The sequence below is a fragment of the Saccharothrix coeruleofusca genome (genome assembly GCF_014648515.1).
GTDB classification, from domain to species: domain Bacteria; phylum Actinomycetota; class Actinomycetes; order Mycobacteriales; family Pseudonocardiaceae; genus Actinosynnema; species Actinosynnema coeruleofuscum.
Genome location: NZ_BMRG01000002.1, coordinates 381,522 through 431,530, shown reverse-complemented (window position 1 = coordinate 431,530; position 50,009 = coordinate 381,522). Strand labels below are relative to the sequence as shown.

The following is a 50,009-nucleotide window of genomic DNA, read 5'->3' as shown; positions in this document are numbered from 1 at the left end:
CAGCCTCGGGTGGCCGCGCTGCTCGGAGTAGGTGTGCGGGCCGCCCCAGTACTGCATGAGGAACAGCCGGAAGCGCTCCTCGGCGGGGCCGAGGTCCTCCTCCGGGTACATGGGGCGCAGCACCGGGTCCTTGGCGACCTCTTCGTAGAAGCGCGCGACGATCCGGTGGAAGGTGTCGTACCCGCCCACCGCTTCGTAGAAGTTCTCCGGAGTGGTCACACAACCATCCTGCCTGGCTGGGGAATGGGGCGGTGCGCGAGGGTCGCGGCCCGCGCGCCCACCGTGGTGAACGCGCGGGCCGCGCCGGTTATGCCTTGAGGGAGACGCCCGCGTCCTCCAGGGCTGGCATGAGCTTGGCGCGCAGGGCGCGCTGCACCGCCCACTGCCGCCCCGGCCGCACCTTCACGGTGACCCGCATGGTGATCCCCTCCGGGGTCACCTTCTCCACGCCGAGCACGTCCGGCTCGGCGATCACGTCCTTGGCCAGCTGCTCCTCCGCGGTCGCCGACTTGGCGGCCCTGGACAGCACGTCGGTGACCTCGGCCAGGTTCGCGCCGTAGCCCAGCGGCAGGTCCACCACGGCCACCGCGAACCCCTGCGAGGAGTTGCCCACGCGCTGGATCTCGCCGTTGCGCACGTACCAGACGGTGCCGTTGGTGTCGCGGATCGTGGTGATGCGCAGGCCCACCGACTCCACGGTGCCCGTGGCGGGCCCGAGGTCGACGACGTCGCCGACGCCGTACTGGTCCTCCAGCATCATGAACATCCCGGACAGGAAGTCCTTGACCAGGTTCTGCGCGCCGAAGCCGATGGCGACGCCGAGGATGCCCGCCGAGGTCAGGATGGGGGCGACGTTCATCCCGAGCTCGGTGAGCACCTGGATGAACGCCACCCCGAACACGACGAACGTGACCATGGACTTGAGCACCGAGCCGATGGTCCTGGCCCGCTGCTCGCGCCGCTCGGAGACCAGCACGCCCAGGGCCTGCGGCGCGCGCTCGCGCAGCGGCTTGAGCAGCCTGGGCTTGCGCCCCTCGCCGGAGCCCCTGGTCAGTCGGTCGATCAGCCGCCGCAGCAGGAACCGGACCACCACCGCGATCACCACCGTGAGCGCGATGCGCAGCGCGCCCTCGGCCATCCTCGGCCCGTTGGTCAGCCACCACTCGACGGCGAGCGTCGACTTCACGTCCACGTGCCCAGTCCTCCAAACTCCCGACTACAACTCCGGCCCGGCCAGGTCCAGCCCGGTCAGCTCCAGCCCGGTCGCCCAGGCCAGGAAGGTCAACTGGTCCACGGCCAGCCCGACCGACCGGCTCACCGACCGCCCCGCGTGCCCCACCTCGGTCTCCCGGCGCAGCAGCACCGGGTGCTTGGTCGGATCGCTCGCCGTGGCGTGCTGCAGCGCCGCGCACATCTTGCGGGCGTGGTTGGGGTCCACACGGCTGTCCGACTCGAAGACCGTGAACAGCACCGAAGGGTACTCAACCCCCTCCCGCACCCGGTGGTACGGCGAGTAGGACAGCAGCCACGCCAACTCCTCCGGCACGCTCGCGCTGCCGTACTCCTCAGCCCACAGCCGCCCCAGCAGGAAGTTCTCGTAGCGGACCATGTCCAGCAGTGGCGCTGAGCACACCACCGCCGCGTACAGCTCCGGGCGCTGGGTCAGCGCGGCCCCGACCAGCAGGCCCCCGTTGGACCCGCCCATGATCGCCAACTGCTCGGGCGTCGTCCACCCCTGTCCCACCAGGTGCTCGGCGGCGGCGTGGAAGTCGTCGAACACGTTCTGCTTGTGCTCGCGCATCCCGGCCCGGTGCCACTGCTCGCCCTCCTCGTCGCCGCCGCGCAGCGACGCGTGCGCCCACACCCCGCCCGCCTCGACCCAGGCCAGGGTGGTGGCGCTGTAGCCGGGACCGCGGCCGACGGCGAAACCGCCGTAGCCGGTCAGCAGCGCGGGCCGGGGCAGGTCGGGGGTCCGCCTGCCGGACACCACGAACATCCGCACCGCGGTGCCGTCCGCGGAGGTGTACTCGACCTGCTGGGTGGTCACCTCCGGCAGCTCCACCGCACCGGGGTTGGCCTCGTGCAGCGTCGTCTCACCGGTGGACAGCGAGAACCGGTGCACCGACAGCGGCGTGACGAAGTCCGACCAGCCGAACCACAGCACGTCCCGGTCCGCGTCGGTGGCCGGGTCGGTGGTGGACCAGCCGTGCAGCGAGCCGGTGCCGGGCAGCGGGACCTCGCCGAGGTGCCGCCCGGTCGCCGGGTCGTGCAGGTGCAGCTCGGACACCGCGTGCCGGGTGCGCAGCAGCACCAGGGAGCCGTCCAGCCAGGTGGCGGCGTCGAGCACCGAGTCGGGCTGCTCGGCGACCAGCTCGGTCCACTCGGTGGGCCGCTCGGGGTCGGCCACGCACAGCCGGAACCGCGGCGCGTCGAGGCTGGTGACCAGGTAGAGCCTGCCGTCGCGGCCGACCCAGGCGGTGCACTGGGCGCCCGCGTCGGCGGCCAGCACCTCGCGCGGCACGCCGTCGCCGCGCAGGTCGGCGATCCACACCGAGTCGCGGCGGACCGTGCCGGGCGAGCCGTTGATCAGCAGCCACCGCTTGTCCGGCGACAGCGACACGCCGTAGTAGTACGTGTGGTCCAGGCCGTCGCCGTGCACGGTGACGTCGGTGGCCGGGTCGGCGCCCACGCGGTGCCGGTACACGCGGCGGTGGAACAGCCGCTCGTCCTCGGGCAGCCCGGCCGGGTCGAGCCTGCGCACGTAGAAGAACTCCTCGCCGCCGGGCAGCCAGGCCACGGGGGAGTAGCGGCACCGGTCGATCGGGCCTTCGAGCACCTCGCCGGTGTCCACGTCCAGCACGTGCAGCAGGGAGTGCTCGTCGCCGCCGACGGAGACCTGGTAGGCCAGGCGGGTGCCCTCGGCGCTGGGCGACCAGGCGTCCAGCGTGGTGCGGCCGGACGGGTCGAGCGCGTTCACGTCCAGCAGCACGCGCTCGGAGCCGTCGCGTTCACGGACGTGGAGCACCGGGTGGTCCTGCTCGGGGTCGCGGCGGGTGAAGAACGCGCGGCCCGCGCGCCAGTGCGGCGCGCCCACCGCGCCGGTGCGCATCAGCTCGGCCAGCCGGGAGCCGAGCCGGTCGCGGCCGGGCAGCGCGTCGAGCCACGATCGGGTGAGGTCGTCCTGGGCCGCGGACCACTCCCGCGTGGCGGGCGAGGCCGGGTCTTCCAACCAGCGGTACGGGTCGGCCACGAGGTGCCCGTGCAGGTCTTCCACGAGGTCCTGACGTGGTGCGGCCGGGTAGGTGGTCGTCGCAGGCAGCGCTGCGCGGGAGGGCTGGGTCACCTCGCCGAGGGTACCGCCATGATGAAAACCATCACCGATAGGGAGTCGGTTCGCCGAATGTTCGGCCACGACTGCATGACACGTCACATATCACAGGTGATTTTTGGGGGTGATCTGTGGTCTGCTATGCCTGAACCGGTGGAGGTGGTCGCGTGCCAGACCGACAACCCACCCCGATCGGCGCCCTGGCGAACGCCGGGCTCGCGCCGGTGGCCCCGTCCGGCCAAAAACAGCCCGGTGTGCACGCTGTGGTCGACGGGGAGGGGAGCGGTTCGGCGAAGCCGGTGGTGTTCCCCTGGGGACGGAGAAAAGTACTGCTCCTCAACGCCACGTTCGAGCCGCTGACCGCGCTGCCGCTGCGGCGCGCGGTGGTGCTGGTGGTGTGCGGGAAGGCCGAGGTGGTGCACGGCGACCCGGCCGGGGCCGTGGTCCACTCCTCGACCTCGCAGGTCGTGGTGCCCTCGGTGATCAGGTTGAGCAACTACGTGCGCGTGCCGTACCGGGGCCGGGTTCCGCTGACCCGCGCCGGGCTGATGCACCGGGACCGGTACCGCTGCGCCTACTGCGGCGGGCGGGCCGAGACCATCGACCACGTGGTGCCGCGCAGCCGGGGTGGCCCCCACTCCTGGACCAACTGCGTGGCCTGCTGCGCGAAGTGCAACCACCGCAAGGCCGACAAGCTGCTGTCGGAGCTGGGGTGGCGGTTGCGCGTCGTGCCCAGCGCCCCGCGCGGGCCGCACTGGCGGCTGCTGGCGGGCGTCGCCGAGGCCGATCCGCTGTGGCTGCCCTACCTGGGGGAGCCCGCGGCGTAGCTCACGCGGCCAGTGCCAGGTCCTCGCGGTGCGCGGTGATGCGGACCGAGTCGCGTGCGGTGATGCGCACCGAGTCGCGTGCCGTGATGCGCACGGAGTCCAGCGCGCCGGTGATGCGGACCGAACCGAACGAGGTAATCCGAACGGAGTCGCGCGCGGTGATGCGAACGGAGTCGCGTGCGGTGATGCGCACCGAGCCGGATGCGGTCACGGAGCGCTGAACAGACGCGTCGGGCTGCGCCATTCGGGTGTAAGACGAACGAGTGAGGACAACGGCCTGAGCGGAGTTCGTGGTGTACATGTCGTGTCCTCCGAGACTCGGTGAGTGATAAATAGGATTCAGGAACGAATGCGCAAGACCCGTACAGGTGAAAAGCTAGAAGGCGGGGCGGCGGAGGACAAGACGCCAAACCGGCCGCCGTTCGCCTCCGTCCGGGTGCAGTCCGTCAGGGGGTACCCACTGCGACGGCGGAGCGGTTCCGTTCCTGCTTCCGGTTCGCCTCGGCACGCTGCGTAACATCGCCTGATCCGGGAGTAGCTCACGTCATAGCGAGGTAGGCGGTGGAAGAACCGCTCCAGCGCACGGGGATCGGCACGCCGGGTTTCCGGCTGCTCACGGGCGCCTGGATCACCTCGCTGGTCGGCGACGGCGTGCGCACCGTGGCCCTGCCGCTCTACACCGCCGTCAGCACCCGCAGCCCGTTGGCCGCCTCGGCCGTGGCGGTCGCCGTGGCGCTGCCCTGGCTGGTGGTCGCCCTGCCCGCGGGTGTGCTGGTGGACCGCTGGCGCCCTGGACCGGTGCTGGCCGCCGCGCACGCCTTCCGCGCCGCGGTCACCGGGCTGCTGGCCTGGGCGGTGTTCGCCGACCGGGCCTCGGTCGCCGTGCTGTGCGCCGTCGGGTTCGTGCTGACCAGCGCCGAGTCCTTCGCCGACAGCGCCTCGCAGGTGCTGCTGGTGGAGCTGGCGGGCCCGGCCGACCTGGAGCGCGCCAACGGCCGGTTCGTCACCGCCGAGACCATCGGCATGGACCTGGCCGGGCCGCTCGCGGCCAGCGCCCTGTTCTGGTGGGAGCCCGCGGCCTGCTTCGCCCTGGACGCGCTGACGTTCGTGGTCGCGGCGGTCTGCGCGGCCCGGCTGCCCCCGGTCCGGCTGCCCCCGGTCGGGCCGCCCCCGGTCGGAACGCGGCGCCGCACCGGTCTCGGCGCGATCCGCGCCCAGCTCGTCGAGGGCCTCGCGCACCTGGCCCGCCACCCCGGCCTGCGGGTGCTGGTGCTCGCGGTCGGCGTCACCGCGCTGTGCGCCGCCGCGGTCAACGCGATGCTGGCGCTGTACGCGATCAACGTGCTGCGGCTGCCCGAGGCGGTGATGCCGTGGCTGGTGGTGGTGATCGCGGTCGGCTCGCTCGCGGGCGCGCGGCTGAGCCCGGCGCTGGCCGCCAGGCTGGGCGGCGGCCGGGTCATGGTCGGCGCGCTGGTGGTGCTCGGCCTGGCGTTCATCGCCTTCGGCGCGACCTCGGCGCTGCCGGTGGCGATCGCCGCGGTGCTGCTGTTCGGCCTGGCCGCGGCCACCTGGAACGTCCAGTCGGCCACCCGCAGGCAGCGGCTGACCCCCGCCCCGATGATGGGTCGGGTCACCAGCGCCTACCGGGTGCTGGCCTGGGGCCTGTCGCCGCTGGGGGCCGCGCTGGCGGGCCCGCTGGCCCAAGCGGTGTCCCTCGGCGCGGTCTACCTGGTGGCGGGAGGGGTCGTCGTGCTCACCGCGGTGGCGCTGGCACGCCCCCTCGCCCGGACGTGACGACGGCGATCGGTTACCGTAACCGCCGTGACGATCGTGGAGACCTTGCTCGTCTTCGCGCTGATCCCGCTGGCCATCTACGGCGTGATCGCGCTGCTGACGCTGAGGCGGAAGGCGACCCGCATCCAGCGGTACCGCCCAGGGCAGGAATGGGGCTACGCCCCGGTGTGGTGGAGCGCCAACCCGGCCGGGCTGCCGCAGACCCACCACGCCGTCGTCGTGGACACCCCGGCCGAGGGCCGGACCGCCAAGGGAGGCGCCCGTGGCAACTGGTGAGGTCGTGCGCGCGGCGGTGGACCCGTCGCAGCTGGGGGTCGGCGAGGCGGTCACCGCCAGCGGCCGGATCTCCGTGGCGAGGATGCACACGCCGCAGGCGCCCACCGTGCCGTTCACCCCGGTCCAGCTGTCCAGCCTGGACGAGGCGCTGACCCTGGCCAGCCGCACCACCGGCCTGGACTTCAGCGTCTACCTGGGCGAGCTGGGCGGCGACACCCGCGCGCAGGCCGAGGCGCTGCACGCGTCCACCGCGCGCCCGACGCACGCGGTGCTGGTCGCGGTCTCGCCCGGCGAGCGCGTCGTGGAGATCGTGACCGGCGAGGAGTCGCACCGCAGGCTGCCCGACCGGGGCGCCAAGCTCGCGGTGATGAGCATGGTGGCCAGCTTCAAGGAGGGCGACCTGGCGGGTGGCCTGGTCAGCGGTCTGCGGATGCTGGCCGACCAGGCGGGGCACGCGCCGCGCTCCTGAGCGGATTTCCGCTGAAGGCCCCGGTGCCCGTCGCCGGGGCCTTCAGCGTGTTTCAGAGCAGGGCGAGCTTGCGGAAGTGCTCGGTCAGCTCCCACGGCGAGTTGGTGACCGCGTTCGCTCCCGCCGCGATGGCGCGCGCGCCCAGGGTCCGCTTGGCCCTGGCCCCGCAGTAGACGACGATGGGCACCGCCGGGTCCAGCTCGCGCAGCGCGGTCGCCAGCCGCACGCCCGCGTCCACCACCTCGGCACGCGCCATGTCGGTGACCACCAGCCGGTACCGGTTGGTGGCGAACAGCTCCAGCCCCTCGCGGGTGGAGGTCGCCGAGTCCACGCGGACCCCGTTGTCCTGGAGCTGCGCGATCTCCAGCACGTTGTTCTCCGGGTGGTCGTCCACCCACAGCACGCGCAGCGGCGCGGGCTCCTCGTCGGGCACCGCGGCCACGGCGGGCGAGCCGACCTGACCCGACGCCTCGCCGAGCGCCTCGCGCAGCGCGCTCACCTGCTTCCGCAGGTCGGCGATCGCCTCGTTCTGGGCCCGGTTCAGCACGCCGAGGGTGACCCGCTGGCCACCGATCTCCAGCGAGATCTCGCGCTCCCGAGCGGACCGCACCACCTCGCGCAGCGGGGTGCGGAACAGCAGGAGCAGCAGGAGCAGGATCAGCGGCCATAAGAGACTCGCCACCGCGTTGAGCATCTCCGCCATCCGCCGGAGGCTAGCGGTCGGGGGACCCTCCGCGAGGGGATGAGCGGGCCGCGTCCCCCGAAAGAGGGACGCGGCCTCGGCGCAGCAGGTCAGGAGCGGTCGAACTCCTGCGCCGCCAGCGCCCGCACGATGCCCGCGCGGCCCTCGGAGACCAGCCTGCGCAGCGCGGGCGGGTGGTCGCCCGCCAGCCACTGGTCCGCCGCGGTCACCGTCTCCGGCCGGATCGACCAGGACGGGAACAGCCCGATCACCACCGACTGCGCGCGCTCGCTGGAGCGGCGGTCCCACACCCCCGCCACGTCGGCGAAGTAGCGCTCCACGTACGGCTGGAGCAGCTCCTTCTGGCCGGGGTGCTGGATGCCCGCGATGATCGCCTCGCTGACCGCGTTGGGCAGCTCGTCGTCGTTGACCGCGCGCTCCCACGCCTCGTCCTTGGCCTCGCGGGTGGGGCGCAGCGCGCGGGCGGACTGGGCGCGGCGGTGGCCGGTCGCGGTCGGGTCGCGCCGCTCCTCCGCCTCGATCTCGGGCAGGTCGGCCGCGCCGTGGGCGACCAGCGCCTGCAGCAGCCGCCACCGCAGGTCGGTGTCCACGTCCAGGCCGGGCAGCACGTCGGTGCCGTCCAGCCAGCCGCGCAGCACCGCCAGGGTGTCGGCGTCGAGCACCGAGGTCGCCAGCGCGTTGACGAACGCCAGCTGGTGGTCCGAACCCGCCTCGGCGGCCCGCGCCAGCTCCAGCGTCCTGGCCGTGAACCGCCGCCAGCCCTCCGCGCGCCAGGAGGCGTCGGCGTAGGAGGACAGCGCGGTCTGCGCCTGGAGCAGCAGCCGCTGCACCACGCCCACCTCGGTCTCCGCGTGCAGGCCGCCCAGCACCAGGTTGACGAAGTCGCGCGCCTTCAGCTCGGCCTCGCGGGTCATCTCCCACGCCGCCGACCAGCACAGCGTGCGCGGCAGCGGCTCGGCGATGTCGGCGATGTGGTCGACCAGCGCGGCCAGCGAGTCCGGGTCCAGCCGCATCGTGCAGTAGGTCAGGTCGTCGTCGTTGACCAGCACCAGCTTGCCGCGCGGCACGCCGACCAGCTGGGGCACCTCGGTGCGCTCGCCGGACACGTCCAGCTCCACCCGGTGCTTGCGCACCAGCTTGCCGCCCTCGTCGTCGTACACGCCGATGGCCAGCCGGTGCGTGCGCAGCTCGCCCGCGCCCGGCCGCGCGCCGCCCTGCAGCACCGCGAACTCGGTGAACCGGCCCTGCGCGTCCACGCTGAACTTGGGGCGCAGCAGGTTCAGGCCGGTGGTCTCCAGCCACTGCGCGCTCCACCACGACAGGTCGCGGCCCGACGCCTCCTCCAGCGCGCCGAGCAGGTCGGCCAGGGTGGCGTTGCCCCAGGAGTGCTTGGCGAAGTAGACCCGCAGGCCCGCCAGGAAGTTCTCCAGGCCGACGTAGGACACCAGCTGCTTGAGCACCGAGGCGCCCTTGGCGTAGGTGATGCCGTCGAAGTTGACCTCGACCGCCTGCACGTCGGGGATGTCCGCGGCCACCGGGTGGGTCGAGGGCAGCTGGTCCTGCCGGTAGGCCCAGGACTTCTCGATCTTGGCGAACGTGGTCCACGCGTGCACGTACTCCGTGGCCGACGCCTGGGCCAGCACCGAGGCCCAGGTGGCGAACGACTCGTTCAGCCACAGGTCGTCCCACCAGCGCATGGTCACCAGGTCGCCGAACCACATGTGCGCCATCTCGTGCAGCACGGTCTCGGCGCGCCGCTCGTAGAGGTAGCGGGTGACGCGGCTGCGGAAGACGTAGTCCTCCAGGAAGGTGACGCAGCCCGCGTTCTCCATCGCGCCCGCGTTGAACTCCGGCACGAAGCACTGGTCGTACTTGCCGAAGGGGTACTTCACCCCGAAGGCCCCGTGGTAGAAGCCGAAGCCCTGCTTGGTCTCGGTGAACAGCCGCTCGTGGTCCATGTGGGGGGCCAGCGAGGCGCGGCAGTAGATGCCCAGCGGGATGGTGGTCTCACCGTCGGTGTACTCGTCCCGCCACTCGGCGTAAGGGCCAGCGACCAGCGCCACCAGATAGGTGGACATCGGTTTGGTGGTGGCGAACACGCGCCGTTCCGCACCGCCGGGGGCGTCCTCAGTGGATTCCACCGCCGCGTTGGAGATGACCTTCCAGTGGCTCGGCGCGGTCACCGCGATGTCGTAGACCGCCTTGAGGTCGGGCTGGTCGAAGCAGGTGAACATGCGCTTGGCGTCGGCGGTCTCGAACTGCGAGTACAGGTAGACCTCGCCGTCGACCGGGTCGACGAACCGGTGCAGGCCCTCGCCGGTGTTCATGTACCGGCAGTCCGCCTCGACGGTCAGCTCGTTGTGCTCGGCCAGGTCGGGCAGCCGCAGGCCCTCCTCCTCGCGGTATCCCGAGACGTCCAGCTCGACGCCGTTGAGCACGGCCCGGTGCACCGTCGCGGCCACGATGTCGACCCACGTGGAAGCGCCCGCAGAGCGGCTGCGGAAGGCCACCGTCGTGGTGGAGCGGAACGTGTCCGAGCCGGGCTTGCCGCCCCCGTCGGTCAGGTCCAGCTCGATCCGGTAGGAGTCGACTTCCAGCAGCTGGGCGCGCTGCTGTGCCTGGTCGCGGGTGAGGTTGGGTGCCGCCACTGGTCACCTCGTCTGTCGTCGCCGGCAGGACTCGGCGCCGACGTCGTCGGTACGGGGATGGTGTCGCGTCGGTGAACACGACAGTCGCATCCAATCACGAGCCGCGGGGGGAAGTGGACTCCCTTCCGCGGGAACGCTGCGCGGGTGCCCGTCCTCGGCGACGATGGAGCCGCAGGGGGCGGAGTCCGCCACCGCCCGACGCCAGAAGGGCAACGCACCATGACGGCTGAAGGAGCCACCAAGGTCAACTTCTACTTCGACCCGGTCTGCCCGTTCGCCTGGATCGCCTCGCGCTGGATACTGGAAGTGGAGTCGCAGCGCGACATCGACCTCGACTTCCACGTGATGAGCTTGTCAGTGCTGAACGAGGGCCGCGACCTGGACGAGCGCTACCGCGACGCGATGGACCGCGCGTGGGGCCCGGTCCGGGTGAGCATCGCCGCTGCCAAGCACCACGGCGACGCGGTGCTGCGCGACCTCTACACGGCGATGGGCACGCGCATCCACAACGAGGGCAACAGCGACTACGACGCCGTCATCGAGCTCGCCCTGGCGGACGTCGGCCTGCCCGCCGAGCTGGCCGAGGCCGCGCGCTCGGCCGAGTACGACGAGGACCTGCGGGCCAGCCACCACCGGGGCATGGACCCGGTGGGCATGGACGTGGGCACGCCGACCATCCACATCGACGGGGTGGCCTTCTTCGGGCCGGTGCTGAGCAGGATCCCTCGCGGCGAGGACGCGGTGACGGTTTTCGACGGCGCTCGGGCGCTGACCAGCTTCCCGCAGTTCTTCGAGCTCAAGCGCACCAGGACGGGGACGCTGGACTTCTCGTTAGCCCTCGGGGCAGGATGTGACACGTTGGGCCGTTCAGGGCTTCGAAGTGTTACATCCCGTCGGGAGGGGTCGTGCTCCAGGTCGTCAACCCGACCACCGAGGAAGTCATCGGCGAGGTCGCCGAGGGCACGCCCGAGGACGTCGACGCCGCGGTGACCCGCGCCGCCGCGGCCTTCCCTGCGTGGGCGGCGACCCCGGTCGACGAGCGCGCGAAGCTGGCCAGGCGGGTCGCCGAGGAGCTGGCCGCGCGCGCCGACGAGTTCGCCACCACCATGACCGCCGAGATGGGCACGCCCACCACGTTCGCCACGCGGGTGCAGGTGCCCAACCCGGTCGGCATCGCGCGCGGCGTGGCGGCGGCGCTGGAGGCGGGCTACTTCGCGGGCGAGGAGATCGGCAACTCGCTGGTGCTGCGCGAGCCGGTGGGCGTCGTGGGCGCCATCACCCCCTGGAACTTCCCGCTGCAGCAGATGGTCGCCAAGGTCGTGCCCGCGCTGGCGGCGGGCGACGTCGTGGTGCTCAAGCCCAGCGAGCTGGCGCCGGGGACGGCGGACCTGCTGGCCGAGGTGCTGCGCTCGCTGGACCTGCCCGAAGGGGTGTTCCAGGTGGTCCACGGCCTCGGGCCGGTGGTGGGGGAGGCGCTGGCCGCGCACCCCGCCGTGGACGCGGTGTCGTTCACCGGCTCCACCCGCGCCGGTCGCCGGGTGGCCGCGCTGGCCGCCGGGACGGTCAAGCGGGTGGCGCTGGAGCTGGGCGGCAAGTCCGCCAACGTGGTGCTCGACGACGCGGACCTGGCGCGCGCGGTGAAGATCGGCGTGGCCAACGCGTTCATGAACAACGGCCAGGCGTGCAGCGCGTGGACCCGGCTGCTGGTCCCCGCCGACCGGCACGACGAGGCGGTGGAGCTGGCCGTGGCCGCGGCGGCCAAGTACGAGCCGGGCGACCCGGCGCTGCCCGCGACCCGGCTCGGCCCCGCCGTCTCCGCCGCGCAGCGCGAGCGCGTGGTCGGCCACATCCGGTCCGGGATCGAGCAGGGGGCCCGGTTGGCCCTCGGCGGCGTGGAGCGGCCCACCGAGCGGGGCTTCCACGTCGCCCCCACCGTCTTCGGCGGCGTCACCCCGGAGATGTCCATCGCCCAGGAGGAGATCTTCGGTCCCGTGCTCTCGGTGATGCCCTACGCCGACGAGGACGACGCGGTCCGCATCGCCAACTCGACGATCTACGGGCTGGGCGGGGCGGTGTTCTCCGCCGACGAGGACCGCGCCCTGGCGGTGGCCAGGCGCCTGCGCACCGGGCAGGTCGACATCAACGGGGCGGCCTTCAACACCAGCGCGCCGTTCGGCGGCTACCGGCAGTCCGGCAACGGCCGGGAGTTCGGCCGCTTCGGGCTGGACGAGTTCACCGAGGTGAAGTCCATCCAGCGGTAGGGATCAGCGGGCGAGGTCGGTGAGCACGCCGTCGGCGAGCACGGGGACCGCCCGGCTCGCCCCGACCTCGCCCGCCAGCGCCACGTCGGCGGCGTGACCGGCCGCGGCCAGCTCGCGCCCGGACACGCACCCGGCCAGGAACTCCGCCACCGCGGCCCGCTCGAACACCCCCGCCGCCAGATCGGCCTCGACGGAGAGCGGGCCGTGCTCGCGCAGCGACGCCACCACGGCCCCCGCCCCCAGCAGGTCCTCCGCGCTCGGCCGCAGCGGGCCGCCGGAGGCGTCGGCGGCGATGCCCACCCCCCACCGCTCGCCCGCCGGGACGACCCCGATCGGGCGGTCCCCGGCGATCGCCCCGGCCGCGCGGCCCACCGCCTCCGCGTTGCGCAGGCACCCGACCAGCACGGTCGCCCCGGTCCCCGCCGCCAGCCCGCACAGCGTCGCGCCGTTCGGGGAGGGCAGCTCCACCACGGCCCCGGCGGGCACGTCCACCAGCGAAGACGGCCGCAGGTTCCACCGCGACGGCGGCACCGCCGCCCGGTCCGACCAGGTCACCGGCCGCACCTCGGCCCCGCGACCCACCGCCACGTCCACCGCCGTGCTGAACGACAGCACGTCCACCACGACGAGCACGGCGCACTGCTCGCCCAGCGCGGCCACGCCCTCACCGCCCCACTCCAGGCGGACCCGGCTGCCCTGTTGTCCGAACACGCGCGCCAGGATGGCAGACTCCTGTGACGTGCGCGTCTACCTGGGATCGGACCACGCGGGCTTCGAGCTGAAGTCCCACCTCGTCAAGCACCTGACCGCCGCGGGCCACGACGTGGTCGACGTCGGCCCGGCGGTCTACGACGCCGAGGACGACTACCCGCCGTTCTGCATCGAGGCCGCCCGCCGCGTGGTGGCCGACGAGGGCAGCCTCGGCATCGTGGTCGGCGGATCGGGCAACGGCGAGCAGATCGCCGCGAACAAGGTGCCGGGCGCGCGCGCCGCGCTGGCCTACAGCGTCGAGACCGCCCAGCTCGCCCGCCAGCACAACAACGCCCAGCTCATCGGCGTGGGCGCGCGGATGCACTCCACCGAGGAGGCCACCGCGATCGTGGAGGCGTTCCTGGCCACCCCGTTCTCCGGGCAGGAGCGGCACGCCCGCCGGATCGACATGCTCAGCGAGTACGAGCGCACCGGCGAGGCCCCGGCCCTGCCCTGATGGCCTCCCTGCGCGAGCTGCTGTTCCGCGACATCGACGGCAACGGCACGACCGAGCCGTACGCGGTGATCGACGCGGGCGTCACCGACCGCCGCTACCTCGACCGGATTCCCGGCCTGCGCGAGGTGCTGGCCGACGACGCGGCCGAGGGCTACCACCGCTTCCTGGCCGTGGTCGCGCTGGCCAGCTGGGGCCACGCCCCGGTGTACCCGGTGGTGGCCGCGATCGCCGAGGCCGGGCGGCGCTCGCCCTGGTTCGGCCGCGTCACCGACGGCCGCGACCGCGACTACAGCTTCCCGACGCTGGCCGGTGCGGTCGCGGAGGGGCGCGCGCTCACCGACGATGAGCCCGCGCGGCTGACCGCGGTGCGCGCGTTGACCCGGAGGGCGGACGAGGTGTTCTTCCACTGGCAGCTGGCCTACGCGGCGGACGACCCGGCGCTGACCGACGCCGTCGCCGAGGTGGTCGACCGGGGCCTGGCCCGCGACGACGAACCCGACTTCGACCGCTCCGTGCAGCTGGCCGACCTGTGCGCGGTGCTGGCCAGGCACGACCGGCCACGCGCCGAGGAGCTGGCCCACCGCCTGCTCGCGCGGGACTCCCGCACGGTGACGCGCACCCACCTGTGCTCGGTCGTGCCCTTCCGCGAGGTGACCGGTGCCTGAGGGCCACACGCTGCACCGGCTGGCCCGGCTGCACCACGAGCGCTACGCGGGCCACGTCGTCGAGGTCTCCAGCCCGCAGGGCCGCTTCGACGCCTCGGCGGTGGACGGCCGCGTCATGGTCGAGGCCGAGGCGCACGGCAAGCACCTGTTCCACGTCTACGGCCCGGACGCGGTCGTGCACGTCCACCTGGGCCTCTACGGCGTGTTCACCGAGTTCACCCACCCGGTGGTGGACCCGGTCGGCCAGGTGCGGATGCGCGTGGTCGGCCCGACGCACTGGACCGACCTGCGCGGCCCCAACCGGTGCGAGGTGCTCGACGAGGCCGCGGTGGACCGCCTGCGCGGCAGGCTGGGCCCGGACCCGCTGCGCGCCGACGCCGACCCCGAAGCGGCCTACCAGCGCGTCTCCAGGTCCAAGCAGTCCATCGCGCAGCTGCTGATGGACCAGGGCGTGCTGGCGGGCGTCGGCAACGTCTACCGCGCCGAGGTGCTGTTTCGGCACAACCTCGACCCGTTCACGCCGGGCGACCGCGTCGACCGGGCGCTGTGGGGGGAGCTGTGGGCCGACCTGGTCGCGCTGATGAGCGACGGCGTCCGGGACGGCTACATCGACACCGTGCGGCCCGAGCACCGGCCCGAGGTGATGGGCCGCCCGCCCAACCCGAACCGGCGCGGCGAGGTCTACGTCTACCGGCGCACCGGCGAGCCCTGCGTGCTGTGCGGGACGCCCGTGGCGACCGCGAAGCTGGCCGGGCGCAACCTCTACTGGTGCCCGAACTGCCAGAAGCCCTGAGACGGACGAAGGGGGGAGGCCGCGGCGGGCCTCCCCCCTTCTCCTCCCCCTCGACAATCGCTCAGAAGTCGAACCCGCCGAAGTCGCCGCCGAAATCCCCGCCGAAGTCGCCGCCACCGAAGTCGCCGCCCGCGTCACCACCGGCGTCACCACCGGCGTCGGCTCCCGCGTCACCGCCCGCGTCGCCACCGTCGGCGTTCATGCCGTCGGCGTACCCGTCCGCGTAGGCGACCCCGGCCATGCCCGAGAACATCGCGTTCATCAGCAGGAACGAACCCACGCCCCAGGCGCCCGCGACCAGCGCGGGCTTCCACCACGGCTCGCTGTACCAGCCCTGCGGCACCGGCCGCCCGGCCACCATGCCGCCGGGGTAGTAGTGCGGCGTGGCCTGACCCGGCCGCGGCGAGGCGGCGTAGTGGTGGCCCTGGACGTCGACCTGGCGCTCCTCGGTGACCCGCCCCGCGCGGCTCTGGCCGGTGAGGTCGGGCAGCTCGGGACCGGGGTCCATGCCCATCGCGGTGCGCGCCGCGCGCACGTAGTACAGGCCCTCCATGGCGGTCTGCGTGACCAGCCGGGCCTGCTCCACCGTCCGCGCCTGCTCCATCTGCGAGCCCGCCGCGGTGAACCGCTCGGAGGCGTCCGCCAGCGCCTGCTGGGAGGCGGTGTCGGTGCCGGTCAGGCTCATCACCTGGCCGCCCAGCCGCTCCACCCAGCGGCGGGCGTCGGCCTGCGCGTCCTCCAGCTCCCGCTGCCGGGCCGCGGCGCGGTTGCGGGCGACGAGCAGACCTGCGCCGACCACCACGACGAGCAGCACGAGCAGCACCAGACCGGTGCCCACGGTTCCTCCCGGAGATCGGGGCGGCTACTCGCCGCCTTTGTCCGGAACAACGCCGAGGCCCCGCATCGGGTTCCCGGAGCGACCTAGAACACCTCGGGGCAGTGCGGCTCGCGGTCGCCGAGGAAGGCGTGCGACAGCGCGGCGAGAGCGCCCGCCGACCGCTCGTGCACGGCCTGCGCCGCCCCCAGCACCGTCAGCCGGGTCCCGCCGAGGTACGCCGCGCCCAGCGCCCGCACGTCCATCGCCAGGTCCGGCGCGTCGGAGGTGCGCCGCACGACCGCCTCACCGCCCTTGACCGTCATCCGCCAGGTGCCGGCGTTCCACGGGCACAGCTCGTCGGAGACCTCCAGCACCACGTCCACATCGGACTGGTAGCGGCGCAGCGCCAGCGCGCGGTCCACGTCCACCAGCCGCACCCACAGCGAGTCCGCGCGGCTGCGCAGCGCCAGCCGCGAGTCGGCCAGCAGGTGCACCACCGGATCGTCCGCGGCGGTGAACAGCTGGAGCTCGCCCACCAGGTCCACGTCCAGCAGATAGCGGTAGAGCGCGGCGAAGGCCACGGCGTCCTCCGCGGCCAGCTCCCGCACGTACAGCTGGTGCCGAGGACCGCGCTCCTGCCAGTCCTGCGTGACCCGGTAGACCGCGTAACCGCGCGGGTGCAGCACGTAACGGTAGGCGCTGCGGCCGTGTCGGTCCCGCTCCTCGTCCCTGAGGCGGTACTCCCACATCGCGTCGTCGCGGCTCAACCAGCCCGTGCGGTGCGGCCGGACCCGCTCGTACAGCTCCTTGATCACCGGCATGGCCTGCTGCCGGGGCGCCTCGCGCACCCGCTCGTCCCCGACCGAGACGTGCGGCAGGAACTCCGCGCGCGCGGGCACGGACAAGCGCAGGAAGTCCGCCGCATAGCCGTAGCCGTAGCGGCCGTAGATGGCCGCTTCGGAAGCCCACAGCGCCGCCAGCGGCTCACGCGCCTGCTCGTGCAGCCCGTGCAGCTGGGCCCGCATGACCATGTTCAGCACGCCGCGCCTGCGGTGTCCCGGTCTCACCACGACCGAGGTGACCGCCGCAACCGCTTGCGGTCCGGCGCCGGGCAGCGTCATCTCCCGGCTCTGGATGCCACCGCCGCCGATCAGCTCGTCGCCGTCGAAGACGCCGTGGTGCCGCTCGGCCTCGAACAGGCCGTGCCACCGGCCGACGTGCTCCTCATCGACATCGGATAAGAACGCGGCGTTCACCAACCGCTGGAACCGTGCCGAGTCATCGGGGACGAGAGTGCGGATGGTCAGACCCATGCGGTGTTCATACGCCCCGAGGCAGGCAACCGCGACCGAGTTTCGGAGGCACCTCCTCCCCGTGAGTCGACCCCTCGGGTGCCGCGAGTTCAACGCCCGGGCCGCCCGTCCAGGTCGTTCAGTCCGACACGAAGCAGAACTCGTTGCCCTCGGGGTCGAGCATCACCTGGAACCGCCCCTCGGCGTCCGACTGGACCTCGCCCCGCTTCACCGCACCCAGCTCCAGCGCCCGCCGCGTCGCCGCCCCGATGTCGTCCACCTCGACGTCGAAGTGCAGCCGGTTCTTCACCGACTTGCCCTCCGGCACCGGCTGGAACGCCACCCGCGGCCACCCCTCGGCCTCGACGTGCGACCACCCCGACGGCCGGTCGACCGGCTCCGCGCCGAGCAACGCCGCCCAGAACCGCGCGAGCGCCGCGGCGTCCGAGCAGTCCACCACCACCTGGTCCAAACCCATGCGCGTCATGGTGGAGGACTACCCGCGCGGCGCGTACATGATCAGGCCGACGCCCACCAAGCACACCACCGCGCCGATCACGTCGAACCGGTCGGGCCGGAACCCGTCGACCACGACACCCCACACCAGCGAACCCGCCACGAACACCCCGCCGTACGCGGCCAGGATGCGCCCGAAGTTGGCGTCGGGCTGGAGCGTGGCCACGAACCCGTACGCGCCCAGCGCGAGCACGCCCAGCCCCGCGAACAACCACCCGCGCTGCTCCCGGACCCCCTGCCAGACAAGCCAAGCACCACCGATCTCGGCGATGGCGGCGAGGACGAACAGGATCGCGGAGCGCAGCACGGTCATGCCCGTCAGCCTGCCATTGGGCCGACCCCGCTTGTCCGGAATGGACTCGCTGGAGGTTCGCCCCGTGCGGATGGACCTACTCCGAGCCATCTCCACGCAGCTCGGACAGCCATTCGGAAACCTGGTGGAGGTCGTGCAGGTACTCCCCGGCGGGGCCGGCGGGGAGATCGATCCCGTGCAGGCGACCAAGGGCGCTCCACACCAGCGGGTCCGCCACGTCAACGTCCTCGGTGAAGTACCGAGCCGCCCACCGGTCGACCTCCTCCCGGCCGGCCGCACCGCTCAACAGCCGCTCGAACTGCCTCTCGACATCAGCGCGCGAAGGCGGCTCCAAGCTCATGGTCGTCGAGTGTGGCAGCTGATCGGCAGCGGATCACCGAGCAACCCCAGCGCGCGGGCCGGTCTCAGCGGAACGCGTCGACGTTGCGGGCGGCCCAGTCGGCGAAGGTGCGCGGGGCACGGCCCAGGACCCGCTCGACGTCCGGGCTGACGCGCAGCTCGGCCGGACTGGGGGAGCTGAGGATGTCCAGGGTGTCGTCGGCGAGCTCCCCCGGCATGGTCCGCACCATGCCCGCCTTGGCCTCCTCGCGGGTGAGCTCGTGGAACCGCACCGGCGAGCCCAGCGCGTCGGCGATGGCCTCCGCCTGCCCGCGCGGCGAGATCAGCTCCGGACCGGTCAACTCGTACACACCGCCGTTGTACCGGTCCTCCAGCAGGCAGGCCGCCGCGACCTCGGCGATGTCCGCCGGGTCGATCAGCGGCACCGCGATGTCACCGAAAGGCGCGGCGACGACCCGCCGCGTGCGCACGGACTCGGCCCACCACAAGGCGTTGGAGGCGAAGCCGCCCGGCCGCAGGACGGCCCACTCCAGACCGGACTCCCGCAGCGCGTCCTCCAACTGGCGCATCGCGACCCGCGTCCGGCCGAAGGGCCTGGTGACCACGCCCAGCGTGGAGAGCAGGACGACCCGGCGGACCCCGTTGGCCACCGCTTGGCCGATGATGTCGGTCGGCTTGGCTTCGGGGGCGTGCATGTCGCCGGACAGCAGCAGGAACAACGCCTCCGCGTCGGCCAGCAGCGGTTCCAGGACCGCGGGCTCGGCCAGGTCGGCCGTCACGTGGCGGACGCCGTCCGGCACCTCCGCCGTGCGCCGCGACACCGCCGTCACCTTCTGGCCCGCCTCAGCCAGCGCCCGCGTCAGCGGCTTGCCGATGTTCCCGGTAGCACCGGTCACCACGATCATGAGCAGCTCCTCGCTCGATCTCCTCTTGTGGCGGCGACGCTAGGAGCTGGGCTAACTATTGGTAAGGACGTACCTCTCGGTAAGCTCAGTACATGACGGGAGGTGTGCAGCTACCGCAGGCCGAGGCGGACCAGCGGTATGAGGTGTTTCACACCGACTGCCCCGCGCGCACCGTGATCGACCACGTGACCAGCAAGTGGGGCGTCTGGGTGCTGATCTCCCTGCGCGGCGGCGACCTCCGGTTCTACGAGCTGCGTGAGAGCATCCGGGGCATCAGCGAGAAGATGCTGGCCCAAACCTTGCGCGGCCTGGTCGAAGACGGCTTGGTCCGGCGCGAGGTCGAGCCGACGACCCCGCCCCAGGTCACCTACGGGCTGACGGAGTTCGGCCGGGAGGTCAGCGAACCGCTGGGCGACCTGCTCGACCGGATCACCCAACGGCTGCCGTCGCGCGGTGAGGGATAGTGCGGTCACTGAGTGACCTGCGGTGCGGAATGTGAATCGCTGAAGATCTGAAAGGTATCCCGCACAAACCCTGATGAGAGCGTGGACGCTGCCATCAGGACTGCATCGTGTCCTCGACTGGTCGCTCTGGGCCCTGGGATGGGGAGGGGGCGATGAGCTGCGGATTTCTCTGCCTCGAGAGGCTGACGTGATCATTTCCGCTCGTCGTTCACCATAGTTGATCAATGCTATTCCGTGTCCGGTGGCCTGATCGCGGGATCCGTCGCCTTTGCTCAACTTGAACCAGTGCTGACCGCTCGAACGAGTGTAGTGGCGACTACAGTTCGACAACGTCGTGTGATGGCGGCGATGATCATGCGTTGTGAGGTAGGATCCCGTATGTTGCCTGAATCGACGGGAGTGTGTCAATGGGTGACGGTGATGGGCGAGGCTTAAATGAGAACAGCGTGGTGAACGTTTTCCATGGAAATGTTGTACAGGCTGTTCATGTCGGCGCACGGGCAACTTCGAACCCGGAGGGCGACGGATACTCTGAGCGCCGCCAGTCATTTCTTTTCAACTTCTACAACCAAGCCTTCAAGCAGGCGGAGATCACGTTCCGCATGAGCTTGGTGTTTATGGGTATAGGCGCAATTGTCGTGCTCGCGGGTGGCGGATTGGCACTTCTGCGCGGGAGTGGTCCTGGGCTTAACTACGCGGCGCTGGTTTCAAGCTTGAGCGGTGCCATCATTGGGACGTGCGGTGGAGCGTTTGCGTTGCACGCCAATCGGGCACGCAGGCACTTGACCGAACAGGTTGAGAAGATCGAAAAGGAGTTGCAGTCTGATCGTCGACTGCAGCAAACGCTTCAGCTTATCGAGCAGGTTGATGACAGCACACTGCGGGACCGACTTAAGAGCGTGACCGCCATGCGCGCTCTTGATGTCGAGCCCGATGCTCAAGCTGTAACCAGTCATCTCTTGGCGGACAGTACCACGGTGACGCCTAAAGCGCTGCCACGGGATGGGCGGCGCAAACGGTGATGGAATAATAACTCCAGGTGGGGCGGCGAATATTGTGGCCATGTCGTTCGTTGACGAAGTGGCGAAGCTGTTGTGGTCGGAAGCGGCTTGGTGGCAATTCGCCTCTCCGTGGCACACGGCCTTTCAGGGCGCAGGAACCTGCTCCGCGTGACTGCTTGGTGGAACGGAACGCGGGCCCAGTGGCAGCGATGCGGGGAGGCTGTGCAAATGTGAGGCGGGGTTGGCCGCATCGCGGTAGTCGACCGTACTGATCTCAGAGAGCCGTATTCGGCAACTGTGAGGGTTCAATCCCGATGCCCGCCTGCACCAGGGAGAGCAGCGGTTCGGCAATGCTTGGTGCGGCAGCGATGGTATGGGTGGCGGCCGAGGTGTGTTCGCGGCCGGTGCTGTCGAGTGCGATGGCTCCGGCTTCGCGGGCGATGAGGACGCCTGCGGCGATGTCGTGGGTCTTGTTGGACATGATCACGGCGGCGTCGATGCGGCCTTCGGCCAGCCAGGTGAGGTCGTGGGCGGCGGATCCGAACATGCGGATGCGTTCGACTTGGGCGGCCAGTGCGGCGGTGAGGGCGATGCGCTGCTTGTTCTTCTCGTGGGAGTCCTCGCCGGTGGCGTGGTCGCCGATGGCGACCATCGCCTTGGACGGCTCGGCCGTGGTGCTCACTCGGATGGGGCGACCGTTGACGTACGCGCCGTGGCCGTGGGCGGCGGTGTAGTGCAGGTCCGCGTAGGGCAGGGCGATGGCGGCGACAATGGCACGGTCTCCCTGCATGAGTCCGAGGGAGACTCCGCACAGTGGCACGCCGTGGACGAGGTTGGCCGTTCCGTCGACGGGGTCCAGTGACCAGTGAAGGTCGCTGTCGGCGGTCTGGTCGTCCGCTCCCCCTTCCTCGCCGATGAAGCCGATCTCGGGAGTGATTTTGGCCAGATAGGCGCGTATCTCGTGTTCGATGCGTAGATCGACGTCGGTGAAGGTGTCTCGGTCGGCCTTCTCGATGACTGTTTGCGGCCTGGTGGTCTTGATCAGGTCGGTTCCGATGGTCACGGCCTGACGTGCGATCTCGGCCAGTCGGTCGGGCGAGGGCGTCACGCGGTCTCCTTGGCGCGGTTCCACATCGGGTCGAACACCAGGAGGAGGTGGCGAACAGGCCGGGCGCGGCGTCGTCCTTCCCTATGAGGAGTGTGAAGGACTCGACGCCTCGGCACTGCACTCGGCCTGATCGGTGATGGTGATGTAGTGGCGGATTGGCTCGTCGTAGGCCCTGGTAGCCACCCCCCGTGCAAAGCCGCGCCCCATCTGGGTGCGGCCCTCAGAGGGTGGGGTTCCATGCGAGCCACTGTCCTATGTGGACAGACTGCGTGATCGTGTCGGGCCACCTGGTGATGCTGGCTCTGCTGTCCCGCTGGCCGCCTTGGCGGTGTGGGTGGGGCTGCACCCCGGGCCGCTTGGCGGCACGGCCGGTCATCGAGTGGCAAGGGTGACGGTGTACGTGCCCCTTGGGTCGGCGATGCGGCTGGCGGATCTGGGCAAGCGGAACCAGGGGGTACCGCACCAAGCTGCGGTGGTTCAGCAAGGTGATGGGGACTGCCCGAAAGGGCACAGAAGAGGGCCCGTGAGGGGCACGGAAGATCCACGGAAGCGAGAAGACCGTCCACGGAGGACGGTCGGCAAGCGATCTACCAGCGGAGCAAGACGAGAGCGGGTGACGGGAATCGAACCCGCATGACCAGCTTGGAAGGCTGGGGCTCTACCATTGAGCTACACCCGCATCGCACCCACGGGGTGGGTGCGGAAACAGCTTAGCGTGTCACGCTAAGGTGGTAAGGACCGGGGCGTGGCGCAGTTTGGTAGCGCACCCGCTTTGGGAGCGGGGGGTCGCAGGTTCAAATCCTGTCGCCCCGACTGGGCGGGGCCTACCAGCGGAAACGCCGGTAGGCCCACTCAGCTCGGCGGTCACCGGTGGCTCAGGCGATGAAGTACTCGCCGCCGCACGCCTCGGCCAGCGAGCTGCCGAACAGCGCCGCCGGGGTGTGGAAACCCGGCTTCCCCTGGCCCGTCAGCAGGCGGTGGACCACTTCGGCGGGCACCACGCCGGTCCACGCCTGGGCCTCGCCGACGCGCAGCCAGCCCTCGCGTTCCGTGCCGTCCGCCCATCGGACTACGGCGTGACCCCACGAGTACTCGCGGGGCTGTGGCCTGGCCTTGATCTTCACCGCGGCCAGTTGCCGCTTGGCGAGGGTCCGCACGGGCCCGATCGCCAGCAGCGACATGGCCAGTCGCATGATCGTCCGCGCCACCGGAGATGACGGGACTTCGCTGGACGCGGCGAGCACGTCGGGTGCGCCGCTGGCGCGTTGAGCGGCGACCAGTTCGCCCAGTGGCATGGCGGAGGTGGTGACCGTCGCTCCGTCGGGGAGCACGAAGCGGGTCGGCTCGTCCCCCAGCCGTGCCGGGGCCAGTCGCCCGTCCCGGTACCGGCGGCCCTGGTACCGGCCGCCGCCCTCAACGCCGGGAATCCCCTCGACGAAGGTGCCTGCCAGCGCTTCCCCGACGACGCCTTCCTTCATCGCGAGCGAGGGGATCATGTCCACCCGCACCTGCTCGGGCGTCGGGCGTCCCTCGCACAGCTTCACGACCACGCTCTCGGTCGCGGTCACGCCGAACCCGGCGCCGGTCACGATCGTGCGGCCCGCCGTGGCGGCGGCCTCGTCGAGGGCGAGCGTCGTGGAGAAGGAGGCCAGGTCGTTGGCCAGGTCGAGGTAGTGGCTCGCGGGCAGGCACGCCCGCGCCAGCGGTGCCGCCGTCGTGCTGAACGGGCCGACCGTGTTGACCACGACGGCGGGGCGCTGCCTGCTGATCTCGGCCGCCATCTCGTCGACCGACGCCGCCACGACCACGCGGTCCCCCTCGGCTGCGGCGGCCAGGCGGTCCGCGTCCCGGCCGACCAGCACCGGCCGGATGCCGCGCTTCCTCAGCTCGGCCGCGATCGCGCGCCCGCTGCGGCCCGTGCCGCCCAGAATCCACACCTCGGTCATGGCAGTTCCACTCTCGCTCCGCTGCCGCCACAGTGACGACACGCAATGTCATCACCGTACAGTGCCATGACATCGCGTGTCATCGCATAGGCTGGTGGGGTGGGGAGATGGCGACCGGACGCGCGCGAACGCCTCCAGCGGGCGGCCTTCGAGCTCATCTCGGAGCGGGGGTTCGCCGCGACGACCGTGCCCGAGATCACCGCTCGGGCGGGTCTGACCACCCGCACGTTCTTCCGGCACTTCGCCGACAAGCGCGAGGTGCTCTTCGCCGAAGACGCCGGGGTGGCCGCGATCGTCACGGAGCTGATGGCGCGGGTGCCCGCCTCCGCCGCCCCGCTGGCGGTGGTCCGGGAGAGCCTGCGGCTCATGGCGGACACCTACTTCGAGGAGCGCAAGGAGGTGCTGCGCCAGCGCCGCGAGCTGGTCCGCTGCGACGAAGGGCTGCGCGAGCGCGAACTGCGCAAGCGCGCGGCCGTGTCCGACGCGATCCGGGAGGGTTTCCTGGCTCGCGGCCTCGACGCCACCCGCGCCACCCTGCTGGCCGAGACGTGCGTGACGCTGCTCGGCGTCTCCATGGCCGAGTGGCTGGACGACGACGACCGCTACCTCCGCGACATCGTCCGCGACACCTTCGAGACGCTGCGCGCGGAACTCGGCGCGGACGGGAGCGGGGAGTCGAACGGGTGACACGGCGGGTGGCGCGGGGTACCCGCGTGGCATGACGACAGCGCCGTTCGAACCCGATCCGAGGTTCCGCGAGGACCGCATCGCCGCCGCCGACCCCGGACCGGGCGGGCCCGAGCCCGCGGAGGGGTTCGGGGTGGAGGCCGAGGAGCCCGACCTCGTGGAGGACGACGAGTAGGGTCAGCCGCCCTGCAGGTCGACGACCGTGGAGATCGCGGCGGCGTGCTCCTGGAGCTGCCGGTCGTCGGCGTCCTCGCGGACGCCCCTGGCGAGCAGTTCGTCCCGCGACGTCAGCAGCAGCGCGCCGCGGAGGGCATCGGTGTCCAGGTCGTCGACCTTGACCACCTCGACCCTGCCCTCCACGAGCACCAGCGTCGGGTCGGGCAGGTCGGAGGTGAGCAGTTTTCGCAGGTCCTCGGCCGCAACGGTCATACCGCCTGCGGTACCCGCGACGCGGCCCCGCCAACCCTGTGGCCGTTCTTGAGCACCCCGCGGCTCAAGAACGGCTCCACAGGGTCACGGGTGGGCGGCCACCTGCTCGCTGACCACCTGTGCCGCGGCCGACACCAGGGCCGTGACCGACGGGTTGGCCGAGTTGTCCCGGCGCCACGCGAACTGGGTGCAGACCCGGAACGGCGGGGCCCACGGCAGTCGGCGCAGCCTGCCGTCGGCGAGTTCCGCGGCGACGGTCACCTCCGGGACCAGTGAGATCCCCAGGCCCGATGCCACCGCCCGCTTGGCGGCGTCGAGCGAGTCCAGCGCCAGCACCGGTGACCGGGACTCGGCCTCCCGCAGCCCGAGCGCCTGCTCGAACTGCTCGTAGTAGCTGGCGCCGTTCTCGGCCCGGATGAGCGTGCTGCCGCGCAGGTCCTGCTCGGTGATCACCGGGCGGCGGGTCAGCGCGTGGGTCGGCCCGGCGACCACGACCAGCGGCTCCTGGCACAGCACGGTCGTCTCCAGCCCTTCGTGGGCCTCGATCGGGCCGATGAAGAACGCGCAGTCCAGCCGTCCCTCGCCCACCTCGGCCAGGTTGGTCCTGGTGTTGCCGGAGTGCAGCGAGATCTGGACGCTCGGGTAGCGCCAGCACATGTACTCGATCAGCGGTAACAGCCTGTAGTCGGTGAGGCTCTGGGCGCTGCCGATGACCAGCTTGCCGTGCGGTTCGCCGTTCATCGTGATGGCTTTTCTCGCCTTGTCGGTGAGCGTGATGATGTTTCGCGCGAAAGGCAGCAGCTCGACCCCGGCGGAGGTCATCTGGATGCCGCGCGGAAGGCGGCGGAACAAAGGCACTCCGAGAGTTTCCTCAAGGGCTTTGATCCGCGTGGTGATGGTCGGTTGCGAGCAGTTCAGGGTGGCGGCTGCCTTGGTGAAACTGCCCGTCTGGACCACAGTCGTGAACGCCAGGAGTTGACGTGTTTCCATGGAACTCCCCAACGGTGCGTGAAGAGGGTGGGCCACGGGCGCGGGGCGTCGTGGGCCGGGTGCGTGGCGGCGGTCGGGCCTGGTCGTGCGCGTCCTGCGGGCGCGCGGTCAGGAGGCCGTCAACATCGCCGTGCTACCGCGTGGGGCGGGGCTCGGTGGGCGAGGTCCCCCGTAAGGGTCTCCACCGGTGGTCGTGCTGGTTCGTTCGGCAGCGGCGGAATTGATCTCATCGGGTCATCGGCACCTTTTCTGGTAGGTGGTTAAAGAGCTCGATGACATCGTCTGGCTCTTCGTCGCCGGCTGCGTCCGCTGCTGACCCCCCAGAACGTCCGGCGACTATTTAATTGAGTGGACCTCCGGGCGTGCGGGTCCGGGCGTTACGTTACCTGAAGCTCGCACTAATGGGCTACGGCGAGTGGAGTCATCTCGACAAGTGAAAACTTTCCACCCCTGGTTGCTCCGAACGGCCCTTGGTCACTCCTTTGGGCTAGTTGTCGACCGGCTGTGGTTGCCGAAGGTCAATCGCTGTTGCGACATCCGGGTGATGCTGGCGGGCTGCCGCCGATAGGCGGTTCTGTTCCGTCCGGCAGAGGCTGTGGCAGCCGGTCCGGTGAGCCTGTCCGTCCTCGACGCCGAGGCCGCGACGCGCGTCGACCCGCCGTCGTGACCTGTGGTCATAGGGCCTTCCGATGGCACGGGAGGCATCCACCGGGGTGTGCCCGTTCCGAAGGGGTGGGGCTTGGACGAGTGAACCATCTCCGTGGAATCGCTCTCACGATCCCGCCGGTAATTCCATCGGGTGTCGAAACAACTCCGGATATGGCGTCCTGGGTGACTCGAGGTTATTCGCCGGGTATTCACGCAGCGCTACCGCCGCGCCGCGGGCCGGGCGCCGGGCGGCCCCAGTCGGGGGTCGGCCCCCCTCGGAGTCCGGCCTCGCCTAGACTCGGGCGGAATCCCGACGCCAGTCCAGGTGTTCTCGGGATGTTCCGCACGTCCTGCCCGTTACGAGGAGACCACGTTGAAGAGCACCGTCGAGCACCTGAGCCCGACGCGGGTCCGGATCAACGTCGAGGTGCCGTTCGACGAGCTCAAGTCGGACTTCGACCGCGCCTACCGCAAGCTGGCCAAGCAGGTCCGCATCCCCGGCTTCCGCCCCGGCAAGGCCCCCGCCCGCGTGCTGGAGAGCCGCATCGGCCGCGCGCCGGTCCTGGACGAGGTCGTCCAGGAGGCCATCCCGGCCAAGTACCTGGAGGCCGTCAACTCCGGTGAGCTGCGCACCCTGGGCCGGCCGGACTTCGAGGTGACCAAGATCGAGGACGGCGAGTCGCTGGCCTTCACCGCCGAGGTCGACGTCCGCCCCGAGATCACCGTGCCCGCCTTCGGCGAGCTGTCGGTCACCGTCGACGACCAGGAGGTCACCGACGAGGACGTGGCCACCCAGCTCGACGAGCTGCGCGCCCGCTTCGGCACGCTGACCGGCGTCCAGCGGCCCGCCCAGCAGGGCGACTTCGTCGTGGTCGACCTCTCGGCGACCGTGGACGGCGAGGAGGTCGAGGAGGCCAAGACCACCGGCCTGTCCTACGAGATCGGCTCCGGCCAGCTCGTCGAGGGCATCGACGACGCCCTGATCGGCGCCGCCGAGGGCGAGACCAAGACCTTCACCACCACGCTGGTGGCGGGCGAGCACGCGGGCCGCGAGGCCGAGGTCTCCGTCGTGGTCAACAGCGTCAAGGAGCGCCAGCTGCCCGAGCTGGACGACGAGTTCGCCCAGCTGGCCAGCGAGTTCGACACCCTCGACGAGCTCAAGGACGACCTGCGGGTGCGCCTTGGCCGGGTCAAGAAGATGCAGCAGGGCGTCCAGGCCCGCGACAAGGTGCTGGAGGCGCTGCTGGCCAGCGTCGAGGTGCCGCTGCCCGAAGCCGTGGTCAAGGGCGAGATCGAGGCCCGCGAGCACGACGCCGTGCACGCCTTCGACCACGACGAGGCGCGCTTCGCCGAGTGGCTGGCCGAGCAGGGCCAGACCAAGGAGCAGTTCGACACCGAGGTGCGCGAAGCGGCCGAGCAGGCCGTGAAGACGCAGCTGGTGCTCGACGCCATCGCCGACGCCGAGCAGCTGTCGGTCTCCGACGCCGAGCTGACCGAGCGCATCATCTACCAGGCGCAGCGCTTCGGCGTCAGCCCCGACGAGTACGTCAAGCGGGCCCAGCAGTCCGGCCAGCTCGGCGCCATCTTCGCCGACGTGCGCCGGGGCAAGGCGCTGGCCTCCGTGGTCCGCCAGGCCACCGTCACCGACGCCGCGGGCAACGCCCTCGACCTGGACGAGCTGTTCGGCGAGGCGAAGTCCACTGAGGAGACCGCCGCGGGAACCCCCGCGGAATCCCCGGCCGGGGAGTGAAGCCCTGAGCGAACGCGGGCGGTGTCGGGAAGGCGACGCCGCCCGCCTTCGTTAAGGTCGTTGCTACGAGACTCTTTTCGGCAAAGTTAGGCAGGCAGACGTGACGCAGCACTCCTTCCCGACGCCCGAGATGCGGTCGGCCACGGGGATGAACCTCAACGACTCGGTCTACGAGCGCCTGCTCCGCGAGCGGATCATCGTGCTGGGGTCGCAGGTCGAAGAGGGCATCGCCAACCAGATCACCGCCCAGCTGCTCCTGCTCGCGGCCGAGGACCCCGAGAAGGACATCACCCTCTACATCAACTCGCCCGGTGGATCGGTGACCGCGGGCATGGCGATCTACGACACGATGCAGCTCATCGAGCCGGACGTGGCCACCTACGCGATGGGCCTGGCCGCCTCGATGGGGCAGTTCCTGCTCTCCGCGGGCGCTCCCGGCAAGCGGCACGCGCTGCCGCACGCGCGCATCCTGATGCACCAGCCGTCCGCGGGCGTGGGCGGTACCGCGGCCGACATCGCGATCCAGGCCGACATGCTCTCCCGGACCAAGCGGGAGATGGCCGAGCTGATCGCCGAGCACACCGGTCAGCCGGTGGAGCGCATCATCGCCGACTCCGACCGCGACCGCTGGTTCACCGCCCAGGAAGCCCTGGAGTACGGCTTCGTGGACAAGGTGATCAGCCGCGCCAGCCAGGCGAACTCCAACTGACCGGCGAGCACAGGACCAGGAGAACCACAGTGAGCCAGTTCCACGCGCCGCAGTCCCGGTACGTGCTCCCGTCGTTCGTTGAGCGCACCAGCTACGGCATCAAGGAGTCCAACCCGTACAACAAGCTGTTCGAGGAGCGCATCATCTTCCTCGGCGTGCAGGTGGACGACGCGTCGGCCAACGACGTGATGGCCCAGCTGCTCGTGCTGGAGTCGGAGGACCCCGACCGCGACATCCTGATGTACATCAACTCGCCGGGTGGCTCGTTCACCTCGCTGATGGCCATCTACGACACCATGCAGTTCGTCCGCCCGGACATCCAGACCTACTGCCTGGGCCAGGCGGCCTCGGCGGCGGCGGTGCTGCTGGCGGCGGGCACGCCGGGCAAGCGGCACGCGCTGCCCAACTCGCGGGTGCTGATCCACCAGCCCGCCACCGAGGGCGTCTACGGGCAGGTCTCCGACCTGGAGATCCAGTCCAACGAGATCCAGCGGGTGCGCAGGCTGCTGGAGACCACCCTGGCGCGGCACACCAGCCGCTCGCCGGAGCAGGTTCGCGACGACATCGAGCGCGACAAGATCCTGACGGCCGAGGAGGCCAAGGACTACGGCATCGTGGACAGCGTCCTGCCGTACCGGAAGCTCTCGGCCAAGGGCTGACGCGGACCCCCGACACGCCGAGCCGGCCGGGGTGCCGCTCGGATCGGCGGGTCGGGGGCACGCTGGTCCTCCCGCGCAGGCGGGTGGGACAGGTACCGTCGAGGGGAACGCAGCGCGACCCCGCACCCAGCGGGCTCCGCGCCGAACCAGCAGTCAGGCGCTGCACACCAGGTGTGCGCCGGAGGGGACAGAGGTCAGCGGTCATGGCACGTATCGGTGACGGCGGCGACCTGCTGAAGTGCTCTTTCTGCGGCAAGAGCCAGAAGCAGGTGAAAAAACTCATCGCCGGCCCCGGTGTCTACATCTGCGATGAGTGCATCGACCTCTGCAACGAGATCATCGAGGAAGAACTCGCGGAGGCGGGCGACGTCAAGCTCGACGAGCTGCCCAAGCCCGCCGAGATCCACGACTTCCTCGACCAGTACGTGATCGGCCAGAACGAGGCCAAGCGGACTCTCTCGGTGGCGGTCTACAACCACTACAAGCGCATCCAGGCCGGTGACCGCGGGCGTGAGGGCCGCGACGACGGCGTGGAGCTGGCCAAGTCGAACATCCTCATGCTCGGCCCGACCGGCTGCGGCAAGACCTACCTGGCCCAGACGCTGGCCAAGATGCTCAACGTGCCGTTCGCCATCGCCGACGCCACGGCGCTGACCGAGGCGGGCTACGTGGGCGAGGACGTCGAGAACATCCTGCTCAAGCTCATCCAGGCGGCGGACTACGACGTCAAGCGGGCCGAGACCGGGATCATCTACATCGACGAGGTCGACAAGATCGCCCGGAAGAGTGAAAACCCGTCGATCACGCGCGACGTCTCGGGCGAGGGCGTGCAGCAGGCGCTGCTGAAGATCCTGGAGGGGACCACCGCCTCGGTGCCCCCGCAGGGCGGGCGCAAGCACCCCCACCAGGAGTTCATCCAGATCGACACGACGAACGTGCTGTTCATCGTGGCGGGCGCGTTCGCCGGTCTGGAGAAGATCATCCAGGACCGCGTGGGCAAGCGCGGCCTCGGCTTCGGCGCCGAGGTGCGCACCAAGGCCGAGGTGGACGCGGCGGACTACTTCGCCGAGTCGATGCCCGAGGACCTGATCAAGTTCGGCCTCATCCCGGAGTTCATCGGCCGACTGCCGATGGTGGCCAGCGTCACGAACCTGGACAAGGACTCCCTGGTCCGCATCCTCACCGAGCCGAAGAACGCGCTGGTCAAGCAGTACCAGAAGCTGTTCGAGATGGACGGCGTGGAGCTGGAGTTCACCCGGACCGCGATGGAGGCCGTCGCCGACCAGGCGATCCTGCGCGGCACCGGCGCGCGCGGCCTGCGGGCGATCATGGAGGAAGTCCTGCTGCCGGTGATGTACGACATCCCCAGCCGCTCGGACGTGGCCAAGGTCGTCATCACCGAGCAGACGGTCAAGGAGAACGTGAACCCGACCATCGTGGCCCGCCAGCCCAGCCGCCGGGAGCGGCGCGAGAAGTCGGCGTAGGGCGTTGTCGCTGCCGCACGTCCTGCTCCTGCACGGCCTGACCGGGTCGGGGCCCACCCACTGGCAGAACTGGCTGGCGGGCGAGCTGGCGCGGCACGGGGCCCAGGTCGACCTGCCGGAGTTCAGCTCGCCCGACGCGCCGGAGCTGGACGTGTGGCTGGCGGAGCTGCGCGGGCACCTGGCCGCCGCACCCCCTTCATCCGAACGGGTGGTCGCGGCGCATTCGCTGGGCAGCCTGCTGTGGCTGCACCACGCGGCCGCCGACCCGGACCCGGCGCTGCGGGTGGACCGGGTGCTGCTGGTGGCCCCGCCCAGCCCGCACTTCACCGGCGAACCGCTGATCGCGGACTTCCTGGACTGCCCGCTGGACCCGGCGGCGGTCCGCGCGGCGGCGGGCGACACGCGGCTGGTGGTGGGCCAGGACGACCCGTACTGCACGCTGGAGCAGGCCAGGGAGCTGGCGGCGGCGCTGCGGGTGGAGCTGGACGTCATCGCGGGCGGCGCTCACCTGAACGTGGCCGCCGGCTACGGTCCGTGGCCCGCGGTGTTCAAGTGGGTGCGCAGCGACCGGGTGCCGCTCACCCCGCGCTGACCGGAGCGCGCTGATCAGAACGCGCCGACCAGGACGCGCTGATCACGATCGGGGGGTGCTGACGCGCCTGCCGAGGAAGCGGACCACGTCCGGGGTGACCTTGCGGTAGAACACGTCGTCGTGGCCGCCGGGGATCACCGAGGCCACGGCGGGCCGGGCGGCCGCGATGAACCGCCGGGTGCCCACGATGAACCGGTCCCGGTCGCCGATCCACACCCCGATCGGCGTGGGCCCCAGCTCGTCCACGTGCCGCAGCGGGTCCAGCGACGCCCACTGGGCCTGGTCGGCGAACGCCTTGCGCTTGGCCATCTCCGGCCACGAGGTGAGCAGACCGGGCGCCATGGCGGCCACCGCGCGCAGCGGCTCCCGCCGCTGGTGCCTGCGCCGGGCGTAGACCAGCGCGCCGAACCCGCCCATGGACGCCCCCGTGCAGGCGAACACCGGTCCGAAGCCGCGTTCGGCCAGCCACCGGGGCACCTCCTCCAGCAGCATCTCCATCGGGTCGTCGCCGGGCACGTTCTCGTGCCAGTAGTGGTCGCCCCCGTCGACCGCCACGAAGCCGAACGGCGGCACCGCGCCCCGGCCGACCGCGGAGACCAGCACCTCCGGCAGCCCGCCGACGGCGGCCCAGCGGGCGCTGCCGTGCAGGCCGTGCAGCAGGATCGACATGGGCAGGCCCCTGGTCGGCACGCCCGGCGGGACCATGGTCAGGAAGTCGACCTCCCGCCCGCGCGCGGCGGAGAACACCCGGTCCACCTTCACCACGGCCCGCTTGCCGCCGGGTTTGGGACCGGCCACGCCCAGCGCGTAGCGCAGCGCCTCGCTCATCGGCGCGTTGCCGTGCAGCCCCAGCGCGATCCCGGTCGCGCCCAGCCCGGCCGCGCCGAGCGCCCCGAGCACCGAGCGCCTGCTGACCATCCGCCCCCTCCGCCCGCTTCCCCCTGTGCCATCGCCGACGACCCGCCGCGCGTTTCGACCGCACCGCGGCGTTCACGCGGAGTTCGGTCATCCGTCGCCGTTACGACGCGCGGCACCGGGGAGAGGTTGCACAGCGCCACGCCCGCGCGCGGTTCACCCCTGGACCCGCTCCGCACCCGCGTAGACGTTCATCGACTCGCCGCGCAGGAAGCCGACCAGCGTCACGCCCTGCTCCTCGGCCAGCTCGGCGGCCAGCGAGGACGGCGCGGACACCGCGGCCAGCACCGGCACGCCCGCCATCGCCGCCTTCTGCACCAGCTCGAACGACGCGCGCCCGGACACCATGAGCACCGTCCCGGCCGAGGGCACCCGCTTGTTCAGCACCGCCCAGCCCAGCACCTTGTCGACCGCGTTGTGCCTGCCGACGTCCTCGCGCACGACCAGCGCGTCGCCGTCGGCGGTGAACAGGCCCGCCGCGTGCAGGCCGCCGGTGGACGCGAACACCTTCTGCCTCTCGCGCAGCGCGTCCGGCAGCGCGGCCAGCACGTCGACGGTGATCCGGCAGTCGTCGGCGGCCGGGGGGAAGCGGGTCTTGAGCTTCACCGCGTCCAGCGCGGCCTTGCCGCACACCCCGCACGAGGAGGTGGTGTAGAAGTTGCGCTCCACCCCCGTCTCGGGCGGCGCGACGCCGGGGGCCAGCGCCACGTCGAGCACGTTGTAGGTGTTGCGCCCGTCCGGGCCCGCGCCCTCGCAGTAGCGCGCCACGGACACGTCGTCCAGCCCGCCGATGACACCTTCGCTGAGCAGGAAGCCGTGAGCCAGTTCCACGTCGTGACCGGGCGTGCGCATGGTGACGGCCAGTGCTTTGCCGTTCACCCTCAGTTCCAACGGCTCTTCGGCCGCCAACAAATCCACCCGTTTGCGTTGCGTTCGGCGCGAATAGGTGACCACTGGGCGACGGACAGTGACTCGACCCATCGTGGACTCCTTGCTCCAGGCTAAGTTTTTCGTGGCTCGCCAACCAGGTTACGGAGGTGCACGGCCAGTGGGTTTCCTCGACCGCTCGCGCACGGTGGCCCCGCCCGACTGGAACCGCTGGCTGGTCCCGCCCGCGGCGCTGTCGGTGCACCTGGCCATCGGCCAAGCCTATGCCTGGAGCGTGTTCAAGCCCCCGCTGGAGAGCGCGCTCGGCCTCACCGGCACGCAGAGCGCGCTGCCGTTCCAACTGGGCATCGTGATGCTCGGCCTGTCGGCGGCCTTCGGCGGCACGCTGGTGGAGCGCAACGGCCCGCGCTGGGCCATGTTCGTCTCCGCCACCTGCTTCTCCACCGGCTTCCTGGTCTCCGCCCTGGGCGCGTGGACGCAGCAGTACTGGCTGGTGGTGCTGGGCTACGGCTTCATCGGCGGCATCGGCCTGGGCATCGGCTACATCTCGCCGGTGTCCACGCTGATCAAGTGGTTCCCGGACCGGCCGGGCATGGCCACCGGCATCGCGATCATGGGCTTCGGCGGCGGCGCGCTGATCGCCTCGCCGTGGTCGGCGCAGATGCTGGAGTCCTTCGGCCGCACCCCCGAGGGCATCGGCCAGGCGTTCCTGGTGCACGGCCTGGCCTACGCGGTGTTCATGTCCGTCGGCGTGCTGCTGGTGCGGGTGCCCGCGCACGTCCGGGAGCGGGAGGTGGTGCGCTCCGCGATCAACGTCTCCGCCCGCAACGCCCTGCGCACACCCCAGTTCTGGTGCCTGTGGGTGGTGCTGTGCTTCAACGTCACCGCGGGCATCGGCATCCTGGAGAAGGCGTCGCCGATGATCGTCGACTTCTTCAAGGACACCGCCACACCGGTCGCGGCGGGCGCGGCGGCCGGGTTCGTCGCGCTGCTGTCGCTGACCAACATGGCGGGCCGCATCATCTGGTCGTCCACATCGGACCTGGTGGGGCGCAAGAACATCTACCGCCTGTACCTGGGCGTCGGCGCGCTGATGTACCTGCTGCTGGCGCTGGCGGGCAACTCCTCCAAGCTGCTGTTCGTGCTGTGCGCCATGCTGATCCTGTCCTTCTACGGCGGCGGGTTCGCCACCGTCCCGGCCTACCTGAAGGACCTGTTCGGCACCTACCAGGTCGGCGCGATCCACGGCAGGCTGCTCACCGCGTGGTCCACCGCCGGCGTGCTCGGCCCGCTGATCGTCAACGCCATCGCCGATGGCCAGAAGGCGGCCGGGAAGTCCGGCCCGGACCTCTACACCACGTCTCTGTTCATCATGATGGGCCTGCTGGTGGTGGGCTTCGTCGCCAACGAGCTGGTGCGCCCGGTGGCGGCCAAGTACCACGAGCCGGAGCTGGAAGGAGCGTCCCGATGAGGCGCGGCCTGGTCGTCTTCGCCTGGCTGTGGGTGGGCCTGCCGCTGGCCTACGGCCTGTTCGAGCTGATCCGCAAGGTCACCGCGCTGTTCACCGGCTAGGGTCGGCCGGTGGACTCCTACGACGTCGTGGTGGTCGGCGGCGGGCACAACGCCCTGGTCGCCGCGGCCTACCTGGCGCGGGCCGGGCGCTCGGTGCTGGTGCTGGAGAAGCTCGACCACGTCGGCGGCGCGGCGGTCAGCGAGCAGGTCTTCCCCGGCGTGCCCGCCCGCCTGTCGCGGTACTCCTACCTGGTCAGCCTGCTGCCCGACCGCGTCGTCGCGGACCTGGGGCTGAGGTTGTCGCTGCGCTCGCGCGCCGTCGCCTCCTACACCCCGCACGGGCGGGGCGGCCTGCTCGTCGAGCGGACGCCGGGCGAGGCGACCGCGGCCTCGTTCCGCGAGCTGACCGGTTCCGACGCGGAGTGGCGGCGCTGGCGGCGCTGGTACGACGAACTGGCGGACCTGGCCGGGGTGCTGGCGCCGACGCTGCTGGAACCGCTGGAGTCCCGCGAGCGGACCCGCCGCCGGGTCGAGGCGGCGGGGCTGGCGCGGGTGTGGGAGCAGGTCTTCGAGCGCCCGCTGGGCGAAGCGCTGCGGGAGCTGTTCACCGACGACCTGGTGCGCGGCGTGGCGGCGACTGACGGCCTGATCGGCACGCACACCTCGTTGGACGACCTGAGGGCCAACCGCTGCTTCCTCTACCACGTGATCGGCAACGGCACGGGGGAGTGGCGCGTGCCGGTCGGCGGGATGGGCGCGGTGACCGCGGAACTGACCCGCGCCGCGCGGGAAGCCGGGGCCCGGATCGTGACCGGGGCCGAAGTGTCCCGTGTGGACGCCGACGGCGTCAGCGCCGAGGTGGAGTTCGGCGACCGCGTGGTGGGAGCGCGGTTCGTGCTGTCCGGTGTGGCCCCGGCGGTGCTGGACTCGTTGCGGGGCAAGGAAGTCCGGCGGGTCGCCGAGGGCAGCCAGCTGAAGGTCAACATGCTGCTGCGCAAGCTGCCGCGGTTGCGCGGCGGCATCGACCCGCGCCTGGCGTTCGCGGGCACGCTGCACCTGGCCGAGTCGTACGGGCAGCTGGAGACGGCCTACCGGGAGAGCGCGGCGGGCCGGGTGCCGTCGGTGCTGCCCGCGGAGATGTACTGCCACACGCTGACCGACCCGTCGATCCTCGCGCCCGAGCAGGCGCGGCGGGGGTGGCACACGCTGACCCTGTTCGGCCTGCACACGCCCGCCGCGCTGTTCGAGCGGGACAACGACGGGCTGCGCGAACACCTCGTCGGCCGGTACCTGTCCGCGTTGGACGAGCACCTGGTGGAGCCGATCGAGGAGTGCCTGGCCGTCGACGCGGACGGCAGGCCCTGCGTCGAGGCGCGCACACCGCTGGACCTGGAGGCCGAGCTGGGACTGCCGCGCGGCAACATCTTCCACGACGAGCTGGCCTGGCCCTTCGCCGAGACGCGGGACGAGGTCGGCCGGTGGGGTGTGGAGACCGACGTGGCGAACCTGTTGCTCTGTGGCTCGGGCGCGCGGCGCGGCGGCGCGGTCAGCGGCATCGGCGGCCACAACGCCGCCATGGCCGTCCTGTCCCCCCAACCGCGTCGGCAAGTACTACCCATGCCCCCTCCGGGGAGCGCATGACTACTACCCGTCCCGGCGGACGGGCGGGTCGGGTAGTAGTCAGCGGCCCCTGTCGGCGGGTCGGGTAGTACTTGCCGACGCGGACGGGGTCAGCGCTTCTCCAGCCGCACCACGATCGACTTGGACGTGGGCGTGCCGGACACCTCCGCCGTGGACTCCAGCGGCACCAGCGCGTTGGCCTCCGGGAAGTAGGCCGCCGCACACCCCGCCGCGGTCGGGTAGGACACCACCCGGAACCGCTCCGCCCGCCGCTCCACCACCCCGGTCGGGTCCTCCGGCCACTCGCTGACCAGGTCGACCACCTCGCCGTCGGCCAAGCCCAACCGGGCCAGGTCGGCCGGGCTGACGAACACCACCCGACGGCCGTCCTTCACCCCCCGGTACCGGTCGTCGAGCCCGTAGATCGTGGTGTTGTACTGGTCGTGGCTGCGCAGCGTCTGCAGCAGCAGCCGCCCCTCGGGCACCTCCAGCACGGTCAGCGGGTTGGCGCTGAAGTGCGCCTTGCCGGTGCGGGTGCCGCTGAACTCGCGGGCGTCGCGCGGCGCGTGGGGCAGCACGAACCCGTCCGGCCGCCGCACCCGCTCGTTGTAGTCCTGGCAGCCCGGCACGACGCGGGCGATGCGGTCGCGGATCAGGTCGTAGTCCTTCTCGAACTCCTCCCACGGCACCGGGTGCTCCGGCCCGAGCACCGCGCGCGCCAGCCTGCACACGATCGACACCTCGGACAGCAGCTGGTCGCTGGCGGGCTCCAGCCGCCCCTGCGACCGGTGCACCACCGACATCGAGTCCTCCACGGTGACGAACTGCTCACCGCTGTGCTGCAGGTCGCTCTCCGTGCGTCCCAGCGTCGGCAGGATCAGCGCGGTCCGCCCGTGCACCACGTGCGACCGGTTGAGCTTGGTGGACACCTGCACGGTCAGGTCGCACCGGCTCATCGCCCGCGAGGTGACCTCGGTGTCCGGCGACGCGGCCACGAAGTTGCCGCCCACCGCGAAGAACACCCTGGCCCTGCCATCGCGCATGGCCCGGATCGAGGCGACCGTGTCGTAGCCGTGCTCGCGCGGCACGGAGATGCCGAACTCGGTCTCCAGCGCGGACAGGAACTTCTCCGGCATCTTCTCCCAGATGCCCATGGTCCGGTCGCCCTGCACGTTGGAGTGACCGCGCACCGGGCACAGACCCGCCCCCGGCTTGCCGATCATGCCCCGCATCAGCACCACGTTGGCGATCTCGCGGATCGTGGCCACCGAGTGCCGGTGCTGGGTCAGGCCCATCGCCCAGCACACGATGGTGCGCTGCGACTCGGCGAACATCCGCGCCAGCAGCTCCACCTGGGCGCGCGGCAACCCGGTGGCCCGGTCCACCGCGTCCCAGTCCAGCGCCCGCACGTGCTCGGCGTAGGCGGCGAAGTTGTCCGTGGAGCGCTCGATGAACTCGTGGTCCAGCGCGTTCCACCGCAGCAGCAGGTTGCCGATCGCCTGGAACAGCGCCTGGTCGCCGCCGAGCCGGATCTGCAGGAACTCGTCGGCCAGCTGGGTGCCCGCCCCCACCACGCCGCGCGCGTTCTGCGGGTTCTTGAACCGCAGCAGACCGGCCTCGGGCAGCGGGTTCACCGCGACGATCTTCGCGCCGCCCCGCTTGGCCTCCTCCAGCGCCGACAGCATCCGCGGGTGGTTGGTGCCGGGGTTCTGCCCGACCACCACGATCAGGTCGGCGCGGGCGAAGTCGTCGATGCCGACCGAGCCCTTGCCCACGCCGGTGGTCTCCGACAGCGCGGCGCCGGACGACTCGTGGCACATGTTCGAGCAGTCGGGCAGGTTGTTCGTGCCGAACGAGCGCACCAGCAGCTGGTAGAGGAACGCGGCCTCGTTGCTGGTCCGACCGGAGGTGTAGAAGACCGCCTCGTCCGGGCTGGCCAGGCCGTTGAGGTGCTCGGCGACCAGCGCGAAGGCGTCCTCCCACGAGATCGGCTCGTAGTGCGTGCCGCCGGGGCGCAGCACCACCGGCTCGGTCAACCGGCCCTGCTGGCCCAGCCAGAAGTCGGTCTTGTCGGCCAGCTCCGCCACCGGGTGCGCGGCGAAGAAGTCCCGCCCGACCCGCCGCCGGGTGGCCTCCTCGGCCACCGCCTTCGCGCCGTTCTCGCAGAACTCGGCCAGCTTGCGGTGGCCCTGCGGCTCCGGCCACGCGCAGCCGGGGCAGTCGAAGCCCTCGCGCTGGTTGAGCAGCCGCAGGGTGGTGACCGTGCGGGCCACACCCATCTGCTCGACACCGCGCTTGACCGACACGGCCACGCCGGGCAGCCCCGCCGCCCACCGCTTCGGTCCACTGGTCTCAAGTCGCGACTCGTCGACGTCGTGCTGGGGAGGGTTGCGGGTCATGCGCCCATTGTGCCGCCGGCACGCCCCGCGCGAGCGTGCCGGCGGTGGAGCGATCGTCCGGGGTCCCAGGCGGCGCGCGGTCCGCTGCCACGGGCCCCAAGGGGTTGCGGCCGGCCCGTGGACCCGGCGCTGTGACCTGCGACGACTCGGTGATCACCATTGATTGTGATCGCGGTCACTCGGGTCGGTAATCGTCCTTTCGGGTGAGAGGTGCATTCGGAGATCCTGAGTTGAGCGTTGGGGCACCGTGAACTGAGCGTTGGGGCACTGTGAGGCGAGCTTTGGGGGCTTCAAAAGCGGCGCTCGCCGCGCGGCAGGTCGCCAAGGACGGCGCTCGCGGGCACCCCGCTGCGCGCGCTCCGCGCGCCCCCTGGTGCGTGGGCAAGTACTACCCGAGGGGCGTCCGGGGGGCGGTAACTACTACCCGAGGGGCGCGGAAGCGCCGGTCAGGGCGTGAAAGTGCGGGTCGGGGTGCGCGAACGCTCGGTTCGTGGTGTCGGAACGCGCGACTCGCGGGGGCGACACGCCCAACACGCCCATACGTGGGTGACACCGGGAGCGGGCGTGGCCGTTCTGGGCGTTGAACTCGGGGGTTCTGGGGGTTCGACTCGCGGGTTACCTGGTGCAGCCGTCGGTGGTGGGCATGGGACGGTTGGGGTCGAAGTAGTCCTCGGAGGGGCCGAACTCGCCGGGGGTGCCGCCGCTCATGGCGCGGTCGGCGACCCAGGGAGCGAGGAACCCGCGCTCGGCCGCCTCGCAGGAGATCGAGTACCAGTGCCCGTCGGTCTCCTCGGCCCACAGGCCCTGGCTGCCCTCGCGGAACCCCTCACCGGAGCGCAGCACGTAGTCCACCGAGACCCGGCTGACCGCCACGATGTCGTACGGGCTGGTCAGCAGCGCCGGGGAGCCGGTGAAGGCGTAGGCGACCAGGTAGTCGGTGTGCACGACCAGCTCGCCCGGCTCGCCCGCCTCGGCCCGCATCGAGCCGTTGACCTTCGGCGCCACCGGCAGCAGTTCCGAACCCTTGGCCACCCGCGTCACCACAAGGCTCGCCTCCGGGTCGTTGCCGCCGTCGAACAGCGGTCGCATGTGGTCCTGCAGATCGGGGGCCAGCAGCGCCAGGTAGGGCTCGACGTCGTGGTCCCGCACCACCCGCAGGTCCAGTCGCGCGGTGATCACGGCTTGCCGCACCCGCTCGTACGCCTGCGCGACCTGCTCGGCGGAGAACTCGCCCACCGGCTGCGCCGCCGGGGCCACCACGCCCGCCTCGCCGTCCGCCCACGCCTCGGCGGGGGTGTTCGCGAACGGCTCGTCCAGGTCCACCGGCGCGGCCGCGGTCTCCACCGAGTCGGCCACCGCCTGGCCGACACCGTCGAACTCGCCCGCCCGGTACAGGCCGAACAGCAGCGCGGCGATGGCCACCAGCGCCACCGCGGAGACCGCCTTGCCGCCGTGCGCCCGCAGCCGGGCACGGCGGCGCGCCCGTCGGATGTCGCGCTTGGCCCGGCGGTTGGCCGCCCTGATCCACGCCTCGTCGCGCAGGTCCGGGTGGTTGTCGATGTCGTCCGCGGTCACTTGCCCCCCTCGTCGATGGTGCCGCTCACTCGATCGGAGTAGGGGGCGGCGGCGTTAGCAGGTATCTGGTTCGAAGTCGACACCCGCTCCTCCGTAGACTTCCCACGTGACTGAGACCCCCACCGCACCCCAGCGAAACGAACTCCCGCCGGCGTGGAACCCGGCCGAGGTAGAGGCCGGGTTGTACCAGCGGTGGGTCGAGCGCGGGTACTTCACCGCGGACGCGAGCAGCGACAAGCCGCCCTACACGATCGTCCTGCCCCCGCCCAACGTCACCGGCAGCCTCCACATGGGCCACGCCCTCAACCACAGCGTCATGGACGCGCTGACCCGGCGCCGCCGGATGCAGGGCTACGAGGTGCTGTGGCTGCCCGGCATGGACCACGCGGGCATCGCCACCCAGAACGCCGTGGAGCGCTCGCTGGCGGGCGAGGGCCGGTCCCGCCACGACCTGGGCCGCGAGAAGTTCGTCGAGCGCGTCTGGGAGTGGAAGGCCGAGTACGGCGGCAAGATCCTCGACCAGATGCGCCGCCTCGGCGACGGCGTGGACTGGAGCCGCGAGCGCTTCACCATGGACGAGGGCCTGTCCCGCGCGGTCCAGACGATCTTCAAGAAGCTCTACGACGACGGCCTGATCTACCGCGCCGAGCGCATCATCAACTGGTGCCCGCGCTGCCAGACCGCGCTGTCGGACATCGAGGTCGACCACTCCGACGACGAGGGCGAGCTCGTCTCCATCCGCTACGGCTCCGGTGAGCGGTCGATCGTCGTGGCCACCACGCGCGCCGAGACCATGCTCGGCGACACCGCCGTGGCCGTGCACCCGGAGGACGAGCGCTACCAGCACCTCATCGGCACCGAGGTCGAGGTGCCGCTGACCGGCCGGTACGTGCCGATCGTCGCCGACGAGCACGTGGACCCCAAGTTCGGCACCGGCGCGGTGAAGGTGACCCCGGCGCACGACCCGAACGACTTCGAGATCGGCCAGCGGCACGACCTGCCCGCGCTGACCGTGATGGACGGCCGCGGCGTGATCACCGCCAAGGGCCCGTTCGAGGGCCTGGACCGGTTCGAGGCGCGGCCCGCCGTCGTGGCGGCGCTGCGCGAGCAGGGCCGGATCGTGGCGGAGAAGCGCCCCTACACCCACGCGGTCGGCCACTGCTCGCGCTGCGACACCGTGGTCGAGCCCCGGCTGTCCATGCAGTGGTGGGTCAAGGTCGAGCCGCTGGCCAAGGCGGCGGGCGACGCGGTCCGCGACGGCCGCACCAAGATCCACCCGGCGGAGCTGTCCAAGCGCTACTTCGACTGGGTGGACAACCTGCACGACTGGTGCATCTCCCGCCAGCTGTGGTGGGGCCACCGCATCCCGGTCTGGTACGGCCCCGGCGGCGAGGTGGTCTGCGTCGGCCCGGACGAGCAGCCGCCCAGCGGTGAGGGCTGGGTGCAGGACGAGGACGTGCTGGACACCTGGTTCTCCTCGGGCCTGTGGCCGTTCTCCACCATGGGCTGGCCCGAGCGGACCGACGAGCTGGCCAAGTTCTACCCGACCAGCGTGCTGTCCACCGGCTACGACATCCTGTTCTTCTGGGTCGTCCGGATGATGATGTTCGGCCTGTACGCGATGGACGGCAAGCAGCCGTTCGACGACGTGTTCCTGCACGGCCTCATCCGCGACCAGTACGGCAAGAAGATGTCCAAGACCCGCGGGAACGGCATCGACCCGCTGGACTGGATGGACACCTACGGCGCCGACGCCACCCGGTTCACCCTGCTGCGCGGCACCAGCCCCGGCTCGGACCTGGCGGTGGCCGAGGAGTGGGCCGCTGGCTCGCGCAACTTCACCACCAAGCTGTGGAACGCCACCCGGTTCGCGCTGGGCAACGGTGCCACGGTGGCGCGCCCGCTGCCGCCCCGCGAGGCGCTGACCGACGCCGACCGGTGGGTCCTGGACCTGCTCGACGAGCTGGTCACCGAGGTCGACGCGCACTTCGAGTCGTTCCAGTTCGCCAAGCTCAGCGAAGCGCTCTACCACTTCACCTGGGACGAGTTCTGCGACTGGTACCTGGAGCTGGCCAAGGTCCAGCTGGCCGAGGGCGGCGTGCGCGCCGAGGCCACCCAGTCGGTGCTCGGACACGTGCTCGACGTGCTGCTGCGGCTGCTGCACCCGCTGACGCCGTTCATCACCGAGACCCTGTGGACCACGCTGACCGGCGGCGAGTCGCTGGTGGTCGCGGACTGGCCGCGGGCATCCGGTGCCGAGCGCGACGCGGTGGCCGCCGCCCGGATCGAGGGGCTGAAGAAGCTGGTCACCGAGATCCGCCGATTCCGCTCCGACCAGGGCCTCAAGCCCGCGCAGAAGGTGGCGGGCAAGGTCCGCGGCGCGTGCTGCGTGGACCTGCTCGACCAGGTGCCCGCGGTCCGCGCGCTGACCAGGATGACCGAGCCCGGCGAGGACTTCGCGGCGACCGTGTCGCTGGAGGTCGGCCTGCCCAAGGGCACGGTGACCGTCGAGCTGGACACCTCCGGCGCGATCGACCTGGCCGCCGAGCGCAAGCGGCTGGCCAAGGACCTGGCGGTGGCGGAGAAGGAGCGCGCCCAGTGCGAGGGCAAGCTCGGCAACCCGTCGTTCACCGACAAGGCCCCGGCCGAGGTGGTGGCCAAGATCCGCACCCGCCTGGAGGCGGCCAACGCCGAGATCGAGCGCATCCACGCCCGCCTGGAAAGCCTGCCGCAGTCATGAGCGGGTTCGAGCAGGGCGCGCTGGAGCAACTGCGCCAGGTCGAGGCGGAGCTGGACACCCGCTGGCCGGAGACGAAGATCGAGCCCAGCCTGGAGCGCATCCGGTTGCTGGTGGACCTGCTGGGCGACCCCCACGAGTCCTACCCGGTGGTGCACATCGCGGGCACCAACGGCAAGACGTCCACCTCGCGCATGGTCGACGCGCTGTTCACCCGCGTCGGCCTGCGCACCGGCCGGTACACCAGCCCGCACCTGCAGCTGGCCACCGAGCGGATCAGCGTGGACGGCGCGCCCATCAGCCCCGAGCGCTACGTCGAGGTCTACCGCGACATCGAGCCGTACGTGTCCATGGTGGACAGTCGCGGCGACGTGCCGATGAGCAAGTTCGAGGTGCTCACCGGCATGGCGTTCGCGGCGTTCGCGGACGCCCCGGTGGACGTGGCGGTGGTCGAGGTCGGCCTGGGTGGCTCGTGGGACGCCACCAACGTGGTCGACGGCCGGATCGCCGTGGTCACGCCCGTCGGCATCGACCACGTCGAGTACCTGGGCGGCGACCTGGCGGGCATCGCCGCGGAGAAGGCGGGCATCGTCAAGCCCGGCTCGATCGCCCTGCTGGGCCCGCAGCAGCCCGCCGCCGAGCAGGTGCTGCTCCAGCGGTGCGCCGAGGTCGAGGCCACCGTGGCGCGGCAGGGCGCGGAGTTCGGCGTGCTGAACCGGGACGTCGCGGTCGGCGGGCAGGTGCTGCGGCTGCAGGGCCTCGGCGGCGTCTACGACGAGATCTTCCTGCCGCTGCACGGCGCGCACCAGGCCGACAACGCCGCGCTGGCGCTGGCCGCGGTCGAGGCGTTCTTCGGCGCGGGCGCGCAGCGGCAGCTGGACGTGGAGGCGGTGCGCGAGGCGTTCGCCTCGGTCACCTCGCCGGGCAGGCTGGAGCGGGTGCGCTCGGCGCCGACCGTGCTGGTCGACGCCGCCCACAACCCGCACGGCGCGGCGGCGCTGGCCAAGGCGCTGGACGAGGAGTTCGGCTTCCGCAAGCTGGTCGCCGTGGTCGGCGTGATGGGCGACAAGGACGCCGCGGGCATCCTGTCCGCGCTGGAGCCGGTGGTCAACGAGGTCGTGCTGACCGCCAACTCCTCGCCCCGCGCGATGGACCCGGACCTGCTCGCGGGCGAGGCGATCCCGATCTTCGGCGAGGACCGCATGGTGGTGCAGCCGCACCTGGTCGACGCGGTCGAGGAGGCCATCCGGCTGGCCGAGGAGACCGACGACGGCGTGGTGTCCGGCGCGGGCGTGGTGGTGACCGGTTCGGTGGTCACCGCCGGTGAAGCGCGCGCCCTGTTCGGCAAGGAGCCCTCATGAGCACGGCCCCGGCGCCGCGCAAGGACCCGATGAAGTCCTTCCGCGGCATCATGGCGGGCACCCTGATCCTGGAGGCCATCGTGGTGGCCCTGGCGCTGCCGGTGGTGGCCAACCTCGGCGGCGGGGTCGGCACCGGCACCGGCTACCTGGTGCTGGCGCTGATCGTGGCGCTGCTGGGCACGTGCGCGCTGCTGCGGTTCCCGTGGAGCGTGTGGGTCGTGGTGGCGCTGCACGTGGCCATGATCGCGGGCTGGTTCGCGATGACCGCGCTGGGCGTCATCGGCGTGGTGTTCAGCCTGGTGTGGACCTACCTGCTGTGGCTGCGCCGGGACGTGGCCAAGCGGATGGCCGAGGGCCGGTTGCCCAGTCAGCAGCAGTAGCCCTCCCGCAGCTACCAGCCAGGCGGCTCGGACAGCCGGTCGTACCACCAGGGGTCCGGCCGCGGCCCCCGGAGCTGCGACGACGGTGGCCTGCGCGCGGCGAACGGGTCGGGCAGCGTGCGCTTGAGGTAGACGGCGTCTAGCGCGGTGACCAGCCGCTCCAGCTCGCCGCGCGACCGGCGGCGCAGGCGTTCGAGGGTCCACTCCAGCACGTCGCGCGAGTGCCGCACGTCCTGGAACGCGCATTCGGCGCACGAGCAGCCCACGGAGCGCGGGTAGAGGGGGCGGCGACCCGACCGGGTCAGGAACACCCGGTACCGCCGCAGCGCGAGGGCGGTCGCGCCGGGGCGGACGTAGTACTCCTCGGAGCGGCGCTCCACGTCGCGCACGGCGAGGGTGGTGCGGTGGGAGAGCCCCGGCAGGTGCCCACTCGCCGGGAAGCCCTCGGGACGGGAGCGCTCGGCGCGCAAGGCGCCCGGTCGCCTACGCGGCATCGGCCTTTCGACAGGTGATCACGCGGCCATCGTGCCGGCCCTGGCAAGCGGTTACCCGCGCTGCCGGAGCCGTTGACGCCGCTTGGCGACAGCTCGATCGCTTAGAGTGAATCCGGTGTGGGACAACGACGACCTCCTGTCCGACTCCTGGCTGCCCTGGGCGGTGCGGCGGGCAGCGGGTGCGGAGGGAGTCCGGGCCGAGGTCCGACAGCACCGGTTGGGCGAAGTCGTGCTGGTCGACCGGTCGACCGGGCCGGTGAGCGGGGTGCGCGGCAGGCGTCAGATCGCGGCGACCGACGGCGACTTCCTCGTGGTGCGCATCGTGCGCGAGGGCGAGGAGCTGTTCGAGCAGGACGGGCGAACGTGGTTGTTGAAGGCCGGGGACGCCGTGCTGTGGGACAGCGGCCGTCCGGCCCGGTTCACCGCACCCGGCCCGATCGCCACGCGCAGCGTCGTCGTGCCGCGCCGGGGCCTCGTCGAAGTGGGCTGCCCGCTGGTCGCCGGAGACCCGCTGCCCGACCGGGTGCCCGCGGTGCACCTGCTCACCGGCTACCTCGACGCCCTGGACGCGACGCTGCCCGCGTTGACCGGGCCCGCTGTCGTGGCCGCCCGCAACGCACTGATGGAACTGGTGTGGGGGGCGCTGAGCCCGGCCACGCCGCTGGACCCGCAGGCCGTGCGGCCTGCCCGGTGGGCCGCGGTCGAGCGCTACCTGGACACCCACCTCGGGCGCGGTGACCTGTCGGCCGAGTCGGTGGCCGCGGCGCACGGCATCTCGGTGCGCACCCTCGCCAGGCTGTTCGCCGAGCACGGCAGCACCTTCACCGGCGTGCTGCGCGCCAAGCGGATCGGCAGGGTGAGCGAGGACCTGCTGACCGGCGAGGACACCGTCGAGGCGCTCGCCAGGCGCTGGGGCTTCTTCGACACCAGCCACCTCAACCGGACCTTCCGCGCCGTGCACGGCACCTCCCCGCACGAGTACCGGCTGCGGCACCGCGAGCCGACGCGCGTTGGCTGATCCGTACCCCTCGATGGCACGCCGGTACCCGGTGTCACCACCCCCGCCCGGCCCAGACTCGCCACGAACGCCCCGAACCAGTGGGCGCGAGCGAAGGGGAACACCATGACCGCGCTGCCCAACCGTGCGTTCCGGCTGCGCCACCGTCCCGAGGACCCGGCCGGGCGGGCACCGCTGGAGCTGGTGGAGGAGGACCTCGCGCCGCTGGCCGACGGCCAGGCGCTCGTCCGCACGCTGGTGCTGTCCGTGGACCCGGTGAGCCGCGTGTTCATGAGCGACATCCGCAGCGACCTGCCACCGGTCGGCATCGGCGAGGTGATGCGGGGCGTGGGCATCGGCCGGGTCGTCGACTCGCGCCGCGCGGACCTGCCGGTCGGCGCGCACGTGCTGGGCTGGACCGGGTGGCAGGACTACCAGGTCGCCGACGACGCGGTGCTGGAGGGACCGTTCGCCGTGCTGCCCGACCCGCTGCCCGCCGCGCCGGAGGACCTCCTCGGCGTGCTCGGCATGACCGGCATCACCGCCTGGCTCGCCGTGGAGATCGCCGACCCGCGCCCCGGCGACACGGTCGTGGTCTCCGCTGCCGGTGGCGCGGTGGGCTCGATCGCGGGCCAGCTGGTCAAGGAGCGCGGCGCCCGCGTGGTCGGCATCGCGGGCGGGCGGGAGAAGTGCCGCTACGTCGTCGAGGAACTCGGCTTCGACGCCTGCGTGGACCGGCGCTCGCCGGACTGGCGCGACCAGTTCGACGCGGCCACCCCGGACGGCGTCGACGCGGACGTGGAGAACGCGGGCGGCGAAGTCCTCGACCACCTGCTCACCCGCATCAACACCGGTGCGCGCATCGCGCTGTGCGGGATGATCGCCGACTACAGCGCCGACGCCGCTCAGCGGCACGGGCTGCGCAACATGGTCGAGGTGCTGGAGCAGCGCGCCACCATCCGCGGCTTCCTGGTCAGCGACCACGCCGACCGCTACGACGGGATCACCGCCGAACTGGCCGCCCGCCTCGCCGACGGCCGCCTGACCCACGCGCAGGTCGTCGTGGACGGCCTGGAACGCGCGCCGGAAGCGCTGGAGCGGATCTTCCGCGGCGACAACCGGGGCAAGGTCGTGGTCAGGGTCGCGCCGGACAGCCGCTGAACGACCGCGTCGCCGAAGCCCTGACGAAAGTCAGGGCTCCACCCTTCCTTTCGGGTCCTGTCTCCCACTCCCGGAATTCGTAGCGTCACCGATGTCGTGGACGGGACGATCGGGAGTGCGCTGTGAAGCATTGGCATCCGGTGGTGGCGGCGGTCGCGTTGGTCGCCGTCCTCACGCCGAACGCGGCGGCAGCGGGGGAGCCGGACAGCGCCGCGGTGGACCGCTTCGTGACGGAGTTCGCCGAGAACGCGGGCTACCCCGGCGTCGCCGTCGCGATCACCAGGGGGGACCGGGTCGTGCACCTTGCGGGCTACGGCCGGAGTTCCGACGGCTCCGGGATGACCCCGACGACCCCCGTGCCGGTGGCGTCGGTCAGCAAGTCGTTCACCGCGATGGCCGTCATGCAGCTGGTCGAGCGGGGGAAGCTGGCGTTGGACGATCCGGTGGCCGACCACCTCCCGGACTTCCGGCTGGCCGACCCGCGCGGCGCGGGCATCACGGTCCGCAGGCTGCTCGACCAGACGTCCGGGATCACCGACGGCACGTTGCCGGAGAAGAGCCTGCCGCAGCCGCACTCCCCGGCCGAGGCCGTGGTGCGCGCCAACGGCGCGACGCTGGCCGCGGAACCCGGCACCGAGCACCACTACACGAACACGAACTACCACCTGGCCGCGCGGCTGGTCGAGCAGGTCAGCGGCGAGCCGTACGCCGACTACCTGCGCCGCCACGTGTTCGAACCGGCGGGCATGAGATCGACGACCACGATCACCCGAGCGCCGGGCGGCTTGGCGAAGGGCCACGTCTACGCCTACGGCGTGTCCGTCCCCGTGACCGAGCCCGAGCGCTTCCTGGCGGGCTCGGACGACGTGATCACCACGGCGGAGGACATGGCGCGGTGGCTGGTCGTGCAGTCCAACGGCGGGCGGGCCGCCGACGGCACGAGGCTGCTGTCCCCGGAGGGCATCAAGGCCATGCACACCTCGTCGGACCCGCGCTGGACGTACGGGATGGGCTGGAACACCGCCGACGGCGGACGTGTGCGGCACAGCGGGATCTGGTTCACCTACTCAGCGGGCCAACTGCTGCTGCCCTCCGGCCACGGCATCGCGGTGATGGCCAACAGCGGTGTCTCGCTGGGCAACGAGGGCACCGGTCAGTTGGAGGACGGTCTGGCCACGCTCCTGGAAGGAGGTGCCCCGGACCCCGACTCCTCGCCGCGGCTGATCACCGACCTGGTCCTGGCCGCGTTGACCTTGTCGAGCCTGGTGCTGGGCGTCCTCGCCCTGCGGCGCAGCGCCAGGTGGGTTCCGCGCCGCGCCTTGTGGCAGCAGGTGCTCCGGCTGCTGCCCCGCGTCGTCCCGCTGGTCGTGCTGGTGATGCTGCCCGACCTGACGGGGGCGGTGTTCGGTGGCCGGGACATCTCGCGGGCACAGCTCGTCCACTTCTCCCCAGCCCTGGTCACGTGGCTGCTCGTGTCGAGCGTCCTGAACGCCTCCGTGCTCGTCACCCGCGCGGTGGCACTGCTGAGGTTGCGCACGTCCTCGCAGGTCGCGGGCGGGTAGCATCGATGATCGTGATGGGGATCCCGCGGTGGTCGGTGGCCCTGCTGGTGGCGTTGCTGACGGTCGTGGCGCTGTCCCGCGCCGACATGAGCGGTTGGGCGTACGCCTGCGCGCTCCTGGCCCCCGCGTCGGCCCTGGGGCTGCTCGTCCTGTCACCGTCCGCGTCCCTGGCCGTGTGCGCGGTGGCCGCCCAGGCGATACCGCTGGTGATGGGCGACGCCGTGCCGCCGTGGAGCGTCGCCCTCGGCGCGGCGCTGGCCGTGACCAGCTCCCTGGCCGGACGGCGATCGGCCCGCGTCGTGCCCGCTGTGGTGGCGTGCGCGGTCGTGGCGGTCCCGTCGGGCCTGGTCGACGTGAGCGCTTGGACGACAGGTCCGCTGGTCGTGGCGTTGGCCGTGGCGCTGCCGTGGCTGGTCGGCCGTTCGGCCCGGCAGCAGGCGGATCTGGCGGCTGCCGCCGTGGAACGCGAGCACCTGCGGGAGCGCACCCTCATCGCGCACGACGTGCACGACACGCTGGGGCACGAGCTCAGCCTGCTGGCGTTGCGCGCGGGCGCCCTGGAGCTGGCACCGGACCTCGCCGAGCACCACCGGGCGGCCGTGGCGGACCTGCGGGTCGCCGCCGCGACCGCGACCGAACGCCTGGCCGACCTCGTCACCGTCCTGCGGCAGGGCGAACCCGTCCCGCTGCACCCGGCGTCGGAGGACGTCCGGGCCCTGGTGGACCGGGTCGCTCGGGCGGGCGTGGTGGCGACCCTGGACTGGACCGGCCCGGCGGAGCTGCCGCCG

At 71.7% G+C, this 50,009-nt stretch carries 49 protein-coding genes, 2 tRNA genes and 1 pseudogene; 29 read left to right on the top strand and 23 right to left on the bottom strand.

Annotated elements, in window-relative coordinates; genetic code table 11:
- The 3 genes from IEZ00_RS36310 to IEZ00_RS06705 all read right to left on the bottom strand — a co-directional run.
- Positions 1-219: globin domain-containing protein (locus tag IEZ00_RS36310; RefSeq protein ID WP_444544472.1), on the bottom strand; the 219-nt coding region annotated here is incomplete at its 3' end.
- Between the two features lie 88 nt (positions 220-307).
- Positions 308-1,192, bottom strand: coding sequence for a mechanosensitive ion channel family protein (locus IEZ00_RS06710; protein ID WP_372448462.1), 885 nt, complete (start codon positions 1,190-1,192; stop codon positions 308-310).
- Positions 1,193-1,216: 24 nt separating this feature from the next.
- Positions 1,217-3,343, bottom strand: a complete 2,127-nt coding sequence (locus tag IEZ00_RS06705; protein WP_189222169.1) for a prolyl oligopeptidase family serine peptidase — start codon at positions 3,341-3,343, stop codon at positions 1,217-1,219.
- Between the two features lie 152 nt (positions 3,344-3,495).
- Between IEZ00_RS06705 and IEZ00_RS06700 the strand changes: the two genes are divergently transcribed.
- Positions 3,496-4,155 (top strand): HNH endonuclease, encoded by a 660-nt coding sequence (locus IEZ00_RS06700; RefSeq protein ID WP_229795166.1) that lies wholly within the window; start codon positions 3,496-3,498, stop codon positions 4,153-4,155.
- A gap of 1 nt (position 4,156) precedes the next feature.
- On the opposite strand, the gene IEZ00_RS06695 is transcribed toward IEZ00_RS06700, so the two are convergent.
- Positions 4,157-4,456: a hypothetical protein gene (locus IEZ00_RS06695; RefSeq protein WP_189222168.1), complete on the bottom strand. Its 300-nt coding sequence runs from the start codon at positions 4,454-4,456 to the stop codon at positions 4,157-4,159.
- A gap of 260 nt (positions 4,457-4,716) precedes the next feature.
- Here IEZ00_RS06695 and IEZ00_RS06690 point away from each other — a divergent pair, with 260 nt between their 5' ends.
- The 3 genes from IEZ00_RS06690 to IEZ00_RS06680 are packed head-to-tail and all read left to right on the top strand — an operon-like array spanning position 4,717 to position 6,694.
- Positions 4,717-5,949 carry an MFS transporter gene (locus IEZ00_RS06690; RefSeq protein WP_189222167.1) on the top strand — a complete coding sequence of 411 codons (1,233 nt, stop codon included), beginning with the start codon at positions 4,717-4,719 and terminating at the stop codon, positions 5,947-5,949.
- 27 nt (positions 5,950-5,976) lie between these two features.
- Positions 5,977-6,225 (top strand): aa3-type cytochrome oxidase subunit CtaJ, encoded by a 249-nt coding sequence (gene ctaJ, locus IEZ00_RS06685; protein WP_189222166.1) that lies wholly within the window; start codon positions 5,977-5,979, stop codon positions 6,223-6,225.
- The gene (locus tag IEZ00_RS06680) at positions 6,212-6,694 is read left to right on the top strand and encodes a DUF5130 family protein (protein ID WP_189222165.1); all 483 of its coding nucleotides are present in this window, start codon (positions 6,212-6,214) and stop codon (positions 6,692-6,694) included. Before ctaJ ends, IEZ00_RS06680 begins: the two co-directional genes overlap by 14 nt.
- Before the next feature lie 52 nt (positions 6,695-6,746).
- Here the strand turns inward: IEZ00_RS06680 and IEZ00_RS06675 are convergent, their stop codons facing one another.
- Positions 6,747-7,397, bottom strand: a complete 651-nt coding sequence (locus tag IEZ00_RS06675) for a response regulator (RefSeq protein ID WP_189222164.1) — start codon at positions 7,395-7,397, stop codon at positions 6,747-6,749.
- An 89-nt stretch (positions 7,398-7,486) separates the two neighbouring features.
- Positions 7,487-10,045, bottom strand: a complete 2,559-nt coding sequence (pepN, locus tag IEZ00_RS06670) for an aminopeptidase N (RefSeq protein ID WP_189222163.1) — start codon at positions 10,043-10,045, stop codon at positions 7,487-7,489.
- A gap of 219 nt (positions 10,046-10,264) precedes the next feature.
- Between pepN and IEZ00_RS06665 the strand changes: the two are divergent.
- Together IEZ00_RS06665 and IEZ00_RS06660 are read left to right on the top strand one after the other, a co-directional pair.
- Positions 10,265-10,873, top strand: a pseudogene (locus IEZ00_RS06665) (mycothiol-dependent nitroreductase Rv2466c family protein); the annotation flags it as partial.
- Positions 10,874-10,950: 77 nt separating this feature from the next.
- Positions 10,951-12,306 (top strand): aldehyde dehydrogenase family protein, encoded by a 1,356-nt coding sequence (locus tag IEZ00_RS06660; RefSeq protein WP_189222161.1) that lies wholly within the window; start codon positions 10,951-10,953, stop codon positions 12,304-12,306.
- A gap of 3 nt (positions 12,307-12,309) precedes the next feature.
- On the opposite strand, the gene IEZ00_RS06655 is transcribed toward IEZ00_RS06660, so the two are convergent.
- Positions 12,310-13,017, bottom strand: a complete 708-nt coding sequence (locus IEZ00_RS06655; RefSeq protein WP_189222160.1) for a 2-phosphosulfolactate phosphatase — start codon at positions 13,015-13,017, stop codon at positions 12,310-12,312.
- A gap of 28 nt (positions 13,018-13,045) precedes the next feature.
- Between IEZ00_RS06655 and IEZ00_RS06650 the strand changes: the two genes are divergently transcribed.
- Genes IEZ00_RS06650 through IEZ00_RS06640 form a run of 3 tightly spaced genes read left to right on the top strand, consistent with a single transcriptional unit; the run spans position 13,046 to position 14,971 of the window.
- On the top strand, positions 13,046-13,513 hold the full coding sequence (locus IEZ00_RS06650) for a ribose-5-phosphate isomerase (protein WP_189222578.1): 468 nt from the start codon (positions 13,046-13,048) through the stop codon (positions 13,511-13,513).
- Positions 13,513-14,178: a hypothetical protein gene (locus IEZ00_RS06645; RefSeq protein ID WP_189222159.1), complete on the top strand. Its 666-nt coding sequence runs from the start codon at positions 13,513-13,515 to the stop codon at positions 14,176-14,178. The genes IEZ00_RS06650 and IEZ00_RS06645 overlap by 1 nt, the downstream gene beginning before the upstream one ends.
- Positions 14,171-14,971: an Fpg/Nei family DNA glycosylase gene (locus tag IEZ00_RS06640; RefSeq protein WP_189222158.1), complete on the top strand. Its 801-nt coding sequence runs from the start codon at positions 14,171-14,173 to the stop codon at positions 14,969-14,971. The genes IEZ00_RS06645 and IEZ00_RS06640 overlap by 8 nt, the downstream gene beginning before the upstream one ends.
- 61 nt (positions 14,972-15,032) lie before the next feature.
- On the opposite strand, the gene IEZ00_RS06635 is transcribed toward IEZ00_RS06640, so the two are convergent.
- The 6 genes from IEZ00_RS06635 to IEZ00_RS06610 all read right to left on the bottom strand — a co-directional run bounded on the left by IEZ00_RS06635 (position 15,033) and on the right by IEZ00_RS06610 (position 19,153).
- Complete coding sequence (locus tag IEZ00_RS06635; protein WP_189222157.1) at positions 15,033-15,809, bottom strand: hypothetical protein; 777 nt, start codon at positions 15,807-15,809, stop codon at positions 15,033-15,035.
- Positions 15,810-15,892: 83 nt separating this feature from the next.
- Positions 15,893-17,101: a GNAT family N-acetyltransferase gene (locus IEZ00_RS06630; RefSeq protein WP_189222156.1), complete on the bottom strand. Its 1,209-nt coding sequence runs from the start codon at positions 17,099-17,101 to the stop codon at positions 15,893-15,895.
- Between the two features lie 118 nt (positions 17,102-17,219).
- Positions 17,220-17,558 (bottom strand): VOC family protein, encoded by a 339-nt coding sequence (locus IEZ00_RS06625; RefSeq protein WP_189222155.1) that lies wholly within the window; start codon positions 17,556-17,558, stop codon positions 17,220-17,222.
- 18 nt (positions 17,559-17,576) lie between these two features.
- Positions 17,577-17,909: a YnfA family protein gene (locus IEZ00_RS06620; RefSeq protein WP_189222154.1), complete on the bottom strand. Its 333-nt coding sequence runs from the start codon at positions 17,907-17,909 to the stop codon at positions 17,577-17,579.
- 76 nt (positions 17,910-17,985) lie between these two features.
- Positions 17,986-18,249 (bottom strand): YxzC family protein, encoded by a 264-nt coding sequence (locus IEZ00_RS06615; protein ID WP_189222153.1) that lies wholly within the window; start codon positions 18,247-18,249, stop codon positions 17,986-17,988.
- A 64-nt stretch (positions 18,250-18,313) separates the two neighbouring features.
- Positions 18,314-19,153, bottom strand: coding sequence for an NAD(P)H-binding protein (locus IEZ00_RS06610; RefSeq protein ID WP_189222152.1), 840 nt, complete (start codon positions 19,151-19,153; stop codon positions 18,314-18,316).
- A gap of 92 nt (positions 19,154-19,245) precedes the next feature.
- Here IEZ00_RS06610 and IEZ00_RS06605 point away from each other — a divergent pair, with 92 nt between their 5' ends.
- Positions 19,246-19,617 (top strand): winged helix-turn-helix transcriptional regulator, encoded by a 372-nt coding sequence (locus IEZ00_RS06605; RefSeq protein WP_189222151.1) that lies wholly within the window; start codon positions 19,246-19,248, stop codon positions 19,615-19,617.
- A gap of 407 nt (positions 19,618-20,024) precedes the next feature.
- Positions 20,025-20,639 (top strand): TRADD-N-associated membrane domain-containing protein, encoded by a 615-nt coding sequence (locus IEZ00_RS06600; protein WP_209615599.1) that lies wholly within the window; start codon positions 20,025-20,027, stop codon positions 20,637-20,639.
- 253 nt (positions 20,640-20,892) lie between these two features.
- Here IEZ00_RS06600 and IEZ00_RS06595 read toward each other — a convergent pair whose 3' ends face one another.
- Positions 20,893-21,726 (bottom strand): inositol monophosphatase family protein, encoded by an 834-nt coding sequence (locus IEZ00_RS06595; RefSeq protein WP_229795164.1) that lies wholly within the window; start codon positions 21,724-21,726, stop codon positions 20,893-20,895.
- Positions 21,727-22,334: 608 nt separating this feature from the next.
- Positions 22,335-22,405: transfer RNA gene (locus IEZ00_RS06590), tRNA-Gly, on the bottom strand.
- Between the two features lie 60 nt (positions 22,406-22,465).
- Here IEZ00_RS06590 and IEZ00_RS06585 point away from each other — a divergent pair.
- A tRNA-Pro gene (locus IEZ00_RS06585) sits at positions 22,466-22,539 on the top strand.
- 62 nt (positions 22,540-22,601) lie between these two features.
- On the opposite strand, the gene IEZ00_RS06580 is transcribed toward IEZ00_RS06585, so the two are convergent.
- Positions 22,602-23,672 (bottom strand): saccharopine dehydrogenase family protein, encoded by a 1,071-nt coding sequence (locus IEZ00_RS06580; RefSeq protein ID WP_189222149.1) that lies wholly within the window; start codon positions 23,670-23,672, stop codon positions 22,602-22,604.
- Positions 23,673-23,771: 99 nt separating this feature from the next.
- Here IEZ00_RS06580 and IEZ00_RS06575 point away from each other — a divergent pair, with 99 nt between their 5' ends.
- Together IEZ00_RS06575 and IEZ00_RS06570 are read left to right on the top strand one after the other, a co-directional pair.
- Positions 23,772-24,359 carry a TetR family transcriptional regulator gene (locus IEZ00_RS06575; protein ID WP_189222148.1) on the top strand — a complete coding sequence of 196 codons (588 nt, stop codon included), beginning with the start codon at positions 23,772-23,774 and terminating at the stop codon, positions 24,357-24,359.
- A 31-nt stretch (positions 24,360-24,390) separates the two neighbouring features.
- Positions 24,391-24,534 (top strand): hypothetical protein, encoded by a 144-nt coding sequence (locus tag IEZ00_RS06570; RefSeq protein WP_189222147.1) that lies wholly within the window; start codon positions 24,391-24,393, stop codon positions 24,532-24,534.
- A gap of 2 nt (positions 24,535-24,536) precedes the next feature.
- On the opposite strand, the gene IEZ00_RS06565 is transcribed toward IEZ00_RS06570, so the two are convergent.
- The gene (locus IEZ00_RS06565) at positions 24,537-24,788 is read right to left on the bottom strand and encodes a hypothetical protein (protein WP_189222146.1); all 252 of its coding nucleotides are present in this window, start codon (positions 24,786-24,788) and stop codon (positions 24,537-24,539) included.
- Between the two features lie 84 nt (positions 24,789-24,872).
- A complete protein-coding gene (locus tag IEZ00_RS06560) occupies positions 24,873-25,778 on the bottom strand; it encodes a LysR family transcriptional regulator (protein WP_189222145.1) in 906 nt (301 codons plus the stop codon).
- Positions 25,779-26,799: 1,021 nt separating this feature from the next.
- Between IEZ00_RS06560 and tig the strand changes: the two genes are divergently transcribed.
- The 5 genes from tig to IEZ00_RS06535 all read left to right on the top strand — a co-directional run bounded on the left by tig (position 26,800) and on the right by IEZ00_RS06535 (position 31,620).
- Entirely contained in the window at positions 26,800-28,176 is a 1,377-nt protein-coding gene (gene tig / locus IEZ00_RS06555) for a trigger factor (RefSeq protein WP_189222144.1), read from the top strand.
- Positions 28,177-28,276: 100 nt separating this feature from the next.
- On the top strand, positions 28,277-28,885 hold the full coding sequence (locus IEZ00_RS06550) for an ATP-dependent Clp protease proteolytic subunit (RefSeq protein ID WP_209615612.1): 609 nt from the start codon (positions 28,277-28,279) through the stop codon (positions 28,883-28,885).
- Positions 28,886-28,914: 29 nt separating this feature from the next.
- The gene (locus IEZ00_RS06545) at positions 28,915-29,544 is read left to right on the top strand and encodes an ATP-dependent Clp protease proteolytic subunit (protein ID WP_189222143.1); all 630 of its coding nucleotides are present in this window, start codon (positions 28,915-28,917) and stop codon (positions 29,542-29,544) included.
- A gap of 203 nt (positions 29,545-29,747) precedes the next feature.
- The gene (gene clpX / locus IEZ00_RS06540) at positions 29,748-31,028 is read left to right on the top strand and encodes an ATP-dependent Clp protease ATP-binding subunit ClpX (RefSeq protein WP_189222142.1); all 1,281 of its coding nucleotides are present in this window, start codon (positions 29,748-29,750) and stop codon (positions 31,026-31,028) included.
- Positions 31,029-31,032: 4 nt separating this feature from the next.
- Positions 31,033-31,620: an RBBP9/YdeN family alpha/beta hydrolase gene (locus IEZ00_RS06535; protein ID WP_189222141.1), complete on the top strand. Its 588-nt coding sequence runs from the start codon at positions 31,033-31,035 to the stop codon at positions 31,618-31,620.
- A 42-nt stretch (positions 31,621-31,662) separates the two neighbouring features.
- Here the strand turns inward: IEZ00_RS06535 and IEZ00_RS06530 are convergent, their stop codons facing one another.
- Both IEZ00_RS06530 and fdhD read right to left on the bottom strand, forming a co-directional pair.
- A complete protein-coding gene (locus IEZ00_RS06530) occupies positions 31,663-32,538 on the bottom strand; it encodes an alpha/beta hydrolase (protein ID WP_189222140.1) in 876 nt (291 codons plus the stop codon).
- A 153-nt stretch (positions 32,539-32,691) separates the two neighbouring features.
- Positions 32,692-33,516 (bottom strand): formate dehydrogenase accessory sulfurtransferase FdhD, encoded by an 825-nt coding sequence (gene fdhD, locus IEZ00_RS06525; protein WP_189222139.1) that lies wholly within the window; start codon positions 33,514-33,516, stop codon positions 32,692-32,694.
- Positions 33,517-33,583: 67 nt separating this feature from the next.
- On the opposite strand from fdhD, the gene IEZ00_RS06520 reads away from it, so the two are divergent.
- Genes IEZ00_RS06520 through IEZ00_RS06515 form a run of 3 tightly spaced genes read left to right on the top strand, consistent with a single transcriptional unit; the run spans position 33,584 to position 36,576 of the window.
- Entirely contained in the window at positions 33,584-34,894 is a 1,311-nt protein-coding gene (locus IEZ00_RS06520) for an OFA family MFS transporter (RefSeq protein ID WP_189222138.1), read from the top strand.
- On the top strand, positions 34,891-34,995 hold the full coding sequence (locus tag IEZ00_RS38320; RefSeq protein WP_443705455.1) for an MFS transporter small subunit: 105 nt from the start codon (positions 34,891-34,893) through the stop codon (positions 34,993-34,995). The genes IEZ00_RS06520 and IEZ00_RS38320 overlap by 4 nt, the downstream gene beginning before the upstream one ends.
- Positions 34,996-35,004: 9 nt before the next feature.
- Positions 35,005-36,576 (top strand): phytoene desaturase family protein, encoded by a 1,572-nt coding sequence (locus IEZ00_RS06515; RefSeq protein ID WP_189222137.1) that lies wholly within the window; start codon positions 35,005-35,007, stop codon positions 36,574-36,576.
- An 89-nt stretch (positions 36,577-36,665) separates the two neighbouring features.
- Here IEZ00_RS06515 and IEZ00_RS06510 read toward each other — a convergent pair whose 3' ends face one another.
- Both IEZ00_RS06510 and IEZ00_RS06505 read right to left on the bottom strand, forming a co-directional pair.
- Complete coding sequence (locus tag IEZ00_RS06510; protein ID WP_189222136.1) at positions 36,666-38,954, bottom strand: FdhF/YdeP family oxidoreductase; 2,289 nt, start codon at positions 38,952-38,954, stop codon at positions 36,666-36,668.
- A 615-nt stretch (positions 38,955-39,569) separates the two neighbouring features.
- On the bottom strand, positions 39,570-40,529 hold the full coding sequence (locus IEZ00_RS06505) for a hypothetical protein (protein ID WP_189222135.1): 960 nt from the start codon (positions 40,527-40,529) through the stop codon (positions 39,570-39,572).
- A 106-nt stretch (positions 40,530-40,635) separates the two neighbouring features.
- On the opposite strand from IEZ00_RS06505, the gene IEZ00_RS06500 reads away from it, so the two are divergent.
- From IEZ00_RS06500 to IEZ00_RS06490, 3 genes are read left to right on the top strand one after another with little or no spacing between them, the layout of a single operon-like run.
- Entirely contained in the window at positions 40,636-43,269 is a 2,634-nt protein-coding gene (locus tag IEZ00_RS06500; RefSeq protein ID WP_189222134.1) for a valine--tRNA ligase, read from the top strand.
- Positions 43,266-44,627, top strand: coding sequence for a bifunctional tetrahydrofolate synthase/dihydrofolate synthase (gene folC / locus IEZ00_RS06495; RefSeq protein WP_189222133.1), 1,362 nt, complete (start codon positions 43,266-43,268; stop codon positions 44,625-44,627). The genes IEZ00_RS06500 and folC overlap by 4 nt, the downstream gene beginning before the upstream one ends.
- Positions 44,624-45,007, top strand: coding sequence for a DUF4233 domain-containing protein (locus IEZ00_RS06490; protein WP_189222132.1), 384 nt, complete (start codon positions 44,624-44,626; stop codon positions 45,005-45,007). Before folC ends, IEZ00_RS06490 begins: the two co-directional genes overlap by 4 nt.
- Positions 45,008-45,018: 11 nt before the next feature.
- Here IEZ00_RS06490 and IEZ00_RS06485 read toward each other — a convergent pair whose 3' ends face one another.
- Positions 45,019-45,501, bottom strand: a complete 483-nt coding sequence (locus IEZ00_RS06485; protein ID WP_189222131.1) for a hypothetical protein — start codon at positions 45,499-45,501, stop codon at positions 45,019-45,021.
- Between the two features lie 115 nt (positions 45,502-45,616).
- Between IEZ00_RS06485 and IEZ00_RS06480 the strand changes: the two genes are divergently transcribed.
- From IEZ00_RS06480 to IEZ00_RS06465, 4 genes are all read left to right on the top strand, one after another.
- On the top strand, positions 45,617-46,519 hold the full coding sequence (locus IEZ00_RS06480; RefSeq protein ID WP_189222130.1) for a helix-turn-helix domain-containing protein: 903 nt from the start codon (positions 45,617-45,619) through the stop codon (positions 46,517-46,519).
- A gap of 105 nt (positions 46,520-46,624) precedes the next feature.
- Positions 46,625-47,659 (top strand): NADP-dependent oxidoreductase, encoded by a 1,035-nt coding sequence (locus tag IEZ00_RS06475; protein ID WP_189222129.1) that lies wholly within the window; start codon positions 46,625-46,627, stop codon positions 47,657-47,659.
- A 122-nt stretch (positions 47,660-47,781) separates the two neighbouring features.
- Positions 47,782-49,221 (top strand): serine hydrolase domain-containing protein, encoded by a 1,440-nt coding sequence (locus IEZ00_RS06470; RefSeq protein WP_189222128.1) that lies wholly within the window; start codon positions 47,782-47,784, stop codon positions 49,219-49,221.
- Positions 49,222-49,235: 14 nt separating this feature from the next.
- Positions 49,236-50,009, top strand: a 774-nt coding sequence (locus IEZ00_RS06465) for a histidine kinase (protein WP_229795284.1), incomplete at its 3' end; no start/stop codon positions are given.

Bases quoted from the DNA above. Each gene is read 5' to 3' on its own strand.
- IEZ00_RS38320 (WP_443705455.1), top strand. From the start codon at position 34,891: ATGAGGCGCGGCCTGGTCGTCTTCGCCTGGCTGTGGGTGGGCCTGCCG.
- IEZ00_RS06600 (WP_209615599.1), top strand. From the start codon at position 20,025: ATGGGTGACGGTGATGGGCGAGGCTTAAATGAGAACAGCGTGGTGAAC.
- IEZ00_RS06485 (WP_189222131.1), bottom strand. From the start codon at position 45,501: ATGCCGCGTAGGCGACCGGGCGCCTTGCGCGCCGAGCGCTCCCGTCCC.
- IEZ00_RS06580 (WP_189222149.1), bottom strand. From the start codon at position 23,672: ATGACCGAGGTGTGGATTCTGGGCGGCACGGGCCGCAGCGGGCGCGCG.
- IEZ00_RS06645 (WP_189222159.1), top strand. From the start codon at position 13,513: ATGGCCTCCCTGCGCGAGCTGCTGTTCCGCGACATCGACGGCAACGGC.
- IEZ00_RS06560 (WP_189222145.1), bottom strand. From the start codon at position 25,778: ATGGAAACACGTCAACTCCTGGCGTTCACGACTGTGGTCCAGACGGGC.
- IEZ00_RS06625 (WP_189222155.1), bottom strand. From the start codon at position 17,558: ATGGGTTTGGACCAGGTGGTGGTGGACTGCTCGGACGCCGCGGCGCTC.
- IEZ00_RS06675 (WP_189222164.1), bottom strand. From the start codon at position 7,397: ATGGCGGAGATGCTCAACGCGGTGGCGAGTCTCTTATGGCCGCTGATC.
- IEZ00_RS06610 (WP_189222152.1), bottom strand. From the start codon at position 19,153: ATGATCGTGGTGACCGGTGCTACCGGGAACATCGGCAAGCCGCTGACG.
- IEZ00_RS06695 (WP_189222168.1), bottom strand. From the start codon at position 4,456: ATGTACACCACGAACTCCGCTCAGGCCGTTGTCCTCACTCGTTCGTCT.
- IEZ00_RS06530 (WP_189222140.1), bottom strand. From the start codon at position 32,538: ATGGTCAGCAGGCGCTCGGTGCTCGGGGCGCTCGGCGCGGCCGGGCTG.
- IEZ00_RS06565 (WP_189222146.1), bottom strand. From the start codon at position 24,788: ATGACCGTTGCGGCCGAGGACCTGCGAAAACTGCTCACCTCCGACCTG.
- IEZ00_RS06570 (WP_189222147.1), top strand. From the start codon at position 24,391: ATGACGACAGCGCCGTTCGAACCCGATCCGAGGTTCCGCGAGGACCGC.
- clpX (WP_189222142.1), top strand. From the start codon at position 29,748: ATGGCACGTATCGGTGACGGCGGCGACCTGCTGAAGTGCTCTTTCTGC.
- folC (WP_189222133.1), top strand. From the start codon at position 43,266: ATGAGCGGGTTCGAGCAGGGCGCGCTGGAGCAACTGCGCCAGGTCGAG.
- fdhD (WP_189222139.1), bottom strand. From the start codon at position 33,516: ATGGGTCGAGTCACTGTCCGTCGCCCAGTGGTCACCTATTCGCGCCGA.
- IEZ00_RS06630 (WP_189222156.1), bottom strand. From the start codon at position 17,101: ATGGGTCTGACCATCCGCACTCTCGTCCCCGATGACTCGGCACGGTTC.
- IEZ00_RS06615 (WP_189222153.1), bottom strand. From the start codon at position 18,249: ATGAGCTTGGAGCCGCCTTCGCGCGCTGATGTCGAGAGGCAGTTCGAG.
- IEZ00_RS06605 (WP_189222151.1), top strand. From the start codon at position 19,246: ATGACGGGAGGTGTGCAGCTACCGCAGGCCGAGGCGGACCAGCGGTAT.
- IEZ00_RS06475 (WP_189222129.1), top strand. From the start codon at position 46,625: ATGACCGCGCTGCCCAACCGTGCGTTCCGGCTGCGCCACCGTCCCGAG.
- IEZ00_RS06510 (WP_189222136.1), bottom strand. From the start codon at position 38,954: ATGACCCGCAACCCTCCCCAGCACGACGTCGACGAGTCGCGACTTGAG.
- IEZ00_RS06490 (WP_189222132.1), top strand. From the start codon at position 44,624: ATGAGCACGGCCCCGGCGCCGCGCAAGGACCCGATGAAGTCCTTCCGC.
- IEZ00_RS06620 (WP_189222154.1), bottom strand. From the start codon at position 17,909: ATGACCGTGCTGCGCTCCGCGATCCTGTTCGTCCTCGCCGCCATCGCC.